Here is a 55,875-nt window from a genome sequence, read left to right as displayed (position 1 = left end):
GCTCAGGAGAGTTGACGACCATCGCGCACGCCCCGGCTTTTCGGAGTCGTCTAAAGCCTGCGCCCGGCACATACACCTAGCATTGAATCGTCGCAACCCGGTATCGCTTTCTCGCTGAGGTGGCGGTTCGGTTAGCTCTTTTATCTGTGATGCAAATTTTTGCGCGCCCTTGTGGCGCGCTTTTTCTTGCCCAGGCGAAGGAGGCGGCAAATCGGGAATCGACCTGTAGCGCGCCAGGGGCACGCGCGCTTACGGTCAAGGTTCCACGACGGGAGGAACCTGTTCAGGACGCAATGACCTACAGTCAGCGTAATCAGGAGGTGTGACATATGGCCTACACCGGCAAATTCCTCGTGAATAACGAGCCACTATCACCGCTCACCATTTCTGGCATCGGCACCTTTGACGCTTATTCTGGCGACCGGCAATACCGCAATCGGGGCGGCTGCACGGCTGTGCCTAGCAAGGGGCCGATTGCCGCCGGCAAATACTGGATCGTCGACCGTCCGACTGGTGGCATCCGTTCACAGGCTTACGCATTGGGAAAAGACGCGTTGAATGCCGTTTTCGGCCATCCGTCGAATCACGGTGACTGGTTCGCCCTGTATCGGGATGACGGACTAGTCGATGATTTCACTTGGGTCAATGGTGTCAAGCGTGGGCAGTTCCGGTTGCATCCAGCAGGCGGGCACGGCGCATCACTTGGTTGCATTACCTTGCCGAGCCATAGCGATTTCATGAGAATCCGCAATGCGCTGCTGGGCACCATGACGATCCTTGCCGGCATTTCGGGGCTTCGGGCCTACGGAACAATTGAGGTCATCACATATGGCAACACTTGCCCGTAGACTGTTCAAGGTCACGTTGTTTCTGGCGCTGTTTGTTCTCTCTGTTCTTTATGTCCGGCCGTATCCGTACGAGTGGACAGAAAGCGAGTCGAATGCATATTGGGCGGCTTCCGATTGGCTCGGTGTGCGTGACCCTGATGACCTGTATTACATGGTGTGGGTGACTATCGAACTGATCGTGGCGGCGCTGGCGTATGTGGCGATCCTGAAGCTATGGCGGTGGTATCGCACGAGGTAGACGAAAGCCCCGGCGACGGGGCTTTTGTTTATCCCGTGCATTGATGAATTTGGAGGAATCTCGTGAAGAGAGGATTTATTGCTACATTTCGAGCCGAGTGAGCCGATTTCAGCCTTTGTCGTTTCTGCTCACCGCTTCCCCTTCCTCACCACCATCCACCGCGGCGACTTGAACCGCACGATGCTCACATAAAGCCACACATAAGTCGCCGCGAACACCACGACGAAGCAGAACAGATGCAGCGTGTGCCGCCAGAACAGCGTCGCCGGCACGACCGCAATCAGGCACAGCAGCCACAGATACGGCGACGTCAGCGAGTTGCGGCGCGTCAGCTCGCGCGCGGTGCGCGCGCCGACCGCCCAGCGCATCAGCCGCTTGTAGACCAGCATATGCAGATGCACGCCATCCGGGATGCCCGGCGACATGCCGCGAATGAACTTCTTGCGGTAGATCGAGAAGCAGGTCTCGAAGATCGGGTACATGAAGAGCAGCACCGGATACCACGCGGATACGTCGCGATTGCGCATCACGAGCAGGATCGACAACTCGGCGAGCATGAAGCCGATGAAGTAAGCACCGCCGTCGCCGAGAAAAATCAGCCCGGCCGGGAAGTTCCAGATGAAGAAGCCGAGCACCGCGCCCATCATCATGAACGACGCGGACAGCACGACCGGGTCGTGCACCTGGAACGCCACATACGCGAGCGACGCGAACATCATGAACGCGACCATCGACGCGAGGCCGTTGAAGCCGTCGATGATATTGATCGCGTTGGCGAGCGCCGCGACCGCGAGCACCGTGACCACGAACGAGATCGCCGCATATGACAGCAGAAAGTCGAGCGGCGGCACGCTGATGCGCGTGACCGCGATGTCGAGAAAGAACCAGGCGAGCGCGGCGGCCGCCATCGTGCAGATCAGGCGTGCGAGCGGCGACACGCGCTTGGTCAGATCCTCGACGAGCCCCGAGCCGAACGCCGGCATGCCGCACGCGATCAACCCGAGAATGCTGCCCGATACGGCCGGATACGCGCGATGCAACTGCACCGCGGAGACGATCAGCCCGACCAGAATCGCAGTCCCGCCGATGCGCGGCACCGGCCGCACGTGGAATTTCTGGACGCCGGCCAGATCGGTGTCGGTCGAGAACTTTTCATGCAGATGCGCATAGCGCACGATCAACAGCGTGATCAGCAGAGAGACGAGAAAGCCGAGCGCAAAACTAAGCATGAAAGTGGGCCTGAGCGAAGACGCGGAATTATACAAACGAAACGTGCGGCGGCCGGCGCGCGGCACGGGCGCGAAGCTTGCATCCAGGCCGGCAAAAAATCCCAGATAGCGAGACCGAAGTGGCCCGCACAGGCCCGTGAGCGCTCGCTCCTCATGGATTCCCCCTATGCGGCGCGCGCGCGCCGCAACCGTAAACCTGGATGCGACGAAGTGTAAGTCGCGCGCAACAAAGGCGTTCCGGAGACCCAATGCTTAATAACATCACAATTCGTGGCGGACTGACGCTCGTGATCAGCGTATTCGTCGCCTTTCTTCTGACGGTGATCGCTGTCGGCTACGGCGCGCTGAAGCTCGCCAACGACGGCCTCGACGACACGCAGCGCAGTGCGGTCGCGCTGTCGCATCTGAAGGCGAGTTCGGAGAAGCTTCTGCAGGTGCAGCTCGCATTGGGCACCTATCAGACCTTGTTCAGCGTCGGCAAGCAGACCGACGATCTGCTGCCGGCCGCGCACAAGGTGCTGCTCGAATCGAACAACGACTTCCGCAACTACATGGCCGGCCCGTTCGCGAGCGACGCAGAGCGCAAGCTCGCGCAGAGCGTCGGCGACGCGCGCGCGGCGCTCGTCGACAAGGCGATCGAACCGGAATTCAAGGCATTGATCGACTTCGACTTCAACACCTTCCGCAACATCCAGGGCGACACGGCGAACAGCCTGTACGCGTCCTACTCGAAAGCGATCGACGCGCTCGAACAAGCGCAGATGGACAATCAGCATCAGCAGGCCGTGACCGGCGCGCGACGCTTCCAGCTCGCGACAGTGCTGTTCGGCGCGATCGCGGTGATCGCGCTCGTGATCGCGGTGGGCGCTCGGGTCGCGTTGTCGTCGGCGCTGATCAAGCCGGTCAACGTGACGGTCAAGCACTTCGAGCGCATCGCGGCCGGCGACCTGAGCGTCGCGATCAAGGTGAAATCGCGCAACGAGATGGGCCAACTGCTCGGCGCGCTGACGAGGATGCGCGACGGCCTCGTCGAAACGGTCGGCAAGGTGCGTGGCAGCACGAGCGCGATCACGCAGGGCGCGAACGAAATCGCGTCGGGCAATGCCGATCTGTCGGCGCGCACCGAGCAGCAGGCGGCCGCGCTGCAGCAGACCGCGGCGAGCATGGAGCAGCTGTCGGCGACCGTGAAACAGAACGCCGACAACGCCAGGCAGGCGAACCGCCTCGCGCACGGCGCGCTCGATACGGTCACGCGCGGCGGCAAGGTGGTGTCGCGCGTGACCGAGACGATGGACGGCATCAGCGAGTCGTCGCGCAAGGTCACGGAGATCATCGGCATGATCGAGGGGATTGCGTTTCAGACCAATATTCTCGCGTTGAACGCGGCCGTCGAAGCTGCGCGCGCGGGCGAGCAGGGACGCGGCTTCGCGGTGGTCGCCTCGGAAGTGCGCAGCCTCGCGCAGCGCTCGGGCGCGGCGGCCAAGGAGATCAAGGAGCTGATCGGCGAGTCGGCGGCGAAGGTCGAGGAGGGTGCCTCGCTGGTGTCGGATGCGCAGAAGACGATTCAGGAAGCGCTGAAGGCCGTCGAGCGCGTGACCGGCGTGATGAGCGAGATCGAGGCGTCGGCGCTCGAACAGAGCGACGGTATCGAGCAGGTCAACAAGGCGGTGTCGCAGATCGACGAGGTCACGCAGCACAACGCGGCGCTCGTCGAGCAGGCGGCGGCCGCGGCGAAGTCGCTGGAGGAGCATGCGATGGCGTTGCGTGATGCGGTCGCGGTGTTCCAGCTGGAAGGGGCAACGGCGTAACGCGTTCAGCAGCCGCGGCGCTCACGGTTCTGACGAGGTGAGCGCCAAAGCAAACGGCGGCGGCATCCGCGCTACGCGAATGCCGCCGCCATTTTTTTAACGGGATGCGCTGGTGCCGAAGCGCTTTATGCAAACCCCTGCGGATTCGTCGACTGCCAGCGCCAGTGGTCCGCGCACATGCGCTCGATGCCGAACTGCGCGCGCCAGCCGATGATTTTCTCGGCCGCGCTCGGGTCCGCGAAACACTGCGCGACGTCGCCCGGGCGGCGCGCGACGATCTCGTACGGCACCGGCCGCCCCGACGCCTTCTCGAACGAGCGCACCACGTCGAGCACGCTATAGCCCTGGCCCGTGCCGAGATTGACGACGAAGCTCGCATCGCGCTCGACGAGCGCATCGAGTGCGGCGAGATGCCCGCGCGCGAGATCGACCACGTGGATGTAGTCACGCACGCCGGTGCCGTCGGGCGTCTCGTAGTCGCCGCCGAACACGCGCAGCTTGTCGAGCTTGCCGACCGCGACCTGGGCGACGTACGGCATCAGGTTGTTCGGAATGCCGGCCGGATCTTCGCCGATCAGGCCACTTTCATGCGCGCCGACCGGATTGAAGTAGCGCAGCGTCGCGATGCGCCACGATGGGTCCGACACTTCGAGATCGCGCAGGATCTGCTCGGCGATCAGCTTCGATTGACCATACGGATTGGTCGCCGACAGCGGGAACGATTCGTCGATAGGCGAGCTCTTCGGCACGCCGTACACCGTTGCCGACGAACTGAACACGAACTGCTTGACGTTGCGATCGCGCATCACGCCGAGTAGCGTCAGCAGGCTGCCGACGTTGTTCGCGTAGTACTCGATCGGCTTCGCGACCGACTCGCCGACCGCTTTCAGCGCCGCGAAATGGATCGCGCCGGTGATCGGATGCACATCGAAAATCCGCTGCAGCGCGGCTGCGTCGCGCGCGTCGTCGTCGTAGAAGCTCACCGCACGGCCGGTGATTTTCTCGACGCGCCGCACCGCTTCGCGCTTGCTGTTCACGAGGTTGTCGATCACCGCGACGTCGTAGCCGCCGTTCAGCAGTTCGACGCAGGTGTGCGAGCCGATGAAACCCGCGCCGCCCGTTACCAGAATCGTGCCCTTCATGGTCATGCTGTTGCTCCCATTAAAGTAAAACACCCGTGATTTTTTGCACCAGGTCTTTATAGGTTTCGACGACCATGCGTTCGTCGAATTCGGTCGCGACTTTCTGCCGGCCGCGTTCCGCCATCGCGCGCCGCTCCGCGCCGCTCATGTCGAGCATGCGCGCGAGACTCGCGGCAAGGCTCTGCGCATTGCGCGCTTCGCACAACAAGCCGTTGACGCCGTCGGCCACCACCTCGCGGCAGCCGGGCACGTCGGTCGCGACGATCGGCCGGCCCATCGCCGACGCTTCCATCAGCGTGCGCGGCACGCCTTCGCGATACGACGGCAGCACCACGCAATCGGCATCGGCGATGAACGGCCGCACGTCGTGCGCCTCGCCCAGATATTCGATCACGCCTTCCTGTTCCCACGCGGCGACTTCCTCGCGCGTGATCGCGCTCGGATTGTCGACGCCGACCGGCCCGAGCAGCTGAAAGCGCGCGTGGCGGTAGCGCGCGCGCAATTGCCGCGCGGCCTCGACGTATTCGCCGACGCCTTTGTCCCACAGCAGCCGCCCGATCAGCACGAAGCGAAACTCCGTGCGCTCGCGCAGCGGCGTGAACGCGAACTGCTCGAGATCGACGCCCTCGCCGTGCAACAGCCGCGCGCGCTCCGGATGCACGAGCAGCTTGCCGTCGATGAACGCGGCCTGATCGTCGCGATTCAGGAACCACACTTCACGCGGAAAGCGGAACGCAAAACGATACAGCCTTTTGGCGATCTGCGCGGCGCGGCTGTGCTGGATGAACACGTAGCCGAGCCCGGTGGTGACCGCCACCGACTGCACGCCAGCCAGCTTCGCCGCGATCGAGCCGTAGATGTTCGGCTTGATCGTGTAGTGAAACACGACATGCGGACGGATGGTCCTGTACTGCCGATACAGCGCGACGAGCGTGCGCAGATCTTCGCCCGGACTCGTGCCTTTCGACGCCATCGGCAGCTCGATGCAACGGCAGCCCATCGCGGCGAGCAACTCGAACGTGCGGTCGCGCGGCGCGAGCACCGTCACGTCGACGCCGCGCCCGATCAGCGTGCGGATCAGCCCTTGCCGATAGGTATAGATTGCCCAGGCCGTGTTGCAAACGAGTGTAATGCGTAGCGCGGGCGTCGACTTGAAAGAGGGCTTCATGCGAAGAAATGCCGGGCGTTGAATGAAGTGTGGACCATTGATACGAAGACAGCGCCCTACGATGCGGCGCGAACCTCAGCGAATGAAGCGACAGCGACAGCGGCAACGACAGCGCTCACACGCGGCGCGACTCAACGGTTCGCGCGCGGCGTGAGCAGCGCGCGCTTGACCCGCTGTAACGTGCGATAAGGCAGCATCAGATGCAACAGATTCTTCGCGAGGCCCAACCAGTCGTACGGATTGGCCACGTTGAAGTAGCGCAACTGCAAACGCAGCGTCGAACCGATCTGCCGGCGCCGTTTCGTCGCGCTGATGCCGCCTTCGTTCAGCTCATAGAAAAGGCCGAGTTCCGGCAGATTCGCGCAGTCATAGCGTTCCATCAGACGTACGAACAGATCGAGGTCCTCCGCCGAACGATACGCGGCGCGGTAGTTGCCGACTGTGCGGACGGCATCGATACGCAGCATCATCGACGGATGCGCGAGGCACGAGCGGAAAAAGCGCTGGCGCCGGATCACGTTCGGCTCGGCCGGCGGCGTCAGCATGAAAAGCGGCTCGCCCGTGCGCGTGACGACCTGGGTCCACATGCCGAGGCCCGCCACGTTCGGATGCGCTTGCATGAACGCGCGCTGCTTCGCGAGCCGCTGTGGCACCGCGCGATCGCCCGCGTCGATGCGCGCCGCATAGCGAAAGCCGCGCTGCGCGAGCGCGTCGACGCCGGTTCGCAGCGCACGCTCGATACCGCCGTTCTGCGCCATGCGCAGCACTTCGATCTTCAGGTTCGGCAGCGTGGGCGCGACGATCGGCGGCGTGCTGCCGTCATCGACGATCAGTACGTGCACTAGCGCACTTTCTTCGAACGACGCGAGCGTAGAATCGACGTCCGTCTGACCGTTATAGGCGGGTATCAGCACCGCGACGTCGTCGAGCGTGGTTTGCGCGGTGGCGGATGAATTCGTCATGGGCGCAATTTGAAACGGATGTAATAAAGATTGACCGAGGCGGCCGCCAGATAGCCGGCCGCGAGGCCGACGAGCGCGCCATACGCGCCGAGCCGCGGGATCGCCAGCAGATTGACCGCGAACGCGACGGCGAGCGCGAGCAGCCACTTGGCGAGCAATACGAATTTGGCCTGATATTTGAGTACGACCAGATTGCCGATCGCCTCGACGCCGGCGGGAACCGACAGCCACACGGCCCAGCGGAAGATTTCGATCGCGCCTTCGAAGTCCGGCCCGAACACACGGCGGATGATGAAGCCCGCGAGCAGATCGAGCACGAACGCGCCGCACACCATCAGCACGGCGCTCAGCGCGGTGAGCCGCCACATGTTGCGGCGCAGTTGCGCGATGCCTTGCACGCGGTAGACGAATGCGGGCGCAATGGTTTGCGCGAGCATCAGCGCGAGCGTGATCCAGTTTTCATTCAACTGCTGGGCGGCCGAGTAGCGACCGAGGTCGGCGAACGAAATCGCGCGCTCGAGCATCAGCCGGTCCAGTTTCAGAAATAGATACATACAGATGAGCCCGAGCCAGAACACGGTGCCCGCGCTCGCGAAGTGCCTGAAGAGCGAACGTTCGACATGCCAGCCCAGCTTGCCGCCATGCCGGCGCATGAAGTAGAGCAACAGCACCGCGCCGATCGCCGCCGATTCGAGCGCCCACAGCCAGCCGAAACGCGCGGGCGCGGCCGTCGCGCGCACCAGCAGATAGACGAGAGCCGCCTTGATCACCGCGGTGCTCATGCTGGTCAGCAATTGCGGCTTGCTGTAGGTCATGCTTTGCAGCCACGCGTTGATCACGCCGACGAACGGCTCGCGAAACAGCATCGTCACCGCGAGGCCGGCGAGCATCGCACCGACGAGCGGTTCGAAGAAGTGCAGCGCAATGCCGAGCCACGTAAGCAGCAGCGCAACGGCCGAGACGGAGATGCGCAACGCGAACGCGCTGCCGAGGACGGTACCGAGTTGTCCGGGCGGCCGGTTGACGATGGTCGGTACGAGGATTTCCGCGCCGCAGACCCAGGTGATCGGCGACAGCACCAGCAGCAGCGTATTCGCGTACTGCCATTTGCCGAACGTTTCGGGCCCGAAGTAACGCGCGAGCATGCCGCTGATCACGATTGCGACGCCGATCTGCGTGAGCCGCTCGAGACCCAGCCAGACGATGTTCGTAAACGCTCGGGTGACGTCGGGATTGGCGAAGCGCTTGACCGTCAGCATCCGTTGGCCGCTCGCCGCTGCGCGTCGGTCAAGCCGCCTCGCACGTCCATGCATGCGGCGCTATGCGCATTCGCCCACCCGGCCGGCAGCCACGGCAACTTTACAAATGGAGGGCGTCTAAGCATTAGAATGGCGGTATTCAGGCTGGTCAGAAAAACGCAATTATAAGTTGGAACCGGACCGCTTCCGGCAAGGGCGCATCGAGGCGCGGTAACAGGTGTTTTTAACGTGAGTATTACCGTGGTTTTTAACGCGAATTTTTACCGCGTTTTAACCGGCGATTGTTACCGGTCGAGGTCGGTGCGCAGGTCAAAATTTTCCATTGCACGCAAGTGAGCCAACATGATCTCCAAATCCATTTTCAAGGCGTATGACATTCGTGGCGTCATTGGCAAGACGCTCGACGCCGACGCCGCGCGTTCCATCGGTCGCGCATTCGGCAGCGAAGTGCGCGCGCAGGGCGGCGACGCGGTCGTGGTCGCGCGCGACGGACGCCTGTCGGGCCCCGAGCTGATCGGGGCGCTGTCCGACGGCCTGCGTGCGGCCGGCGTCGATGTCGTGAACGTGGGCATGGTGCCCACGCCGGTCGGCTACTTCGCGGCGAGCGTACCGTTGAAACTGGCGGGCGGCGAGCGCCGCGTCGACTCGTGCATCGTCGTGACGGGTAGCCATTAATCCGCCGGACTACAACGGCTTCAAGATGGTGCTGCGCGGCGCGGCCATTTACGGCGAGCAGATTCTCGCGCTGCATCAGCGCATCGTCGACGAGAACTTCGCCGACGGCAGCGGCAGCTACGCCGAGTACGACATCGCCGACGCGTATCTCGAGCGCATCGCGAGCGACGTGAAGCTCGCGCGTCCGATCAAGATCGTCGTCGATACCGGCAACGGCGTGGCCGGTGGGCTCGCGCCGAAGCTGTTCAGGAAGCTCGGCTGCGAACTCGTCGAACTGTTCACCGAAGTCGACGGCAACTTCCCGAATCACCACCCGGACCCGGCGCACCCGGAGAACCTCGAAGACGTGATTCGCGCGCTGAAGGAAACGGATGCGGAAATCGGCTTCGCGTTCGACGGCGACGGCGACCGCCTCGGCGTCGTCACCAAAGACGGCCAGATCATCTACCCGGACCGTCAGCTGATGCTGTTCGCCGAAGAAGTGCTGTCGCGCAACAAGGGCGCGCAGATCATTTACGACGTGAAGTGCACGCGCAATCTCGCGAAGTGGGTCAAGGACAAGGGCGGCGAGCCGCTGATGTGGAAGACCGGCCACTCGCTCGTGAAGGCGAAGCTGCGCGAAACCGGCGCGCCGCTGGCTGGCGAAATGAGCGGCCACGTGTTCTTCAAGGACCGCTGGTATGGTTTCGACGACGGCCTGTACACGGGAGCGCGTCTGCTCGAGATCCTCACGCGTGTCGCCGACCCGAGCAAGCTGCTGAACTCGCTGCCGAACTCGCACTCCACGCCCGAGCTGCAGCTGAAACTCGAGGAAGGCGAGAACTTCGAGCTGATCGCGCGTATGCAGCAGAACGCGAAGTTCACCGGCGCGGACAACGTCGTGAAGATCGACGGTCTGCGCGTCGAGTATCCGGACGGCTTCGGCCTCGCGCGTTCGTCGAACACGACGCCGGTCGTGGTGATGCGTTTCGAGGCCGACAACGACGCGGCGCTCAAACGCATCCAGGACGACTTCCGCCGCGTGATTCTCGCGGAGAAGGCCGATGCGAAACTGCCGTTCTGACGGCTGATGCGGCGCTGCGCTTCGAAGTTCGTTAAGACGGCTCGAAGCGTTGCCCCTACCGAACGCGGCGCGGGTTGCCTTACCGCGCCGCGTTTTTCATGTCTTTCATGGACGGCGCGCTAGAATTGCGGTCCTTTCAACGCATCTTCGAGCCGGATAGCCGGTTTTCTCACTCTTGAGCGCGCAAAAGATACTGATCGTGAGGGTGTCGTCGCTGGGCGACGTCGTTCACAACATGCCCGTGATCGCCGACATCCGGCGCCGCCATCCCGACGCGCAGATCGACTGGCTCGTCGAGGAAAGCTTCGTCGGGCTCGTGGAACTCGTGGCCGGCGTGCGGCGCGCGATTCCGGTGTCGCTGCGGCGCTGGCGCAAGCGCATCCTGTCCGTCGACAACTGGCGCGAGATCGGCGCGTTTCGCCGCGCGCTCGCCGCCCGAGCACTACGATCTGGTGATCGACTGCCAGGGCCTCATCAAGACCGCGTGGCTCGCGAACATGGCGCGCGGACCGCTCGTCGGCCTCGGCAACCGTACCGAAGGCGCCGGCTACGAATGGCCGGTGCGCTTTTTCTACGGGCGGCGCGTGCCGATCGCGCCGCGCACGCACGTGGTCGAACGCACGCGTCAACTGGTGGCCGCGGCGCTGAACGATCCGCCGCCGCAACCCACCGACGACATCGACTTCGGTCTCGACACGGGCCGTGCCGCGCTCGCGCTGTCGCAGGCGAATCTGAATCTGCCGGTGCCGTACGTGGTGTTCGTGCACGCGACTTCGCGCGCCGACAAGCAGTGGCCCGATGCCGCGTGGATCGAACTCGGGCAGGCGCTGGTGCGGCGCGGCGCGTCGATCGTGCTGCCGTGGGGCAGCGACGCCGAGCGCGCGACCAGCGAGCGGCTCGCGAAGGAGTTCGGCGCGGCCGCGATCGTGCCGCCGAAGCTGTCGCTGCCGGCGGTGGTGGGGCTGATCGATGGCGCCGCCGCGACGGTCGGGGTTGACACAGGTCTGGTCCATATCGCGGCGGCGCTGAAGCGGCCCACGGTCGAGTTGTACAATTTCTCGACCGCGTGGCGCACCGGCGGCTACTGGTCGCCGAACGTCGTCAATCTCGGCGCGGCGGGGCAGCCGCCTACGCTGCAGCAGGTGAAGTCGGTGCTTGCCGGCTTCGGGCTGTTGTAACCCGGGCCGGCCGGCATCAGCACCTGCTGCATCCTGTCGGTGCGCTTCGCCTTGCGCACCCTCCGTTCCAAAGGGCGACCATGAACGAAACCCAGCTCATCGAAGTAGCGAACGCCGACTGGCACGGCTGCAACCTGTCCGTGCCTCGAGAGACGCTGCTCGCCGGCGTCGAGCGCGGCAAGGTGCTGTACTTCCCGAACCTGCGCTTCGCGATCGACGGTGGCGAGCAGGCGCTGCTCGACCCGGCGCTCGCCGATCCGAACCGCAAGAACATCAGCCTCGAACCGAACGGCGGCGCGCTGCATGGCGTGGCCGGCGATGCGGTCACGCAATCGGCGGTGCGCGCGTTGATCGCGCGTTATCAGGCGAATGCGCGCACGCTCGTCGACGGGCTCTTTCCCGAGTACAGCGGCAAGCTGCGGGTCGCGCCGACGAGCCTGCGGCTGCATCAGGTCGAGACTCGCGAAACCTCGTGGCGCAAGGACGATAGCCGTCTGCATGTCGACGCGTTTCCGTCGCGGCCGAATTACGGCGAGCGCATCCTGCGCGTGTTCACCAACGTCAATCCCCATGGCGTGCCGCGCGTATGGCGCGTCGGCGAGCCGTTCGAGGACATGGCGCAGCGCTTCCTGCCGCGTATCAAGCCGCAGATGCCCGGCTCCGCGTGGCTGCTGAACCTGCTGCACGTGACCAAATCGCTGCGCAGCGAATACGATCATCTGATGCTCAGTCTGCACGACGGCATGAAGGCCGACCTCGACTATCAGAAGACGAGCCCGCAACAGACCATGCCGTTTCCACCGGGCAGCGTGTGGGTGTGCTTCTCCGACCAGACCTCGCATGCGGTGATGTCCGGCCAGTTCATGCTGGAGCAGACTTTCTTCCTGCCAGTGAAGGCGATGGCGCAGCCGGAATGCGCGCCGCTCGGCATTCTCGAGCGCCTGAAGGGCAGGGCGCTGGTTTGAGCGCGGCGGTCGATTCGAGGGCCGGGCAGATGCCGGCCCGCATCGCGCGAGTGAGCGCGCTGCGCTTTCCGAATCACGCGGGGCGCCGATGCTAAGGGCGATCTATCGCGCGCTCTGGTGGCTCATCGCGCCGCTTGCGGTGCTGCGTCTGTTGATCCGTTCGCGTAAGGAGCGCGGTTATCGCGAGCATATCGGCGAGCGCTTCGGTTATTCGCGCGGGCGCCTGTTGGAGGACAGCGCGCCGTTGATCTGGGTGCATGCGGTGTCGGTCGGCGAGACGCGCGCCGCGCAGCCGCTGATCGATGCGCTGACGAAGGCGCGCCCCGACGCGCGCATTCTGCTTACGCACATGACGCCGAGCGGCCGCGCGACCGGCATCGAGATTTTCGGCGACCGCGTGTTGCGCAGTTATCTACCGTACGACATGCCGCATGCGGTACGGCGCTTCTTGCGCGTGTGGCGGCCGTCGCTCGGTCTGGTGATGGAAACCGAGGTGTGGCCCACCCTGATCGACGAGTGCCGTCGCGCCGACGTGCCGCTCGTGCTGACCAACGCGCGGATGTCGGCGCGTTCGTTCAAGCGCGCGGCGAAATTCGGCGGTGCGACGAAGGACGTGTTCGGCGGCTTCGCGCGCGTGCTCGCGCAGAGTCCGTCCGATGCCGAGCGGTTGACCTCGCTCGGCGCGCGCAATGTCGCGGTGCTCGGCAATCTGAAGTTCGACATGAGCACGCCGCCCGAACTCGCGGCACGCGGCCACGCGTGGCGCGCGGCGATCGGCACGCGGCCCGTGTGGGTCGCGGCGAGCACGCGCGAGGGCGAAGAAGCGCTCGTGCTCGAGGCGTTCGCGGCGCTCGGCATCGACGATGCGCTGCTGATTCTGGTGCCGCGTCATCCGCAGCGCTTCAATGAAGTCGCGGCGCTCGTCGAGAAAGCGGGGTTGCGGCTCGAACGGCGATCGAGTTGGGCGCCCGATGCGAAGGTCGCGTCGGCGGCGCGCACCGCTGACGATGGCGTGGCGCCGCTGCCTCGCGAGATGAACGTGCTGCTCGGCGATTCGATGGGCGAGTTGGGCGCTTACTACGCGGCGTCGGATCTTGCGTTTATCGGCGGCAGTCTGTTGCCGCTTGGCGGACAGAACCTGATCGAAGCGTGCGCGGTCGGCGTGCCGGTGCTGATCGGGCCGCACGTTTTCAACTTCACGCAAGCCACCGCCGACGCGGTCGCGGCCGGTGCCGCCGTGCAGGTGCAGGACCCGGCCGATCTGGCGCGCGCGCTGCGCGAGCTGTTCGGCGACAAGTCGCGGCGGCTCGCGATGGGCGGTGCGGCTGCCGCGTTTGCGGCGAGGCATCGCGGGGCGACGGCGAGGACGGTGGATGTGTTGGCGGCGTTGTTGCCGGAGTAGTCTCGGAACGCCGCTGACGACCGCGCCGAGCGAATTATTCAAGCCGCAAGCGCCACGCACTTTGTGGCTAACGCTTGCTTATGTGATATGAACGGTCCGAGTGTTATTGCTGCTTCGCGACAGACTCGTCGCTTATTGGCTTGTGTCGGCGCTATGGCGTCGACCGCTTCCTCTTCCTGCGGAGGTGTGTCCTGCGCGAATGCCATCCCGGCGAGTGAAGCGTCACTTGCTTACACCTTCAACAATCCCTTCTTTTCAATAAACTTCACCACGTCGTCGAGGCCCTCGAGCGCCTTCAGATTACACATCACAAACGGCCGCTCGCCGCGCATCTTCCTCGCGTCCGATGCCATCACGTCGAGGTTCGCGCCCACCAGCGGCGCGAGATCCGTCTTGTTGATCACGAGCAGATCCGACTTCGTGATCCCAGGTCCGCCCTTGCGCGGAATCTTCTCGCCGCCCGCGACGTCGATCACGTAGATCGTCAGGTCCGACAGCTCCGGGCTGAAGGTCGCCGCGAGGTTGTCGCCGCCCGATTCGATGAACACGATGTCCGCATCCGGAAAACGCGTGAGCATGCGGTCGACCGCTTCGAGGTTGATCGATGCGTCCTCGCGGATCGCGGTGTGCGGGCAGCCGCCCGTCTCGACGCCCATGATGCGCTCGGCCGGCAGCGCGCCCGCGACGGTCAGCAGACGCTGATCCTCTTTCGTATAGATGTCGTTCGTGATCGCGACGAGGTCGTACTGGCCGCGCATCGCCTTGCACAGCATTTCGAGCAGCGTGGTCTTGCCCGAGCCGACCGGGCCGCCGACGCCCACGCGCAGCGGCGGCAGCTTCTTCGTGCGGATCTGGCTCGCGGTATGGGAAGCGGAATGATGAGATGCGTTCATGATGGATCGTGGGAATCGTGCTACGAGCGGAAGAGCCGCGAATACTGCGACTCGTGGCGCGCCGACAGAATGCCGAGCTGCGGCGCGAACGTGTTGAGGTCGTCACGCGAGGTCGCCAGCGCGCGCGCGACGGCCGCGTCGATCGGCTCACGCAGCGCGACGATGATGCGCTGCCCCGCGAGTTGGCCGAGCGGCACCGCCTTCAACGCGGCGGCGGCCTGGTTCTCGACCCAACTGAACGCATAGGCGGCGAGCGCGGCATCGACCCGAGCATTGTGCGCGTGAGCGGCGAACGCGAACGCGCTCGGCTGCGCGAGTGGCGTCAGCGACGCGAGCGTTTCGCGCCTCGCCACGTCGCCCCATTCGAGCGACACGCACAGCTGTCGCAGCGACCAGCCCATCTGCTCGGTTTCGCGGCGCAGTTCGGCGGACTCGCGACTCGCGAGGAATTCGGCGTTGGCGTCGGCGAGTTCCACGGCGTCGTGCGTGCGCCAGCGTTCGATCTGCTGCGCGAGGAACGGCAACTCGCCGCGCGCGAGCACGTCGGTCAGGCCGCGTTCGATCCATATGCGCGCGGAGTCGGCATCGGTGATGAGCTGCGCTTCAATCGCCGCTTCGAGACCCTGCGAATAGCTGAACGCGCCAATCGGCAGTGCTGGCGACGCGAGATGCAGCAGCGCGGTGAATTCAGCGATGCGCATGACGATGCGGGTGGTGTCCATGTCCGCACGATTCGTCGTGCACGTGGTCATGGTCGTGATCGTGCGAGTGCGAAGAGCCCTCATGGGCATGAGCATGCTCATGCCCATGATGCTCACCAAACACCTGCTGCGCGATCGCATAGTCCTCGGCGAACGTCTCGTCGTGCCCATGCTTATGTCCACCGCCATACGCCCCGGCTTCAGGCTGAAACGGCAGCGACACCCGCTCGACCGTGGCGCCGATGCGCTCGAGCATGTCGGCGAGCACCGGATCGTATTCGAGTTTCAGATAATCGGCGCCCACTTCGACCGGCGTATGACGATTACCGAGGTGATAGGCGGCGCGCGTCAACGTCAACGCGTCCGATGCGCGTACGACAAGCACGGCTTCATCAGCCGCAACGACACGCACGAGCCCGCCATCATCGGCGACGAGCACGTTGCCATCGCGCAGCACGGTGCCGCGCGGCAACAGCAATGCGATTTCCTCGCCGTCATCGAGCGTCGCGGCGAGACGGCTCTTGCGACGTTCATCGAACGCGAGCGTCAAGGTCGGCGCGCGCTTGACGAGTACCGGCGCGATCTTCAGATGCGGCGCGAGAAGTTTGTTCAGTGTACGCATGATCAGAACAGGAAATAGCGTTGCGCCATCGGCAGCACGGAGGCCGGATCGCAGGTCAGCAACTGGCCGTCGGCGATCACCTGATAGGTTTCCGGATCGACGCTGATGTTCGGGCGCCACGCGTTGTGAATCATGTCGGCCTTCGTCACGTTGCGGCAGTTCTTCACCGCGACGATGCGCTTGTGCAAACCATAGCGTTCGGCCACCTTCGCATCGGCGGCGAGTTGCGACACGAAGGTCAGCGACGTACGGCCCAGCGCTCCGCCGCGCGTCGCGAACATCTCGCGATAGTGCACGGGCTGCGGCGTCGGAATCGATGCATTCGGATCGCCCATCTGCGCCATCGCGATCATGCCGCCCTTCAGGATCAGCGACGGCTTGATGCCAAAGAACGCCGGCTCCCAGAACACGAGGTCGGCCCACTTGCCCGGTTCGATCGAACCGACTTCATGCGCGATGCCGTGCGTAATCGCCGGATTGATCGTGTACTTCGCGACATAGCGTTTCGCGCGGAAATTGTCGTGGCGCGCGTTGTCCTCGGGCAGCGCGCCGCGTTGCACCTTCATCTTGTGCGCGGTCTGCCACGTGCGGATGATCACTTCGCCGACGCGGCCCATCGCCTGCGAATCCGAAGAAAGCATCGACAGCGCGCCGAGATCGTGCAGGATGTCCTCGGCGGCGATCGTCTCGCGGCGAATCCGCGATTCGGCGAACGCGATGTCTTCGGCAATCGACGGATCGAGGTGATGGCACACCATCAGCATGTCGAGATGCTCGTCGAGCGTGTTGACCGTGTAGGGCCGCGTCGGGTTCGTCGACGACGGCAGCACGTTCGCTTCGCCGCACACCTTGATGATGTCCGGGGCGTGGCCGCCGCCCGCGCCTTCGGTGTGATACGTGTGGATCGTGCGGCCCTTGAACGCGGCGACGGTCGCTTCGACGAAGCCCGCTTCGTTTAGCGTATCGGTGTGGATCGCGACCTGCGTGTCGGTATCGTCGGCGACGCCAAGGCAGTTGTCGATCGCCGCGGGCGTCGTGCCCCAGTCTTCGTGCAGCTTCAAACCGATCGCGCCCGCGGCGATCTGTTCGGTCAGCGGGGCCGGCTGGCTCACGTTGCCCTTGCCGAGAAAGCCGAGGTTCATCGGATAGCCGTCGGCCGCTTGCAGCATGCGTTCGAGATGCCACGGCCCCGGCGTGCAGGTGGTCGCATTCGTGCCGGTCGCGGGGCCGGTGCCGCCGCCGAGCATCGTCGTCACGCCGCTCGCGAGCGCTTCCTCGATCTGCTGCGGGCTGATGAAGTGGATGTGCGTATCGATGCCGCCCGCGGTCACGATCAGCCCTTCGCCCGCGATCACTTCGGTGGCGGCTCCAATCGCGATCGTCACATTCGGCTGGATGTCGGGATTGCCGGCCTTGCCGATCGCCGCGATGCGGCCGTCCTTGATGCCGATGTCGGCCTTCACGACGCCCCAGTGATCGAGGATCACCGCGTTCGTCACGACGGTATCGACGACCTCGGCATGCACGCGCTGCGACTGGCCCATGCCGTCGCGAATCACCTTGCCGCCGCCGAACTTGACCTCTTCGCCGTAGGTCGTGAAGTCGCGCTCGATCTCGATCAGCAGTTCGGTGTCGGCGAGGCGCACGCGGTCGCCGGTGGTGGGGCCGAACATCTCCGCGTACGCGCGGCGGCCAATGCGTAGTGTCATGGTGTGGGTCCGGAATGAGCTACAAGCGAGCGACAGGCAAGGCAAGGCGGAGCAGGGCGGTCGAAACGCCAGGGCGCGGGCAGCGCATCACAGCTTGCCCATCACCTTGCCGTTGAAGCCGTAGACGATGCGCTCGCCGGCCAGCGCGACGAGTTCGACCGTGCGCTCCTGACCGGGCTCGAAGCGCACCGCGGTGCCCGCCGCGATATTCAGGCGAAAGCCGCGCGCCGCTTCGCGATCGAACGACAGCGCGTCGTTCACCTCGTAGAAATGATAATGCGAGCCGATCTGCACGGGACGGTCGCCGGTATTCGACACGACCACCGTGACCGTCGCGCGGCCCGCGTTCAGTTCGTGCTCGCCGTCGTCGACGAGGAGTTCGCCGGGAATCATGGGGCCTGCCTTGACGAAGAGGAGTTCAGGGAATCGGGTGATGGACGGTGACGAGCTTGGTGCCGTCGGGAAACGTCGCTTCGACCTGGATGTCGGGGATCATCTCGGGCACGCCCTCCATCACGTCGGCGCGCGTGAGCAGCGTGGTGCCATAGTGCATCACCTCGGCGACGCTCTTGCCGTCGCGCGCGGCTTCCATCAGCGCGGCGGTGATGAAGGCGACCGCCTCCGGATAGTTCAGCTTGAGGCCGCGCGCGCGGCGCCGTTCGGCGAGCAGCGCGGCGGTGAAGATCAGCAGCTTGTCCTTCTCGCGAGGTGTCAGCTTCATCGGGTGTGGGTCTCGGCGTTTGATGTGTCGTGGCGGCGTCGTGGTCGCGTCGCGGTGACGGGGGCCTGGCGTCGCGCGATCATCCGGTCACGGTATCAAGTCCGGCTAACGGCGCGCTTACAACTACGTTTGCGACCGCGCATGCCACCGCGTTTGCAGAATTACAGGTCGGCGGGCAGCGGTGCGCCGAACCACTTCTTCGACATCGCACCGAGCGTGCCGTCGTGTTTGGCCTGGGCGATCGCGGCATCGACCTTCTGTTGCAGGCGCGGCTCGTTCTTGTTCATGCCGACGAAGCACGGCGAGTTCTTGATCACGAACTTCGGCTCCGGACGGCGCGGCGGATTCTTCGCGAGGATCGCGGCCGCGACGATGTTGCCGGCCGCGATCAACTGCACCTGGCCGGACAGGAACGCGGCGATCGTCGCGTTGTTGTCCTCGAAGCGCTTGATCGTCGCGTTCGGCGCCATCTGCGTGAGACCGATTTCCTCGAGCGCGCCGCGCGTCGCGCCGACGGTCTTGCCGGTGAGATCGGCGGGACCGCTCACCTTGATGTCGGCGGGACCGAACACGCCCTGGTAGTACGGCGCGTACGCGCTCGAAAAGTCGATCACCTTCTCGCGCTCGGGCGTTTTGCCGAGCGACGAGATCACGAGGTCGACCTTGCCCGTTTGCAGATACGGAATGCGGTTCGCGCTGTTGACCGGCACGAGTTCGAGCTTCACGTTCATCGCTTTGGCGAGCAGCGCGGCCGTGTCGATGTCATAGCCCTGCGGCTTCATGTCGGGGCCGACCGAGCCGAACGGCGGATAGTCCTCGGGCACGGCGACCTTCAGCACGCCGGCCTTGGCGATGTTGTCGAGCGTGTCGGCGTGCGCGGGGGCCGCATGAAACGCGAGATCGGCGACGATGGGCAGGGCGAGCAATGCGGCTAGCAAGGCGCGGCGCGCGGAGCGGGAGAGAGTGCGGGTCATGGGCGTGAGCAGTGGTGGTGTCGTGGGTGTCGGGTCGTCGCTGGCTTCATCTTGGCCGGCCGCGAAGTGGCGAGTGCAATGCAAGCTGTGTGCCATCCCTCTGCGGCGTGGCGTGGCGGCGTGCTACGCCAGTTCGCGCACAGGGTTGGGGCGTGCGCGTGCGCCGCCTTGGTGCGCAAACAGCGTGATGAAGACGAAAGCGGGAAGCCGCGCTGTCAGGTCGACCAGATCCGCAACGGCACCGCCGCGACACCATGCACGACCGGCCGCAATTGCAGCCAACAGCGCGTGAGCGCGTGCTGCAGCGTTTCCATCGAGCGCGACACCGCGCGCACCAGCAGCACGCCGTTCGTCACGCACGAGGCGGCTGCTCGCAACGTGTCGTCGAACGGCAGTTGCGCGCTCAGCGATTCGGCGAGCGCGTCGTCGCAAGCGGCGCCTACGGCCCACAGCGTGCCGTAGGCCGGAAAGCCGGCGAGCCCCTGCGGCGCGTCGCGCAGCGGATCGTCGGCGGTGAGGCTCGCGCGTTCGAACCACAGCAGCTCGCCATTCGCGCCGACGATGCGCGACACCGCGCGCAAGCTACCCGCCGACCAGCGTTCGCCGGCCGCCTGACGTCCGAGCTGGGTCGCGTCCCAGCCGATTGCGCTCGCGCCGTCGGCGAGCGTCAGCGAAAAATCGAGGTGCGCGTTCGCGTGATCGAACACGATGTTGTTCTGCGGCAGCCAGTCGAGCTTCGCGTGCTCACCGACACGCAGCGCGATGCGCTGCCGCGCCGCGCGGCCGTTCGACTTGTACCACTTGGTTGCGCCCGGCGTCGTCAGCACCGCATGCGTTTGCGCGGCGAGCGTGATGTCGATGTCGAGCTGATCGCCACCCGCGACGCCGCCGGGCGGATGCACGATCACCGCGTGACAGATCGACGGGCCTTCCGGATAGAGCGGCCGTTGCACGCGCAGCGGTCCGTCGTGCAGCCGGTGCGCGAGCGTCGTGCGAGCGTCGCCGCCGACGAAGCCGAGTTCGAGCCGCGCGCGCCACGGCGTGTGCGCGGCGGCGAGCGTGGCGTGGTTTTCGTGAAGCGACATGCGGATGGAGGGGGGAATCGGCGTGCGACGAGGATAGCACGCGTGTCGAAGCGCGCAAGCCGCGGCAGCGGCTACGACGCGGTACTCTCGGGCGAGGCTTCGGTCACCGACAGCACCTTGATGCCCTCCCACTGCGGATGCAACAGTCGCAGCAACGCAAGGATCGCGCGGGGGGTGTTTTCCTGGACGGTCAACGAGTCGCTGCCTGTCTGGATGGCTTTCTTGCCATGTTGGCAATACTGATATTCGACGTGAACCGTCACGGACATGCTTTTCTCCCTCTATATCGATGTTGTGTCGCCGACCCAGGCCGTATCGCGGCGGCGTCTAGGGTACGGGTGTCGGCTCGGCGTGATCGTCCACGCCCCGTTCCGCGCGATTGATGAATCCGCAGTCGAGCAATAGCTGACAGAAAGCTTCCGGCGAACACGACGGCCCGGTCGTCCCGGCCATTCTCGCGAGAACGTCGGGGAACGACGCGAGCACGTGCCAGCTGTCGTAATACGCGTGCAGCTGCGGCGCGAGTTCGTTGCCGAGCTTCTCCCAGCGCACCGACAGCATGCCGACCGTACCGCCGCTGTCCACTTCGAATAGACCGAAAGTGACCGCCGACACGACGTTCATCACCCTGCAATAAGAGGCTGGGTTTCTGTAAAACTCGCGTCTGACCGGCTTGTTGTCGTCCATGGTGTCCACCTCGTCGAACCGTTCTAGCCTGTGTAACGGTTGCGCGGCGGATAACTTGAGCTCGCTTACACGGCAATCAATCCCCTTACCCCATCCGCATCCATGTTCGCCCCCTCGCCGCCCGCGACGATCTCGCCGCGACTCATCACCCAGTAACGATCGGCGATCGCTTTGGCGAAGTCGTAGTACTGCTCGACCAGCAGCACCGTCATGCCCATGTCCTCGACGAGCTGCCGCAGCGTGCGGCCGATGTCCTGAATGATCGACGGCTGGATGCCCTCGGTCGGCTCATCGAGGATCAGCAGTTGCGGCTCGCTCATCAGCGCGCGGCCGATCGCGAGCTGTTGCTGCTGACCGCCGGAGAGATCGCCGCCGCGCCGGTTGCGCATGTCCTTCAGTACCGGGAAAAGCTCGTAGATGCGCTCGGGGATTTTCTTCGGCGCCTTTCTGCTCGCGGCGCCCACCAGCAGATTTTCCTCGACGGTGAGGCGCGGAAAGATATCGCGGCCCTGCGGCACGTAGGCGAGCCCCTGAGCGACGCGGGCATGGGTCGGCAGTTTCATCAACTGTTCGCCGCGCCATGCGATCGCGCCGCTTTTCGCGGGCACGACGCCCATCAGGCAGCGCAGCAGCGTGGTCTTGCCGACGCCGTTGCGCCCGAGCAGCACCGTCAGCTTGCCGTCGGGCACCGTGAGCTTCACGTCGCGCAGAATATGGCTGCCGCCGTAGTATTGGTTCAGTCGGTCTACTTCGAGCATTGTTCGGTCGTCCTGTCGGGTTGACGATGCGGTGCCGCTTCCAGCAGCAATCAGCGGCCTAGATAAGACTCGATCACCGTCTCGTCGCGCTTGACTTCGTCGAGCGTGCCGTGCGCGAGCACGCGGCCTTCGGCCATCACCGTCACCTTGCCTGTGTCGCCCGCGAGCGCCGCGACGAACTCCATGTCGTGCTCGACGACCATCATCGAGCAGGTGCCACGCAGGTGGTTGAGCAATTCGGCGAGTTGCATCGTTTCGTCATCGGTCATGCCGGCCGCGGGTTCGTCGAGCAGCAGCAGCGCCGGTTGCTGCATCAGCAGCATGCCGATTTCGAGGCGCTGCTTCTGGCCGTGCGATAGCTCGCCGGCGAGCCTTCGCGCTTCGCTTTCCAGCCCGATCAGCGCGAGCGTTTCCTCGATGCGGGCCTGCGCGTCGCCATCGAGCCGCGCGCGCAGCGACGCCCACCAGCCCTTGTCGGTCTTCATCGCGAGTTCGAGGTTTTCCCACACCGGATGCTGCTCGAACACGGTCGGCTTCTGGAACTTGCGGCCGATGCCGGCGCGCGCGATCGCCGGTTCGTTCATGCGCGTGAGATCGATCGACTGGCCGAGAAACACCTTGCCGTGATCGGGCGCGGTTTTGCCCGTGATCACGTCCATCATCGTCGTCTTGCCCGCGCCGTTCGGGCCGATGATGCAGCGCAGTTCGCCCGCGTCGATCGCGAGCGACAGCGCGTTCAGCGCGCGAAAGCCGTCGAAGCTGACCGTCACGTCTTCGAGGTAGAGGATCGTGCCGTGCGATACGTCGATCTGGCCGGGCACGACCGCGTGTCCCATGCTCGCGACGCCGCTCAGCGAGCGTTCCGGTGGTGCTTCGGGTAAATCCAGATCGGGAACCATCGGGTTTTCGTTCATCAGCGGTTCCTTTTACGCGTCAGCAGATCGGCGAGCCCCATGATGCCGTTCGGCAGCAGCAGCGGCACCAGCACGAAGATCAGGCCGAGAAAGAACAGCCAGTATTCGGGGAAGTTCGCCGTGAAGAAACTCTTCGCACCGTTCACGGCGAACGCGCCGATGATGGGGCCGATCAGCGTGCCGCGTCCGCCGACCGCCACCCAGATCGCCATTTCGATCGAGTTGCCCGGCGACATCTCGCCCGGATTGATGATGCCGACCTGCGGCACGTACAACGCGCCCGCGATGCCGCACAGCACCGCCGACACGGTCCACACGAACAGCTTGTACGCGAGCGGGCTGTAGCCGAGGAACATCAGCCGCGTTTCGCCGTCGCGCACCGCGCTCACCACGCGGCCGAGCTTCGACGTGACGATCGCGCGCGCGCCGATGAACGCGGCGATCAGCACCGCGAACGTAATGAGCAGCAAGGCGGCGCGCGTGCCCTGATGCGTGATCGGAAATCCGCCGATGCGCTTGAAGTCGGTAAAGCCGTTATTGCCGCCGAAGCCCGTCTCGTTGCGAAAGAACAGCAACATCGCGGCGAAGGTCATGGCCTGCGTGATGATCGACAGATAGACACCCTTCACGCGCGAGCGGAACGTGAAGAAGCCGAACACCCACGCGAGCACGGCGGGTACCAGCACGACGAGCAAGAGCGCGTAGCCGAGATGTTGCGTGCCCTGCCAGTACCACGGCAACTGGTGCCAGTCGAGAAACACCATGAAGTCGGGCAGATCGCTGCCGTACTTGCCGTCGTGGCCGATCGCGCGCATCAGGTACATGCCGATCGCGTAGCCGCCGAGCGCGAAGAACAAAGCGTGACCCAAACTCAGGATGCCGCAGTAGCCCCACACCAGATCGAGTGCGAGCGCGGCGATCGCATAGCACATGAACTTGCCGGTCAGCGTCATCGCATACGCGGACAGATGCAAGGCGCTCGTCTCCGGAATCACCAGCGCGGCGAACGGCACGCCGAGGCCGAACACGATCATCAGCGCGATCAGCGCGAGCCACGCGCGACGCGACAACAGCGCGGGCCGCGGTGGCAGGCCGAGCGCGAAGCCGGTGTTGGACTCGCGCGCGCCGCCAGCGCCAGCGCCAGCGCCAGCGGCACCGGCACCGGCACCGGCGCGCGACGACGAAGCGGAAGCGGGGTCTGCCGATGAAGTAGCCGATGTCATCTCATGCCTCCGCGCTACGGCCCTTCAAGGCGAACATGCCCTGCGGACGCTTCTGGATGAACAGCACGATCAGCACGAGCACCGCGATCTTCGCGAGCACCGCGCCCCAGAACGGTTCGATCGCCTTGCTGACGAGTCCCAGCCCGAAGCCGCCGAGCACGGTGCCCGCGAGCTGGCCGACGCCGCCGAGCACGACCGCCATGAACGAATCGATGATGTAGCTCTGGCCGAGGTCCGGCCCGACATTGCCGATCTGCGACAGCGCGCAGCCGCCGAGCCCCGCGATGCCCGCGCCGAACGCGAACGCATACGAATCGACGCGCGCGGTCTTCACGCCGACGCACGCGGCCATGCGACGGTTCTGCGTGACCGCGCGCACGAACAGACCCAGCCGCGTGCGCGTGAGCACGGCCCACGCGATCGCGACGACGATCAGCGAGAACGCGAGAATCGCGAGCCGGTTGTACGGCAGGATCAGATTCGGCAGCACGGTGACGCCGCCGCTCATCCACGACGGATTGACGACCTGGACGTTCTGCGCGCCGAACAGCATGCGGGTGGCCTGAATCAGGATCAGGCTCACGCCGAAGGTGGTCAGCAGCGTTTCGAGCGGGCGGCCGTACAGGTGCTTCAGCACGAGCCGTTCGAGCACGATGCCGACCAGCGCCGCCGCGACGAACGCGGCCGGTATCGCGAGTAGCGGATACCAGTCGAACGCGTTAGGCGCGAAACGCTGAACGAGGTTCTGCACGACGTAGGTCGCGTACGCGCCGATCATCAGGAATTCGCCGTGCGCCATGTTGATCACGCCGATCAGGCCATATGTGATGGCGAGGCCGAGCGCGGCGAGCAGCAGCACGCTGCCGAGCGACAGCCCCGCGAACAGCGTGCCCGCGATCTGGCTGCGGCGCTGGATCGCATCGAGCTCATCGATGCCGCTTTGCGCTGCCGCGCGCACGCGTTCGTCGGCTTCGGCAAACGTGCCGTCGGCTTTCTTCGCGACCAACGGGCGCAGCAGTTCGTTCATGTCGAGGTCGTGGCGCGCGGCGACCAGTTGCACCGCATCGAGGCGCTTGGCCGGATCCGGGTCGTGCAATGCGCTCATCGCCCACAGCGTGTCGAGACGTTTCTTCAGAGCGGGATCGGTTTCTTTTGCGCGCGCCGCGTCGACGAGTGGCTTGATCGACGGATCGGGGTTTTGCAGCAGCGCGTCGACGGCGGCTGCGCGTGTCGCCTGGTCGGGCGAGGCGAGTTGCAGACCCGACAGCGCGCCCGCCACTTTCGAGCGCAGCAGGTTATTCAGCGTGACCGGTTGCGCGTCGCTCGCGGCGACGGGCTGGCCGGTGACGGCATCGCGGGTGGCGTCGCCGTCCTGCAGCAGTACCGCGCCTGCGTCGGTGGCGAGCGCGTTGTCGTCGGCGAGCGCCTTGAGCACCGCGAGCGACGCGGCATCGTGCGTCGAGATCAGCTTGTCGATCGCGGCGGACTTCGCCTCGAAGTCGTCGCCCGCGAGCGGCGCGACGTCGGCCTGGGTCAGCGCGAATGCGGCGCCCGGCGCGGCGGCGAGAAGGACCGCGAGCGGCACCAGGAGCGTCGCGCCGCGTCGTCGTACGGAAGTCGGAAATGAAAACGCCATGATGGCCTTTTGCACTGGGTTGAATCGATGAGCCGCTCGAGAGTGCGAGGGCGTCGCGTCAGACGTCGGCGCCGCTTCAGCGGGACGTTGCCGCGCATTGGCGTGCGCGGTCACGCCGCGCGACGCAGCGAACGCGCGGCGGCGGCGCGAAGCGCAGGGCGTCCGGGTCACGCGCGAGCCGCGCGCGCGTCGGCACGCAGGTCGCGCGTCGCGACCGGAGCGGCGATACCCGCGCGGTGACCCGCGCGCCACACCGCCGCCGCGAGCCGCAACGAGGCTCAAGCCGCACGTCATGCGACGCGCGAGCGCCGCAGGAACGCCGGAATCGAGCTGACCACATCCGGCTTGCCAGCATTGCCGGCGATGAACGGGCTCCACGGTTGCGCGCGAATCGGTCCCTTGGTGTGCCACACGACGTTGAACTGACCATCCGCGCGTACCTCGCCGATCATCACCGGCTTGTGCAGATGGTGGTTGCCGTCCATCTCCAGCGTGAAGCCCGACGGTGCGGCGAAAGTCTGGCCGACCATCGCGACGCGCACCTTGTCGACCTCGGTGCTCTTTGCTTTCTCGACCGCCTGCTTCCACATATGCATGCCGACGAAGGTCGCTTCCATCGGATCGTTGGTCACGCGCTTCGTGCCGCCCGGCAGGTTGTTGTCCTTGACCCACGTGGCCCATTGCTTCTTGAACTTCTCGTTGGTCGGGTTGCGCAACGACATGAAGTAGTTCCAGGCCGCGAGATTGCCGACGAGCGGCTTCGTATCGATGCCGCGCAGCTCCTCTTCGCCGACCGAGAACGCGACGACCGGCACATCCGACGCCTTCAGCCCCTGGTTGCCGAGCTCCTTGTAGAACGGCACGTTCGAATCGCCGTTCACGGTCGAAATCACCGCGGTCTTGCCGCCTTGCGAGAAGGTCTTGATGTTCGCGACGATGGTCTGATAGTCGCTGTGTCCGAACGGTGTATAGACTTCCTGAATGTCGGCTTCCTGCACGCCCTTCGATTTGAGGAACGCGCGCAGGATCTTGTTGGTCGTGCGCGGATACACATAGTCGGTGCCGAGCAGGAAGAAGCGCTTCGCGCCGCCGCCTTCGGCGCTCATCAGGTATTCGGTCGCGGGAATCGCCTGCTGGTTCGGCGCGGCGCCCGTATAGAACACGTTGCGCGACATTTCCTCGCCTTCGTACTGCACCGGATAGAACAGCAGGCCGTTCAGTTCCTCGAACACCGGCAGCACCGACTTGCGCGACACCGAGGTCCAGCAGCCGAACACCACCGCGCACTTGTCCTGCGTCAGAAGCTGGCGCGCCTTCTCGGCGAACAGCGGCCAGTTCGACGCCGGGTCGACGACCACCGGCTGGATCTGACGGCCCATCACACCGCCGTTCTTGTTGATGTCGGCGATCGTCATCAACGCGGTGTCTTTCAGCGACGTTTCGGAGATCGCCATCGTGCCGGACAGCGAATGCAGGATGCCCACCTTGATCGGGCCGCTATCAGACTCCGCGTGCGCGAACGGCACACGGCCCGCGAGCGCGAGCGCGCCGGACATGGAGCCGAACTTCAACAGACTGCGACGTTTCATGTGCTTTCCCCTTGTCATTGATGGTCACTGTTTATGAGCGTCGATTTCAGCCAGCCTGGCTGAGGTCGCACGACTAGCCACTTGTCTACTGCAAGGCACATGCCATGTGACACATTCGACGCGGTGCGCGTGCGATGCCCGTTGCGGAGCGGCTATCGGCGCGAGGGCGGCGCGTCGAGCCATCGATGCCGCGGCGCGAAACTGGTGCAGTCGCGCGCGCCGCGCCTCGTTCGGGTGCGTGTCGCGCCGCGACGAAGCGCACTTTGCCGCCAGCGAAGCGCCGCTGGCGCGCGCTGGGCATCGGCGGTGCATGGGTGGTGCATGGGCGGGATCGGGCGCCGCGTCTTTGTGCATGACGTGCGCTCTGGCTACATCGGACGACCAGTGATGCGGAACAAGGAGGCCCGACATGAGCGAACGGGCGCAGGCCAGGGAAATAGACAATGCTTGCCTGCTACCACGCGAAAGGCGGAGGGCAGCGCACCCGGTTTATCGGACGCGAGCGCGGCTATCGCGGCGTCGGGTTCGGCTTCGGTGGGATTTCGGTCTGTGGTATGGCGCTGAATCAGGCGGCGTGGGTACAAAAAAGCCGACTCGCGAGGGTCGGCTTTCCGTTTGCCAGTGTCCTGAGATACAAGCGCGGGTTTGGAGCCGGTCCAACTACGGATCCATCCGATAATTGTCCTCACATCGCTAACAGAAAACGAATGCTTCGGCGAGAGCAATACGCGCGAGACAACATTTTGCTCTGCGAAGTCCAGCATCCGTAACGACATCACCTGCTTGAAAAGCAGAACCTCCCTCTATCTCACCATTGACGCGCTTGAAGCCAAGCTCCAACTCGCTCTCATCGCGACGGTGCTCAATCCGAAAGAGCTCTGCGTCGTGGAAGCTGGGGAGATTCTGGAGATCCCGCACGTTTGCGTAATTTGACTTTTTCATTCACTTCACCGCATCATCCTAGCTCAATCGAACGATTCGGGAGCGACTGTGCCGCCTTCAATCACCAAATGTTTCGCATTGCGTTTCGACTCGAAGAACCGCCAGTTCTCCTGATCCGATGTTACGTCCGGGGCTACAATCAAACGGAACGTTTGCGACAAAGACACGACCAGGCCGCAGTCCGAGTTGGCCGATATGCTCTCGACAATGATGGGTCCATTCCGCGCTAACAATTGCCGCAGACGCAGTGCAAATGCGTTAGCCTCCTCGTCGGGGCCGCTGAGTGACTCGTCAGTTGCTATGATTTTGCCAGCCTCGCTCAGCGTCCAGGCGCACTGGATATGAAGAGCCCATGCGCTGACCTGCCTGGTTACACCATAAAAGTTTTTCGCTTCGTGCTTCGGACCAAAACCCAAGGTAAGCATATCCGCTGCACGACTGACGCCGCTCCATTCCAAGCCTTCAAGTACCGACAAGCGGCGCTCGATTTCTCGTTGATCGTTAATCATTAAGATTCCTCCTCAAACTGTCGGGTGTCACCACAGGTTGAACATGTCTTTTGCCCGTTCCATGATCTCGTGAAATCCCATGGGAGGCTCACTGCCGAGTTCATAATGAAGCCGCTGGGCCTGATCGGGAGTCAGGCGCAAAATTCTGGCAACGTCATTGGTCTGTCTGTTCTGTGCGAAATTGTTTCGCGGCCTTCCTTCGCTACCGGCCAATTCCATCGCGTCGCCGATCGGCATACCAGGCTGGTAGTCGAACGGCTGTGCATTGCCGAGCAGTTTTGAGGTGTGCCTATCGTCGGCGATATCGCGTCCATCTCTAGCTGCGCGCGCGACAATGAACTTGCTTTGCCGAGTGGCTGGATAAGAGCGGCCGAACAGCATGGATTCGCCGTTCGGGAATTCGACCGCGCTCACCCCGAGATTTCTCAACGGCGCGCTGTTGGGTGGCGGAAACAGGTCAGCACGACGACCTTTAACGGCAAGTAGGGAGCCCCGCCGCACTTCAGCGAAAAGCGCACTGATGACCCACCATCCATCGCTGTCGGGTTCATGGTCTCGCAAAGCTTGAAACGCCAGGGAGAGACGCCACCCGATGCTTTTGATCAGCTCCCGGTCCCGTTCCCACTCCCGATGGTTCAGTTCGGCAATGCCCAGAAATTCTCGGGTATCTGCTTTGGCCCTCTCGAGGTCGGCGGCCTTCCTCAGGCACGCCTTGTAATGCCACTCGTCACAGATTACATAACAAGCACCCAAGGGCCTCTGACAGCGCAGCTCCACGGAGTGCATCTCAAACACGGACAAGGACATAGGTATTGTCGACGATCTATATGAAGTCGCTGCCCGGATCGGCAGCGATCAGATAATCACCGTGCGACAGGTTGTCCGTACATGGGCGATGGCCCAAAATTTTGGCTGCTCTAGCGAGCGTGCGCAGCACCAAAGACAAACGGCGCAAGGACCGTCAGCCCTTGCGCCGCTTCAACGCGCTACCTTCGCGCCGAATCTCAGTAAGTCGGAACCGACGGATCGACCTGACGCGACCACGCGTCGATCCCGCCTTGCAGATTGAACACGTTGGTGTGTCCGCGCGATTCGAGGAACATCGCGACCTGCGCGCTGCGCGCACCGTGATGGCAGATGCAGACGATCTGCGCTTCGTCATCGAGTTCTTCGCTGCGCGCGGGAATCTCGCGCATCGGAATCGACACGATGCCGGCGATCGACGCCGTTTGCAGTTCCCACGGCTCGCGTACGTCGAGCAGCACGGGTGCGGGGCGCGAGGTATCGGCGAGCCATTCGGCGAGTGCGGGAGCGGTCAGGTTTTGCATCAGCGAGACATCCAGTTCGTGGGACGGCGGCTTACTCGCCGCCCGTCCAGATCAATAATACAGCGCGAAGCGCAGCGAAAAAGTGCCGCTTAGAACCTGAACCGCGCCGGCTGCACCGCGTTGGCGAGCGGCTCGACATAGGTTTCGAACACGTCGGAGATGCGGTATTGCTTCTCGTCGATGCGCGTGATGATTTGCGCCTTCATCACCGGCGCGCTGCCGACGAACGCCGCGAGACGGCCGCCGACCTTCAGCTGTTCGAGGATTTCCTGCGGCAGCACCGGCAGACCGCCCGACACGCAGATCACGTCGTACGGTGCCGCGCCGGTCCAGCCGCGCGCGGCGTCGCCGGTCGCGACTTCGACGTTCAGCACGCCGTTGGCGATCAGGTTGCTCTTCGCGAACTCGGCCAGCTCCGGTTCGATGTCGACGCTCAACACGTGTTGCGCGCGATGCGCGAGCAGCGCCGCCATGTAACCCGAGCCCGCGCCGATTTCCAGCACGCTTTCGTGCTTCTTCACCGCGAGTTCCTGCAGCACGCGCGCCTCGACGCGCGGCGCCAGCATGTGCTGGCCGGCCGGCAGCGGCACTTCGAAGTCCGCAAAAGCCAGGTCGCGGTAAGCGGCGGGGACGAAATTCTCACGTTTGACGATCGACAGCAGATTCAGCACGTCCTGGTCGAGCACTTCCCAGGGGCGGATCTGCTGTTCGATCATGTTGAAACGCGCTTGCTCGATGTTCATGGTGGATTCGGCGGTTTTGGTTTGGCGAGCGGGCGGCGGCTGCCGCAGACTTTTGTCCTGACCCGGCCCCGGCGGATTGCCGGCGGCCGCGGCTTCGGAGCAAGGCATTCGCATCGCAAGCCGCGTCAGGGGAACGGCGGGATTGTATCAAATGGCGGACTCGCGCCGGCCGCTCGCGGGCAAGCGCCAGGCCGGGCGGCCCCCGTGTTAATCCCTAGCGATCCGTCCTTGCGATTCGCGTCGCCATCGCCACAAAATGTAATCGATTACATTTTTGCTGCGAGGTCGTGTGTCCCGAACGCCGTCCCGATCGTCGCCGGCCGTGGTGTCCGGCGCGAGCAGTCAACCGCAACCTCAGCCGCAGAGGCGCTCGCCGCGCGCGGCCGACGGCCCGTCGATCGCCGGCGTGGCCGAGCAGGCGGGCGTGTCGGTCGCGACGGTGTCGCGCGTGCTGAACGGCCACGAGAACGTGCGGCCCGCTACCCGCGACAGGGTGCTCGCCGCGATCGACGCGAGCGGCTACCGCGTCAACGAACTTGCGCGCAATCTGCGCACCGCCGAAAGCCGCCTGCTGCTGACGATGGTGCCGGACTTCGGCAATCCGTTTTACGCGGAGATCGTGCGCGGTATCGACAGCGTCGCGCGTCGGCACGGCTATTTCATGCTGCTATGCGACACCGGCGCGGACCCGGGGCGTGAGCGCAGCTACTTCGACATGCTGCGGCGGCGCCGCGCGGACGGCGCGATCTGCCTCGATCCGGCGACGATCCAGCAGGCGCTCGGCGAGGCGTCGCAGGCGCTGCCGTGGGTCGCGTGCTGCGAGTTCGATCCGCAGATGGGCGTGCCCTACGTCGGCATCGACAACTACCGCGCGGCCGGCGACGCGGTGCGCCACCTGCTCACGCGCGGCCACCGGCGCATCGGCTTGATCAATTCCGACGTCGACTATCTGTATGCGCGCCAGCGTCAGCAGGGCTACCTCGACGCATTGAGCGACGCGGGCATCGCGCCCGACCCGCGCTGGCGCATGAATCTGAACAGCCTCGATTACGAAGCGGGTGCGTCGGCCGCAACTGCGTTGATGCGGCAGCGCGACGCGCCGAGCGCGATTTTCGCGGTGTCGGACACGCTCGCGATCGGCGTGATCCACGGCTTGCGCAGCGTCGGCAAGCGCGTGCCCGACGACGTCGCCGTGGCCGGCTTCGACGACATCTCGCTCGCCGCGCAGATCGATCCGCCGCTCACGACGATCGCGCAGCCGATGCGCGAGCTCGGCGAGACCGCCGCGCGTCTGTTGCTGCAACGCCTCGCGAATCCGCAGGCCAACGTGCCGGGCGTGCTGCTGCCGCATCGCCTCGTGATCCGCGGGAGTGCGTGAGCCATGAGCCTCGCGATCCGTTTCGACGACATCCGCAAGGACTTCGGGCCCGTGCGCGTGCTGCACGGCGTGAGCTTCGAACTCGCACCCGGCCGCATCTACGGTCTGCTCGGCGAGAACGGCGCGGGCAAGTCGACGCTGATGAAAATCCTCGCCGGCTATGAAACGGCAACGTCAGGCAGCGTGCTGGTCGACGGCCACGCGCAGCGCTTCGCCGGCTCACGCGACGCCGAGGCGCAGGGCATCGTGTTGATCCACCAGGAGTTCAACCTCGCCGAGCATCTGACGATCGCGCAGAACATGTACCTCGGTCACGAGAAGCGCCGCGGCTGGTTAGTCGACGATGCCGCGATGCGCAGCGACGCCGCGCGCTATCTCGCGCAGGTCGGGCTCGAGCGCGCGCCGGACACGAAGGTGCGCGAGCTGATCGTCGCGGAAAAGCAGATGGTCGAGATCGCGAAGGCGCTGTCGCGCCGTGCGCGTCTCCTGATCATGGACGAGCCGACCGCGACGCTGACGCCCGCCGAGACCGAACGGCTCTTCGCGCTGATGCTGAAGCTCAAGGCCGATGGCGTGACGATCGTCTACATCTCGCACAAGCTCGATGAAGTGGAGCGCATCACCGACGAAGTGATCGTGATGCGCGATGGCCGCTTCGTCGCGCGCGGTGAAACCGCGGGGCTCGCGCGTCAGCAGATGGCGAACCTGATGGTCGGGCGCGACGTGTCCGACATGTTCCCCGACAAGCAGACGGTGCCCGCCGACACGCCGATCGCGTTGCGTGTGAACGGCCTGACGGTGCCCGACTGGGTCGAGGATCTGAGCTTCGAGGTGCGCGCGGGCGAAGTGCTCGGCTTCGCGGGCCTCGTCGGCGCGGGCCGCACCGAGGCGTTCGAGGCGATCATCGGCTTGCGCAAACGCACGGGCGGCACGATTGAAATCGCCGGCCGGGCAGTCGATCTGAAGAACCCGCGCGACGCGATGCGCCACGGTCTCACGTATCTGAGCGAGGACCGTAAGGGCAAGGGTCTGCACGTCGACCTGAGCCTGCAGGACAACGTCACGCTGATGACGCTCGAACGCTACGCGCATCCGCTGCTCGACATGAAAGCGGGGCGCGCGGCCTTGCAGAAGGCCGTCGGCGAATTCGGCATTCGTACCGGCGACCTGTCGAGCCGCGCGCGCATGCTGTCGGGCGGCAACCAGCAGAAGCTCGCGCTCGCGAAGTTCCTGCAGCCCGACCCGAACGTGATCGTGCTCGACGAGCCGACGCGCGGCGTCGACGTCGGCGCGAAACGCGACATCTACTTCCTGATTCATCGTCTCGCCGCGCAGGGCCGTGCGGTGATCGTCATTTCATCCGAACTGGTCGAGCTGATCGGCTTGTGCCATCGCGTCGCCGTCATGCGCGCGGGACATCTGCAAGCGACGCTGACGCTCGAGCATCTGACTGAACAGGAGTTGATCGCTCATGCGACCGGCACCCACTGAAGCCGTGCAATCACGGCGCGCGCTGCGCGTCGCGCAGCGGCTCTATACGCTCGGGCCGCTCGCCGGGCTGATCTTGCTGTGCATCGTCGGCACGCTGCTCAATCGCGACTTCGCGACGCTCGACAACCTGATGAACGTGCTCACGCGCACGTCGTTCATCGGCATCATCGCGGTCGGCATGACCTTCGTGATCATCTCGGGCGGCATCGATCTGTCGGTCGGCTCGATGGCCGCGCTGATCGCGGGCATCATGATCTGGCTGATGAACGGGCTCGCGGCGGGCGCCGCCGGTCATGCGTTGCCGCCGCTCATGATCGTGACGATCGGCATCGTCGCGGCGTTCGTGCTCGGCGCGCTGTTCGGCTGCGCGCATGGGCTGCTGATCACCAAAGGGCGCATCGAGCCGTTCATCGTCACCCTGGGCACGCTCGGGATTTTTCGCGCGGTACTGACATGGCTGGCCGATGGCGGCGCGCTGACGCTCAATGGATTCGCTATCGGACCTCTACGGTCCCGTCTATTACGCGAGCCTGTTCGGCGTGCCGGTGCCGATCTGGGTGTTTCTCGTGGTCGCGGCCGGCGGCGCGCTGATCCTCAATCGCACCGCGTTCGGCCGGCACGTGCAGGCGATCGGCTCGAACGAACAGGTCGCGCGTTATGCGGCGATTCGCGTCGATACGGTGAAGATCGTCACTTATGTGCTGCTGGGGATTTGCGTGGGCGTGGCCACCGTGCTCTACGTGCCGCGCCTCGGCTCCGCCACGCCGACCACGGGCCTGTTGTGGGAGCTCGAAGCGATCGCGTCGGTGGTGGTCGGCGGCACCGCGCTCAAGGGCGGCGAGGGACGCGTGATCGGCACCGTGATCGGCGCGATCCTGCTGTCGGTGATCGCGAACATCCTGAACCTGACCAGCATCATCAGCGTGTATCTGAACGCGGCGGTGCAGGGCGTCGTGATTATTTTCGTCGCGTTCGTGCAGCGTGGGCGGCGCTAGCCGCGCACTTCCAGCGGCGCGAGCGCAGTGAAAAAAGCGCGCTGAACAAATCGCAGCGAAGCAGGCGTAGCAAAGCAGGCGCGGTAAACCAACGGCAGGTCCGAAAAATCGAGGCGAGCGAACGCCTCATGATTGGAGACACACACCATGAAGCAAGTCATTCGAGCGATCGGCGCCGGCGTGCTGGCGTTGGGGATACTGGGCACGAGCGGCGCGGCGCGCGCCGACGACAAGGTCACGCTGGGCGTCGCGATTCCGACGGCCGATCACGGCTTCACCGGCGGCATCGTCTGGTGGGCGAACAAGGCGAAGGCGGATCTCGAGAAGGCGCATCCCGATCTGAAAGTGATCGTGAAAACGGCCGCCAACGCGCCCGAGCAGGCGAACCAGTTGCAGGATCTCGTGACGGTCAACAAGATCAACGCGCTCGTGATCTTCCCGTACGAATCGGCGACGCTGACACAGCCGGTCGAGCAGGTGAAGAAGAAAGGCGTGTACGTGACGGTGGTCGATCGCGGCCTGACGAACACGAGCGCGCAGGACGCCTACGTGGCCGGCGACAACACTGCGTTCGGCAAGATTCCGGCCGAGTACCTGGCGAAGGCACTCGACGGCAAGGGCAACGTCGTCGCGCTGCGCGGCATTCCGACCACGCTCGACAACGAACGCTGGACCGCCTTCACCGGCGTGATGAAAAACTATCCGGACATCAAGATTCTCGACGCCAGGTACGCGAACTGGAATCGCGACGACGCGTTCAAGGTGATGCAGGACTACCTGACGCGCTTCAAGCACATCGACGCCGTATGGGCCGCCGACGACGACATGGCGGTCGGCGTGCTGAAGGCGATCGATCAGGCGAAGCGCAACGACATCAAGATCGTGTTCGGCGGCGCGGGCTCGAAGGGCATGGTGAAGAACGTGATGGACGGCGCGCCGATGATCAAGGCCGACGTGTCGTACTCGCCGAAATTCATCTACGACGCGATCAAGCTGACGGCCGAAGCGCGGCTGAAGGGCGACAAGCTGCCGGCCACCACGATCATTCCGTCGGTGCTGATCACGAAGGAAAACGCCCAGCAGTTCTATTTCCCCGACTCGCCGTTCTGAGCGGCGCGCCGAGCATCGTCTAGCACGCGCGGGCGCGGCCCGCGCGCAAAGTTCGAGGAACCGTACGATGAAAACCATCAAAGGGCCGGCGATTTTTCTCGCGCAGTTCGTGGGCGACGACGTGCCGTTCGACAACCTCGCGCATCTCGCGGATTGGGCCGCGGGTCTCGGCTTCAAGGGCATCCAGGTGCCGTGCGACCCGCGCCTGATCGATCTCGACAAGGCGGCCGCGAGCGACGCGTATTGCGACGAACTGCGCGAGAGCGTCGACAACGCGGGCGTCGCGATCACCGAACTATCGACCCATCTGCAAGGGCAACTGGTCGCCGTGCATCCGGCTTACGACACGCTGTTCGACGGCTTCGCCGCGCCGCAGGTGCGCGGCAATCCGGCGGCGCGCACCGAATGGGCGATCGCGCAGATGAAGCTCGCGGCGCAGGCGTCGCGTCGTTTGGGCCTGAGCACGCACGTGTCGTTTTCGGGCGCGCTCGCGTGGCCGTATCTGTACCCGTGGCCGCAGCGGCCGGCCGGTCTCGTCGAAGCCGCGTTCGAAGAGCTCGCGCGCCGCTGGACGCCGATTCTCGATGCGTTCGACGCGGCTGGCGTCGATGTCTGCTACGAACTGCATCCGGGCGAAGACCTGCACGACGGCGTGACGTTCGAGCGCTTTCTCGCGGCGGTCGATCAGCATCCGCGCGCGAACATCCTGTACGACCCGAGCCACTTCGTGCTGCAACAGCTCGACTATCTCGCGTTCATCGATATCTACCACGAGCGCATCAAGGCGTTTCATGTGAAGGACGCGGAGTTTCGTCCGACCGGCAAGCAGGGCGTGTACGGCGGGTACAGCGGCTGGGTCGAACGCGCGGGGCGGTTTCGCTCGCTCGGCGATGGGCAGATCGACTTCGGCGCGGTCTTCTCGAAGATGGCGCAGTTCGATTTTCCGGGCTGGGCCGTGCTCGAATGGGAATGCGCATTGAAGCATCCGCACGACGGCGCGCGCGAAGGCGCGGCGTTCATTCGCCGGCACATCATCCACGTGGCCGAGCGTGCGTTCGATGACTTCGCGGGAAGCGGTGTCGATACCGCGCAGTTAAAAAGCGTGCTCGGCATCTGACGGGTGGGCGGTGACAGCCGACGCAACACATGGGAGCGCAAACAATGCAGCGAAGAAGGCTCAGGCTGGGGATGGTCGGCGGCGGGCAGGGCGCGTTCATCGGCGCCGTGCATCGGATCGCCGCGCGGCTCGACGATCGTTTCGAACTGGTGGCGGGCGCGTTGTCGTCCGATTCCGAGCGCGCGCGGGCGAGCGCCGTCGAAGCGGGCATCGCGCGCAGCTACGCGGATTGGCACGAGATGGCGCGCGCCGAGGCCGCGCGCGAGGACGGCATCGACGCGGTCGCGATCGTCACGCCGAATCATCTGCACGCGCCGGTCGCGACGGCGTTTCTCGAAGCCGGCATCCACGTGATCTGCGACAAGCCGCTCGCGGTTTCGCTCGCCGAAGGCGAAGCGCTCGCAAAGCTCGCGCAGTCAAAAAAGCGGCTGTTTGCGTTGACGCATACCTATTCGGGCTACCCGCTCGTGCGGCATGCGCGCGAGCTGGTCGAACGTGGCGAACTGGGCGAGATTCGCGTCGTGCAGGTCGAGTATGCGCAGGACTGGCTCGCCGAGCCGGTCGAAACAGGCGGCGCGAACAGGCAGGCGCGCTGGCGCACCGATCCCGCGTTGGCGGGGCCGGCCGGGTGCCTCGGCGATATCGGCACGCACGCGTATCAACTGGCCGCTTTCGTGACGGGGATGATGCCGCGCGCGCTGTCGGCCGAGTTGCACACGTTCGTACCGGGGCGTCGTGTCGACGATCACGTGCAGGCGATGCTGCGTTATGCGAACGGCGCGCGCGGCATGTTGTGGGCGAGCCAGGTGGCGTGCGGCGCGGAGAACGCGCTGCGCTTGCGCGTGTATGGCACGAAGGCGGGACTCGCGTTCGATCAGGAGGAGCCGAACGCCTTGTGGTTCACGCCGTTGGGCGGCGCTGCCGAACGATTGACGCGCGCTCGGGTGAATAGTCAGGTTGCCGCGCATGCGACCCGCGTGCCGGCCGGGCATCCGGAAGGCTATCTGGAAGCGTTCGCGCAGTTGTACCAGGATGCGGCGTTGCAGATCGATGCGTTGAACGATGGTCGCGCGCCACCAGCCGAGAGCCTGCTATTGACGACGGTCGATGATGGCGTCGACGGTTTGCGGTTTATCGACGCGGTGCTGAAAAGCAGTGCGGCGGATGGACGGTGGGTGGAGATCGAAGAGGCGTGAAGCGTTGCAACAAAACGCCAGGTCGGCGAAGCTGCCGAAGCGTCAACCGCCCTTGCTTTTCTTGATCTGCGCTTCGAACGCGATATCGAGCTTGCTGGCCTTGCGCGGCTTCTGCGGGCCGTAGGCGTCGACGAACTTGACGAAGTCGTCGAGCGTCAGCGGGTCGGACACTTTCTTGTCGGCTCCGCTCGATTTGTCGACCAGATAGAACAGGCCGCCGGACAGACTGATCGCGGCGAAGCGCGGGTTGCCGCTGCGCGTTTTCAGGCGCTCGACGGCGTGGATGGCTCGGGTGGTGCGCATGATGGGGACTGCGGCGGCTGATTGACGAGAGCGTTACTTTAACAATTTTGCCGACGGTATGCGGTTGGGGACTACGGACGAAAAACACGCGATGAACCACGACCCGCTCAGCGAAAGCGGAGAAGGGTGGCTCGCGCTCGCGCTTCGGCGCCGCGCTCCGCCTTACTCGCTCAACTCCCGATGCAACGCCCGATACTCCTGCGCGAGCTTATGCCCCGGATCGAGATGAATGACGGGTGTCGCCAGCTGATGCGACTCACGGATCTTCACCGACGATGACAAGCGCGACCCCAGCACCGGCAAGCCTTCGCCGATCAGTTCGTCGACGAGCTTTTGCGGCAGGCTCGCGCGAGGCTGGAACTGGTTGATGACGATGCCCTCCACCTGCAGCGCGTCGTTGTGATCCTGCTGGATCTCCTTGACGTTTTCGAGCAGCGTGTAGAGCGCGCGACGCGAGAAGTCGTCGCAGTCGAACGGAATCAGACAACGCTCGACGGCGATCAGCGCCGAGCGCGTGTAGAAGTTCAGCGCGGGCGGCGTGTCGATGTAAATAGCGTCGTACATGTCGAGTTCGTTCAGCGCGTCGCGCAGCTTGTAGATCTTGTAGCGCGATTCGAGCTTGCCGTGCAGCGTGTCGAGGTCGGGATGGGCGGGCATCACGTCGAGATTCTCGAAGCGCGTCGGATGGATGAACGAGGTCGCTTCCACGGGTTTGAAGCTGAAGCCCAGCGCGGTTTCGAAGAAGCCTGCGACGGTGGGGTTGACCTCGCTCGCCTGGGCGCCGAGCAGGTACTGGGTCGAATTCGCCTGGGCATCGAGGTCGATCACCAGCGTACGCAGCCCTTCGCTCGCGCTGATGGCCGCCAGGTTGCAGACGATGGTCGATTTGCCTACGCCACCTTTCTGATTGAATACAACGCGCCGCATGGTCTCCCCTTGAACGGAAGCGGTTACAAAGGGCCCAGCATACCTGAGTCGGGTGACGGCGCTGATTTCGATGGGTTGTTCGTGACCGGGTCAGCGTTGCGCGGTATCCACGTCGACCACCACCTTCACACGTCCAGTCCCACTGGCAACGAGCTGGTAGGCCTCGTCCGCGCTGCGCAATTCGAACCGTGTCTGATCGACCACGGGCGCGAGCGCGCCGCTTTCCACGAGCCGCGTCGCTTCGCGCATCATCTCGCCGAGGTGCGCGCGATATCGACCGGTCAGCAACGGATACAGCGTGAAGATTCCTGAATAGCTGGCTTCACGAAACGACAGCGGCGCAAGCGCATGCGTCCCCCAGCCAAGCGCACTGACCACGTGCCCAAAATGCCGGACCGCGGCGAACGACGCATCGAGCGAGGCCCCCCCTACCGTATCGACGACCAGATCGAAGCCTTCGCCATCGGTCAAACTCGCCACATACTGTTCGACCGTCTGCGCGCGGTAGTCGATCGGTGTCGCGCCGAGCCGCCGCACCAGCTCGGCATTGTGTGCGCTCGCGGTTGCATAGACGTCGGCGCCGAGCGCGCGCGCCAGTTGCACGGCGATGTGGCCGACCCCTCCGGCGCCACCCTGGACCAGCACCTTGGTTCCGCCTTGCAGATGCGCGCGATCGACGATACCCGCATACGACGTGATGAACGCGAGCGGCAACGCGGCGGCCTCGCGCATCGACAGATTGCGCGGCGCATGGGCGAGCAGGGCGGCATCGACCGCAGCGTACTCGGCGAGTGACCCCTGGATGCCGCCGACGCCGCCGGTCATGCCATACACGTTGTCGCCGACAGCGAACCCGCCGACGCCATCGCCGAGCGCCTCCACCGTGCCCGCGAGGTCGATACCGAGGACGAGCGGCAACGGGTGTTGCGCGTGCGCGGCCTCGCCCGCGCGAATCTTGATGTCGAGCGGATTGAGGCCGCTCGCGGCGACGCGCACCAGGACCTGGCCGGCAGCGGGTTCCGGGCGGGGCAGCGTCGTGTATTCGAGCGGGCCGTTGTATTGGCTGAGTATCAGAGCGTGCATGGACATGGCGGTCTCCTTGGTTCGACGCGTTATCGCGCGGCCGCATCGACGAGGGCGGCCACACCGCTCACCGGCTTCATCAAGTCGTCCGGCAGACCATGCCGCTCACGAAGATAGGCCGTCGAGTTGAACGATAGCCACGCACGGCCGTCCGCGTCCTCCCAGACGAGCACCTTCAAAGGAAGATCGAGCGCGGCGGTCGGCGCGAGTTGCATCAGCGGTGTACCGGCTTTGGGATTGCCGAAGATCAGGAGCCGGCTGAACGGCATCGCCAGTCCCTCGCGCCCAGCGTCACCGCTGAAATCGATGCACGCGAAAACCGTCAGCCCTCGCTCCAGAATCAAGGTTTGAAGACGCTCGGCGGTCGCGTCGCCCGCATGGGTGCTTGCAACGGTGACGATGCCAGCGCTGGCGTTCTCTGCGATCGAAGCGGTGGCCATCATGCCTCCCGTGCGGATGTTGTGCTCCGGCAGCGTTCGCGTGATCAGGTCTGCCGGACGGGCAACGCGTCGACCGTGACGCAGCATGCGTCGCATGCGTGCAATGCGCCAACGGAGAAGCGAATCCATGCAGTGTAGGCGTTCGCTGGTGCGGTGTGGCCGATCGTGCGGACGCGCTGTGAGGGAAGTTCTACCGAAAGGCGAAAGAAAGCGGATGGGGTGCCCGCTGAACGAACGGCGGCTTCCACATTCGCGAAGCCGCCGTCAGGGGCGCCTGATCGGCGCCCCGATGCCAGATTACTGGCTCAGGTAAACACAATTTGCCATTCTTGATGGTGCCCATCACGCTCGCCCGCTGATCGAGACCGACGTGATCCTTCGGGCTCGTATTGACGACCCCGTTCGGCACCACCAGCTCATGCGCGTGTTCGAGCTCGTCGCGCAATGCGACGCGAAACGCCGGCGTACCCGGCTGCGCGGTCTTCAACGCGCGCGCGACGGCGTCCTGCAGGCGCGGGTACACGCCGGCCGCGTCGCCCGCGAACTGCGTGACGCTGCCGGGGCCGTACTTCGCCTCGTACGCGTCGACGAACGCGAGCGCCGCCTTCTTCGACGGATGATCGGCCGGCAGCGTGCGCGCGACGACGACCGGTTGCGTCGGGAACAGCGTGCCTTCCACGTCTTTACCGCCGAGCTTGATGAACTCCGGCGTCGCGATGCCATGCGTCTGATAGATCGGGCCCTTGTAGCCGCGCTCGATCAGCGTGCGCTGCGGCAGTACCGTTGGGGTGCCCGCGCCGGCGATCAGGATCGCGTCGGGCTTCGCGGCCATCAGCTTCAGGATCTGGCCGGTCACGCTCGCGTCGGTGCGGTTGTAGCGCTCGGTCGCGACCAGCTGGATATGGCGCAGCGCAGCGAACTTGCTGAACTCGTTGAGCCAGCTTTCGCCGTAGCCGTCCGCGAAACCGATGAAACCGACCGTCTTCACGCCGTGGTTCGACATGTAGCGTGTCATCACGTCGGCCATCGCGCTATCGGTCTGCGCCATCTTGTAGGCCCAGATCTTTTTGCCTTCCTGCGGCTCGACGACGATGGCCGAGCCGATCAGCGTGATCATCGGCGTCTGGCTGTCGGCGACCGGATCGAGCGCGGCCATCGCGGCCGGCGTGATGTTCGGGCCGACGACCACGTCGACGTGGTCCTCGTTGATCAGCTTGCGGATGTTGCGCACGGCGTTGCCGGGGTCGGACGCGTCGTCGAGGAAGATGTAGTCGGCTTTCTGGCCGGCGATCGTCTGCGGCCACATCAGCATCGCGTTCTTGCTCGTGATGCCGATGACGGCGGCCGGCCCCGTGTTCGACAGGTCGATGCCGACTTTCAGGTCGGCGTGCGCCGCGCCGGCGACGAGCAGCGCCGCGGCCGCGAGGCCGCGCAGGGTGTTGCGTACTTTATTGTTATGCAACTTCATCGGAAGGTCTCCGTAGCGAGAGAGCGGTATGGAAGCGGTTCAAAGCTCATAGGTTTCGTGTTCGCCCGTCAGCGCCTGCTCGATCAGCTTGCGGTTCAGGCTCGGCGACAGCAGCTCGACGAGCGTGTACACGTAGCTGCGCAGATACGCGCCCTGTTTCAGCGCGACGCGCGTCACGTTGCTGCCGAACAGATGGCCGACCGGCATCGCGCGCAAATGGCGGTCGCGCTCGGCGTTGAACGCGATGTCGGCCATGATGCCGACGCCGAGGCCCAGCTCGACGTAGGTCTTGATCACGTCGGCGTCGATCGCCTCGAGCACGATGTCCGGATGCACCCCGCGCAGGCGGAACGCTTCGTTGATCTTGGTGCGGCCGGCGAACGCGTTGTCGTACGTAATCAGCGGGTACTGGGTCAGGTCGTCGAGCGACAGCAGCTTGCGCTCGAGCAGCGGATGGTCGGGCTGCATCACCGCGACGTGGTGCCACTGGAAGCAGGGCAGCGACACCAGATCCTTGTAGTTCGAGATCGCCTCGGTCGCGATCGCGAGGTCGGCCTGGTCGTGCAGCACCATTTCGGCGACCTGGGTCGGGCTGCCTTGCAGAATTGAAAGGTGAACCTTCGGAAAGCGCTTCTTGAACTCCGCGATCGCCGCGGGCAGCGAGTAGCGCGCCTGCGTGTGGGTCGCGGCGATCGTCAGATTGCCCTGGTCCTGCGCCGCGAAGTCCTTGCCGACCCGCCTCAGGCTTTCCACTTCCTGCAGGATTTTTTCGATCGATTGCAATATGATGCGGCCCGGCTCGGTCAGCGAGCGCACGCGCTTGCCGTGGCGGGTGAAGATTTCGACGCCAAGTTCGTCCTCCAGCTCGATGATCGCCTTCGAGACGCCCGGCTGGCTGGTAAACAACGCCTTGGCCGCTTCGGTGAGGTTGAAGTTCTGCCGCACAGCCTCGCGGACGAAGCGGAATTGGTGCAGGTTCATATATAACCTCGCCGCATATAAAAAGAATTTTTTAGTCGTTTGAAATATAAGGCGAGTTTATTACGATCTGTCCATCTTTTTCAATATGGATATCTGTATTTGTTATAAGCAAATGAGCGATGGGTCTAAACGCTCGCTTGCGATAGCTGACAAAGCCGGTATTCAAGCCGCGGCCGATCCGGACGGTCGCGTGTCACGCAAGTTTCGAAAAATTGGGGCCCCCGAATGTACCAATACGATCAGTACGACCAGACCATCGTCGATGAACGGGTCGCGCAGTACGCCGATCAGGTTCGCCGCCGCTTGTCGGGCGAATTGAGCGAAGAGGAATTCCGTCCGCTGCGGCTGCAGAACGGTCTGTATTACCAGCGCCACGCGTACATGCACCGCATCGCGATTCCGTACGGCAACTTGCGCAGCGACCAGATGCGCGTGCTCGCGCAGATCGCGCGCGAACACGACCGCGGCTACGGCCATTTCTCGACGCGTTCGAACATCCAGTACAACTGGATCAAGCTCGAAGAAACGCCGGAGATTCTGCGCAAGCTCGCCTCGGTGCAGATGCACGGCATTCAGACCTCGGGCAACTGCATCCGCAACATCACCGCCGATCAATTCGCCGGCGTCGCGCCCGACGAAGTCGTCGATCCGCGTCCGTGGGCCGAAATCCTGCGTCAATGGTCGACGTTCCACCCCGAATTCGCGTGGCTGCCGCGCAAGTTCAAGATCGCGGTGTCGGGTTCGAAGGAAGACCGCGCGGCCGTGCAGATCCACGACATGGGCGTGTATCTGCGCAAGAACGAACAGGGCGAACTGGTGGCCGACATCCTCGCCGGTGGTGGTCTGGGCCGCACGCCGATCGTCGGCGCGGTGATCCGCCGCGATCTGCCGTGGCAGCACCTGCTGACCTATAGCGAAGCCGTGTTGCGTGTGTACAACCGCTACGGCCGCCGCGACAACATGTACAAGGCGCGTATCAAGATTCTGGTGAAGGCGCTCTCGGCGGAGAAGTTCGCCGCGCAGGTCGAAGAAGAGTGGCAGCACCTGAAGGACGGCCCGTCGACGCTCACGCAGGCCGAAGTCGATCGCGTGACGCAATACTTCGCGCCGCCCGCTTACGACAAGCTGCCGGACACCGATACGTCGTTCGAAAAGCATCTGCTGGAAAACCGCGCGTTCGCGCGCTGGGTCGAGCGTAACGTGCGTCCGCACAAGGTCTCGGGCTACGCGTCGGTCACGCTGTCGCTGAAGCCGACCACGGTTGCGCCGGGCGACGCGACGGACGTGCAAATGGACGCGGTCGCCGACTGGGCCGACGAATACTCGTTCGGCAAGGTCCGCGTGTCGCACGAACAGAACCTGATCCTCGCCGACGTCAAGAAGCGCGACCTGTTCGCGCTGTGGGAAAAGGCCAGGGCGCAGGGTTTCGCGACGCCGAACATCGGCTTGTTGACCGACATCATCTCGTGCCCGGGCGGTGACTTCTGCTCGCTCGCGAATGCGAAGTCGATTCCGATCGCGCTCGCGATCCAGGAACGTTTCAACGATCTCGACTACGTGTACGACCTCGGCGACGTGTCGCTGAACATCTCGGGCTGCATCAACGCGTGCGGTCACCATCACGTCGGCAACATCGGCATTCTGGGCGTCGACAAGGACGGCTCCGAGTGGTACCAGGTGACGCTCGGCGGCGAGCAGGGCACCGGCGCGACCGGCGCTCACCTTGGCCGCGTGATCGGCCCGTCGTTCTCGGCCGAGGAAATGCCCGACGTGATGACGAAGGTGATCGATACGTTCGTGGAAAACCGCCAGGAAGGCGAGCGTTTCATCGATACGTACACCCGCATCGGCATCGCGCCGTTCAAGGAGCGCGTGTACGCCGCGCGTCAACCGGCTCACGCGTAACCGCGAAAGGATACTGAACAGATGGCTTCAATCATCAAGAACCGCGCGATCGTCGACGACGACTGGAGCGTCGTGCGTGCCGCGGAAGACGGCGCTTTGCCGGCAGTGGCCGAACTGCCGCCCGGCAAGGTCATCGTACCGCTGGCGCTGTGGCAGGCCGAGCGTGAAGCGCTCGTGGCCGCGCGTCAAGCCGCCGACATCGGCGTATGGCTCGCGCCGGATAACGAACCGGCGGACATCGCCGGCGACTTCGACAAGCTCGCGCTGATCGCCGTGGACTTCCCGGTGTTCCGCGACGGCCGGGGCTACAGCATCGGCCGTCTGCTGCGCGAGCGCTATGGCTACAAGGGCGAACTGCGCGCGATCGGCGACGTGCTGCGCGACCAGATCACGTTCATGTTCCGCTGCGGCTTCGACGCGTATGCACTGCGCGCCGACAAGGACATCAACGACGCGTTGAAAGCGTTCGACGACTTTAGCGTGCAGTACCAGGGCGCCGTGGACACGTCGCCGCTGTTCCGCCGCCGTGCCGCGCAGGCTGGCGCCGGCAAGGTCCCGGCATGAGCGCCGCCCAATCGTTGAGCCCGGAGCTCGCAGCGAAGGTCGAGCGTCTCGACGCGCTGCTCGACTCGATCGCCGCGCGTCACGCGAACGTGAAGCTCGCGAGCAGCCTCGCGGCCGAAGACATGCTGCTCACGCATGCGATCCTGTCGCGCGGCGTGAAGATCGGCATCTTTTCGCTGAACACGGGGCGCCTGCATGCGGAAACGCTCGGCATGCTCGACCGCGTGAAAGAGCGCTACGGCTACGACATCGAGCAGTTTCATCCGCGGGCGGCCGCGGTCGAGCAGTATGTGAACGGGCACGGCCTGAACGCATTCTATGAAAGCGTCGAGCTGCGCAAGCGCTGCTGCGAGATCCGCAAGGTCGAGCCGCTCAATCGCGCGCTTGCCGAGGTCAGCGCCTGGGTGACCGGGCAGCGTCGCGAGCAATCGGTCACGCGTGCCGAGCTGCACGAGGAAGAGCACGACGACGCGCGCAATATCGCCAAGTTCAATCCGCTCGCGGACTGGACCGAAGCCGAAGTCTGGGATTATCTTAGTGCGTTCGACGTGCCGGTCAATCCGCTGCATGCGCGCGGTTATCCGAGCATCGGCTGCGAGCCGTGTACGCGTGCGATCCGCCCCGGCGAAGACAGCCGGGCGGGGCGCTGGTGGTGGGAGTCGCGCGATACGAAGGAATGCGGCTTGCATATCACGGCGATTACTCCGATTGCGGTCGAGCGCAACGAAAACGCGTCGGCCTGAGCGCCGCGTACCGAGCTTGCGGCGCACTACCGCCGAAACCGATCTGAATATTTTCGCCGGTGCGAGCAGCGCTTGCCGGGCGAACCAACGAAGGACCCGCTATGAGCACCACGCTCGATTCCACTGTCAACGCTCCGCTCGCCAACACGGTCAACCGGATGGATCACCTCGATTGGCTCGAAGCCGAGTCGATTCACATCCTGCGCGAACTGGTCGCCGAATGCAGCAAGCCGGCGCTGCTGTTTTCGGGCGGCAAGGATTCCGTCGTGGTGCTCGCGCTCGCACTGAAGGCGTTCGGGCTCGGCGCGAACCGCAAAACGCAGCTACCGTTCCCGCTCGTGCATATCGACACGGGCCACAACTACGACGAAGTGATCGACTTCCGCGATCGTCGCGCGCAACAGATCGGCGCGGAACTGGTGGTCGGCCATGTTGAAGATTCGATCAAGCGCGGCACCGTGCGTCTGCGTCGCGAAACGGATTCGCGCAATGCCGCGCAGGCGGTGACGCTGCTCGAAACCATCGAGCAGTACGGTTACACCGCGATGATCGGCGGCGCGCGCCGCGACGAGGAAAAGGCCCGCGCGAAAGAGCGCATCTTCTCGTTCCGTGACGAATTCGGCCAGTGGGACCCGAAGGCGCAGCGCCCGGAACTGTGGAGCCTGTACAACGCGCGTCTGCACAACGGCGAACACATGCGCGTGTTCCCGATCTCGAACTGGACCGAGCTCGACGTGTGGCAGTACATCGCGCGTGAACAGCTCGAACTGCCGTCCATCTACTACGCGCACCAGCGCGAGATCGTGCGCCGCAACGGCCTGCTCGTGCCGGTCACGCCGCTCACGCCGATGCGCGAGGGTGAGACGAGCGAACAGGCGCTCGTGCGTTTCCGCACGGTCGGCGACATCAGCTGCACGTGCCCGGTCGAAAGCGACGCGGACGTCATCGAGAAGATCATCGCCGAGACGGCCGTCACCGAAATCACGGAACGCGGCGCGACGCGGATGGACGACCAGGTGTCGGAAGCGGCGATGGAGCAGCGCAAGAAGCAGGGTTATTTCTAAGCACACGACGAAGGCAAAGCAACCATGAGCAGTATTCATCAACCAGAAGACCTCGGCGTGCTGCGTTTCATCACCGCGGGCAGCGTCGACGACGGCAAGAGCACGCTGATCGGCCGCCTGCTGTACGACAGCAAGGCGGTATTGAGCGACCAGCTCTCGGCGCTGTCGCGCGCGAAGAACAAGCGCACCGTCGGCGACGAAATCGATCTGTCGCTGTTGACCGACGGCCTCGAAGCCGAGCGCGAGCAGGGCATCACGATCGATGTCGCCTACCGCTACTTCGCCACCGCCAAGCGTAAGTTCATCATCGCCGATACGCCGGGCCATGAGCAGTACACGCGCAACATGGTGACGGGCGCGTCGACCGCGCATGCGGCGATCATTCTCGTCGACGCGACGCGCGTGACGTTCGAAAACGGCGTCGCGCAACTGCTGCCGCAAACCAAGCGTCATAGCGCGATCGTCAAGCTGCTCGGTCTGCAGCACGTGATCGTCGCGATCAACAAGATGGACCTCGTCGACTACAGCGAAGCGCGCTTCAACGAGATCCGCGACGCCTACGTCGAGCTCGCGCGTCACCTCGGTCTGCAGGACGTGCGCTTCGTGCCGGTGTCGGCGCTGAAGGGCGACAACATCGTCACGGCGAGCGAGCGCATGCCGTGGTACGCGGGCGAGCCGCTACTCGACGTGCTCGAAGCGCTGCCGGTCGAAACCGCGAACGGCGAGGCGCTGCGCTTTCCAGTGCAGTGGGTCGCGCGCCAGGACGGCAGCCGGGCCGACGATTTCCGCGGCTACATGGGCCGGGTCGAATCGGGCGAAATGAAGCTCGGCGACACGATCGTCGTGTTGCCGGCCAATCGCGAAGCGACCGTGGCGGAGATCATCGCGCCGGTGGTCGGCGGCACCGCGCAGGTGGACCGTGCGTTCGCCGGTCAGACGGTGACGATCCGTCTCGCGGAAGATGTCGACGTGTCGCGCGGCGACACCTTCGTGCTGCGCGAAGCGGCGCCGGAGCCGGCGAAGAAGCTCGAAGCGGACCTCTGCTGGTTCGACGACACGCCGCTGTCGACGCAGCGCAAGTATCTGCTGAAGCAGACCACCAGCACGGTGTTCGCCAAGATCGGCGCGATCAAGGAAGTGCTCGACGTGCATACGCTGTCGCAGGCGACCGATCGCAAGGAACTGGCGATGAACGACATCGGTCGTGTCGCGCTGACCTTGCAGAAGCCGCTCGTGTGCGACGCGTACGACTCGCATCAGGGCACCGGCGCGTTCGTGCTGATCGACGAGGCGACGAACCACACGGTCGCCGCCGGCATGATCCGCGCGTTTTCCGCCTGAGCACGGCAAGGCTAGCAGGCGACGGACGGCCCACACAGGCGGCGCAACGCGCCGCCGCGTACGCTCCAACGAACAGGTCGATGTCAATGGGTAAGGTTTATCTGATCGGCGCGGGACCCGGTGCCGCGGACCTGATTACGGTGCGCGGCGCGCGGCTGCTCGGCGCCGCCGACGTGGTGCTGCACGACGCGCTGGTCGAGCCGGCGATGCTCGACTACGCGCCCGCGCGCGCGAAGCGCATTGCGGTCGGCAAGCGCTGCGGCCAGCTATCGACGGCCCAACAGTTCATCAACAAGCAGATCGTCGATGCGGCTTTGGAGCGCGACGTGGTCGTGCGTTTGAAGGGCGGCGATCCGATGCTGTTCGGCCGCGCCGACGAAGAGATGCGCGCGCTCGAAGCCGCGGGCATCGAGTATGAAGTCGTGCCGGGTATCACCGCCGCGCTGGCGAGCGCGGCCACGCTGAAGCGTTCGCTGACGCTGCGCGGCGTGTCGCGCAGCGTCGCGCTCGCGACGTTCAGCCGCGCGCCAGGTTCCGATGAGATCCGCGAGCAGGTCAACGCCGATTCGCTGGTGTTCTACATGGGCCGCGACAGCGGCGTCGAAATCGCGCAGCAACTGATCGATGCTGGCAAGCCCGCGACGACGCCCGTGGCGATCGTCGAGGCGTGCAGCACGCCGCGCGAACGCATGCTGACGCTGACGTTGGAAGATCTTGCGGCCGGCGAAGCGCAGCGCTGGGTCGATGCGTCGCAGCCGAGTCTGTTGATGATCGGCGAGGCGTTCGCGGCGCGGCAGACCGAGGCGAAGCGCGCGTCGAATGGGATGCTGGTCGCGGCCTGAATATCCTCGGCAGGGCCGACCCGAGAGCGGCGAATCTGAGCAATCAGAACGAAAAAATCAGAGCTGCCGCAGGCAATACTGCGCGAGCGCATCCAGCACCGAATCATCCTCGCCGACCGCCACCGCGCAGCGAATCTCGACACCGGGATGCGCGGCGCGGCAATGATCGACGATCGCGGGCAAATCCTTGCGGACATGACCGCCTTGCCCGAAGAACACCGGCACCACGGTGATCGCATCGCAGCCTTGCGTGACGAGTTGCGCGACGGCCGTCGGCAGGTCGGGCTCCATCAGTTCGAGAAAGGCGAGCGTAACCGCAGGAGCTTCGCCCGTCGCCGCGCGCGCGGCGCGCAGCTTGTCGGCGAGCCGTTCGAACGGCTCGCGCCAGCGCGCATCGCGCGCGCCGTGGCCAAACAGAATCAGTCCGTGCATAGCCATCGCATCAGCTCCCTGACGATGCCCCTCAACGCACTGGCGTTAGTGCCGGTCGACCCACTTCAACCCGACGAGCCCCAGCACCAGGTAGACGAGCCCAGGTGTCGCCGCGGTCAACGGCGCGGGCCACGTATTGAGCGTGCCGATATGCGAGAACAGCGTGTTGAACAGCTGGAAGCTCATGCCGAGCATGATGCCGCCGAACACCTTCACGCCGACCACGCCCGCGCGCGTATGCAGATACGCGAACGGCAGCGACAGCACCAGCATCACGAACACCGCGAACGGATACAGCACCTTGCGCCACAGCGCGATTTCATAGCGCTGCGTGTCCTGATGGTTTTCGGTCAGATGCTGGATATAGCGGAACAGATTGAACATCGACATCCGGTCCGGCGACACCAGCAGCACCGACAGGATCTGCGGCGTCAGCTCCGAGCGCAGCGAATACTCGGGCAGCGTGACCTGTTTCGCGCGATAGACCGGATTGAGCGCATCTGCCGGCGTACCCGGAGCGGGGGCCACGTCGAGCAGTTGCGTATCGGTCACGCCGGTCAGCAGCCAGTGGCCCGGCGGCTGATAGCGGCCGCTCTGCGCGATGCGAATGTTCGTCAGGCGGAACTTCGAATCGAATTCGTAGATGCGCACGTTGCTGATCGTCGCGTCGGGCTTCAGTTCGCCGACGTTGACGAAGCGCGTGACCTGCTCGCCGTCGGCGCGCTCGGTCAGCGTGTCCTTGACCCACACGCCGGACTGGAAGTTGCTCGACACCGACGAGCCGAGCGCCTCGAGCCGCACGCGCTCGGAGAGCTGATCCGTATACGGGCCGACCACTTCGCCGATCAGATAGGTGACGATCACGAGCGGAATGCCGATCTTCAGCAGCGAGCGCAGCGCCTGATTCGTCGCGAGGCCTGATACGCGGAAGATCGTGTATTCGGAGTTCGCCGCCATCTGCGCGAACACGTAGATCGCGCTGATCAGCGCCGCGACCGGAATGATTTCGTAGAAACGCGACGGCGTTTGCAGCGCGACGCGCAGCACCGCGTACTGAAACTTGTAGTTGCCGTGGCCGACCGAGTTCAGTTCGTTGATCAGGTCGAAGAAGAAGAACAGACCTGAAAATGCAAACAGGATGAACACGAACGTGAGATAGATCTGACGCGCGAAATACCTTTCATAAATGCGCATCGCTCAGGCTCCCTGCGAACGGCTGAACATGGCGCGCGTAAATAGCGGCCGGTTGCGCACCCGCATCCAGAAGATGAACGCGACGATCCCGAGCACGATCACGTGCAGGATCACGAGCCCGACGCCGAACGACATCTTGCCCTGCTCGATCCACGCCTGCACGACGTTCAGCAGATTCGAATAGGTGAGGTAGATCAACACGGCCATCACGAGGTTGATCGTGCGGCTGCGCCGCGGGTTCTGGTGCGCGAGCGGAATGGCGAGCAGCATCAGGTTGATCGCGATCAACGGAAGACCCGCGCGCCACGCGAATTCGGCGAGGTTCTCTTTAGTGGGATTGCGCAGCAGCGTGAGCGTCGGCAAGCCGGTGGTGGTCGGCGTATTGACGACCGGCTGGCTCTGGATCTTCACGCCGTAGCGCTCGAACTCCATGATGCGGAAATCGGGGTGGCCCGGTTCGCCGTCGTAGCGGCGGCCGTTTTCCAGCACGACGAAGCGGTCGCCGTTCTTGTGCGTCTCGATGTGGCCGTTCTTCGACACCACGACGTTGACCTTGCCGCCCTCGGTGCTCGTCACGAACACGTTTTCCACATGCCCCTGGTCGGGCGACATCTTCTCGATGAAGAACACGCGATGCGTGGTCGGCGATTCGCGGAACTGCCCCGGCGCGAGCAGCGAGACTTCGTCGCGCTGCTGGAAGCGCGCCCGGATCAGCTTGCTCTGCTGGTTCGACCACGGCCAGCCGACGAACACGAAGAACATGATCAGGATGATGATCGGCGTGGCGAAAATGCCGATCGGCTTGATGAATTGCGTGAGACTGACGCCCGAGGACAGCCACACGACCATCTCGGAGTCCTTGTACCAGCGCGTGAGCACGAACAGGATCGACACGAACAGCGTCGCGACGAGCATGATGGCCAGATAGCCGATCACGGTGAGGCCGATCAGGACCAGCACGTCGCGCGGGTCGACCTCGCCCGAGGCCGCGAAGCCGACGATGCGGATCATCATCGTCGTCAGCACGAGCGTGAGGAGAACCATGAACACGGCGCCAGCCGTGTACGCGAGCTCGCGCTGGAGGGAGCGTTCAAAGATCATTGTTGATGACGAGAGGGGGCGCTCACGGCGACGCGGGGGTGTTCGTTCCCGTCACGCCCCCGGTGCAGCCGCCGCGGGAAAAATAGCGGATAATTGCGGCTTTCATCCTAAGCCCAGATTTTATCCGAGGACAAGCGCGATGGACTTTAGCATAAAAGCCTGTGATTGGACCAAAGGCTCGACGAACGGTTTCCTGACGGGGAAATCCGATTGCATCGTGATCGGTGTGTTCGAGTCGCAAACGCTGTCGGGCGCCGCGCTGGAGATCGACGCGGCCACCAAGGGCCTGCTCACGCGCGTCATCAAGGCAGGCGACATGGACGGCAAGGCGGGTACCACGCTGTTCCTGCACGAGGTGTCGGGCATCGGCGCGTCGCGCGTGCTGCTCGTCGGGCTCGGCAAACAGGACGCTTTCAGTCAGAAAGCCTACGGCGAGGCGGTCCGCGCCGCATGGCGCGCGCTGCTCGGCACGAAGATCGTGCAGGTCACGTTCACGCTCGCGCAACTGCCGGTGCTCGAACGCACGGCCGACTGGTGTGTGCGCGCCGCGATCCTCGCGCTGCGCGAGCTGACCTACCGCTTCACGCAACTGAAGAGCAAGCCGGAGAACACGCCGCGCGCGTTGAAGCGCATCGTGTTCAGCGTCAACACCGGTGACGAGAAGGCCGCCAAGCTCGCCGCCAGGCAGGGCGCCGCGCTCGCCAACGGCATGGACCTGACGCGCGAGCTCGGCAATCTGCCGAGCAACGTCTGCACGCCGACCTATCTGGCGAACACCGCGAAGAAGCTCGCGAAAGACTGGAAGCTGAAGGTCGAGGTGCTCGGCGAGAAACAGTGTGAAGCGCTGAAGATGGGCTCGTTCCTGTCGGTCACCGCGGGCGCGGTCGAGCCGGCGCAGTTCATCGTGCTGCAGTACCAGGGCGCCGCCGCGAAGGCCGCGCCGGTCGTGCTGGTCGGCAAGGGCGTCACGTTCGACACGGGCGGCATCTCGCTGAAGCCGGGCGAGGGCATGGACGAGATGAAGTACGACATGTGCGGCGCGGGCTCGGTGCTCGGCACGCTGCGCGCGGTCGCCGAGATGGGCCTGAAGATCAACGTGGTCGGCATCATTCCGGCCGTCGAGAACATGCCGTCGGGCACGGCCACCAAGCCGGGCGATATCGTCACCAGCATGAAGGGCCTCACGATCGAGGTGCTGAACACCGACGCCGAGGGCCGCCTGATTCTGTGCGACGCGCTCACCTACGCGGAGCGCTTCAAGCCGGCCGCGGTCATCGACATCGCGACGCTGACGGGCGCCTGCATCATCGCGCTCGGCCATCACAACAGCGGCCTGTTCTCGAAGGACGACGCGCTCGCCGGAGAACTGCTCGACGCGTCGCGTGAAGCGGCCGACCCGGCATGGCGCCTGCCGCTCGACGACGAGTACCAGGACCAGCTGAAGTCGAACTTCGCGGACGTCGCGAATATCGGCGGGCGTCCGGCGGGCAGCGTGACGGCCGCGTGCTTCCTGTCGCGTTTCACGGATTCGTACCCGTGGGCGCATCTCGACATCGCCGGCACCGCGTGGAAGAGCGGCACCGCGAAGGGCGCGACGGGCCGTCCGGTGCCGCTGCTCGCGCAGTTCCTGATCGACCGCGCCGGCCAATGACGCGGTGCGGTAAGCGCGCGCACGGCGCGCGGCAAGCGGGGCGGAGCGGCCGATGACGAGAATCGACTTTCACTCGAACGTCGGCGATTCGCTGCTGTACGCGTGTCGCCTCGTGCGCAAGGCGTATCTGGCGGGCCAGCCGCTCGTCGTGCTGGCCGAGCCCGCGCGCCTGCGCGCCTTCGACGAAATGCTGTGGACCTTCTCGCCGCTCGACTTCGTGCCGCACTGCATGGCGGGCGCGCCGCTTGCCACCGACACGCCCGTCGTGCTGGCCACGAATCTCGACGACGTGCCGCATCATCAGGTGCTGCTCAATCTGGGCGCAACGGTGCCGGCGCAGTTCGCGCGCTTCGAAAGATTGCTCGAAGTGGTCGGTAACGCACACGAGGAACTCGTTGCGGGCCGCGAGCGCTATCGCTTCTATCGCGATCGCGGCTATGCTTTGAACAACTACAAGCAGGGCGGCTAGTTCGTTGCGCTGCGCGTCATGGCCGCGAGGAACGCGGCATGCGGACCGCCTGCCCTGGCTTCGACTCAAACACGGAGAGCGCACGTGTCCGATCCCCACGACAATTCGATTCCGGTCCTGAACGAGGTCCTCGTGCCGGGCCGCGCGCGCGAGACGCGCGAGGCGTCGACCGATGCCGCCGCGCCTGCATCCCAGCCGGGCGCCGAGCCCGCAAGCCCAGCCGTCGCGCAACCGGCGGCGGTGCCCGAGGCCGCTTCCCGCACGGAGCCCGCGTTCGTGCCACCGCCCGCGCATCGAGCCGACCCGACGCTGGCGCCCGAGCCGGTACTCGCGCCCCAACCGGTGCCCACGCCCGAGCAACTGAGTTCGCCGGAGCCCGTGCTCGTGCCGGAGCCGATGCCGACGCGAGAAGCCCCGCATGCGGCGGAGCATGAGCCTCTCGCGCAGACCGAGCTTCATCAGCCGCACGTGGCTGATCACACGCACCCGAGAAAACACGCACGGCCGCATCACGGCATTCATGTGCGACATGGGCATGACGACTTGCATGATGACTTGCGTGAGGACGTGGAGGTGTCGCCCGGCGTGTTCGATCGTACCGAGCCCTTCATACCGCTCGAAGCCGGCGCGACCGTGCCGCCGGATATCGACCATGAAGGCGCGCACGAAGGCGCTCCCGCTCAGCCCACGCTCGATGCCGACGCGCTCGCCGCACGTTTGCACGGACGCTTCCAGCGTTTTCTGACGGGCGAGGGGCGCGGCATCATCGAGGCGCGCTGCCGTGATGCAGTGCAGCAGCAAACGAGTCTGCTCGTGAGTCAGATCACGCGCGAGGTCGCGCAGACGCTCGAAGCCGAGATGACCGATTGGGTACGTGAAGCGGTGGAAGAAGAAATCGCGCGGCGCTCGCGTTGACGCCGCGGTGACCTGAGAGCGCCGTTATTTGAGCGTCAGCACCCAAGCCGCCAGCGTGGCCGCCTGATCGGGCGTCAGTTGCGTGTTCGCGGGCATCGGTACGGTTCCCCATACGCCGGTGCCGCCATCGAGGATCTTGCGCTTCAGATAGGTCGCGGCGTCTTCGCGTCCCGCATAACGGATAGCAACGTCGT

General features: G+C 64.8%; 53 protein-coding genes and 4 pseudogenes (1 of these 57 only partly in view). 23 read left to right on the top strand and 34 right to left on the bottom strand.

All coding sequences use genetic code 11. The features are described from left to right. The first annotated feature begins 329 nt into the window (after positions 1-329). Positions 330-848 carry a DUF2778 domain-containing protein gene (locus OKW38_RS15645; RefSeq protein WP_429362202.1) on the top strand — a complete coding sequence of 173 codons (519 nt, stop codon included), beginning with the start codon at positions 330-332 and terminating at the stop codon, positions 846-848. After that, positions 829-1,086: a hypothetical protein gene (locus OKW38_RS15640; protein WP_090803343.1), complete on the top strand. Its 258-nt coding sequence runs from the start codon at positions 829-831 to the stop codon at positions 1,084-1,086. Before OKW38_RS15645 ends, OKW38_RS15640 begins: the two co-directional genes overlap by 20 nt. Before the next feature lie 128 nt (positions 1,087-1,214). Here the strand turns inward: OKW38_RS15640 and OKW38_RS15635 are convergent, their stop codons facing one another. After that, positions 1,215-2,315 carry an MraY family glycosyltransferase gene (locus OKW38_RS15635; RefSeq protein ID WP_429362200.1) on the bottom strand — a complete coding sequence of 367 codons (1,101 nt, stop codon included), beginning with the start codon at positions 2,313-2,315 and terminating at the stop codon, positions 1,215-1,217. A gap of 248 nt (positions 2,316-2,563) precedes the next feature. Between OKW38_RS15635 and OKW38_RS15630 the strand changes: the two genes are divergently transcribed. Beyond that, positions 2,564-4,123 (top strand): methyl-accepting chemotaxis protein, encoded by a 1,560-nt coding sequence (locus OKW38_RS15630; protein ID WP_429362198.1) that lies wholly within the window; start codon positions 2,564-2,566, stop codon positions 4,121-4,123. Positions 4,124-4,248: 125 nt separating this feature from the next. Here OKW38_RS15630 and galE read toward each other — a convergent pair whose 3' ends face one another. The 4 genes from galE to OKW38_RS15610 form a co-directional block, all read right to left on the bottom strand. Next, positions 4,249-5,271 carry a UDP-glucose 4-epimerase GalE gene (gene galE / locus OKW38_RS15625; protein WP_429362197.1) on the bottom strand — a complete coding sequence of 341 codons (1,023 nt, stop codon included), beginning with the start codon at positions 5,269-5,271 and terminating at the stop codon, positions 4,249-4,251. A gap of 13 nt (positions 5,272-5,284) precedes the next feature. Further along, positions 5,285-6,433 (bottom strand): glycosyltransferase family 4 protein, encoded by a 1,149-nt coding sequence (locus tag OKW38_RS15620; RefSeq protein ID WP_429335867.1) that lies wholly within the window; start codon positions 6,431-6,433, stop codon positions 5,285-5,287. Positions 6,434-6,564: 131 nt separating this feature from the next. Continuing rightward, on the bottom strand, positions 6,565-7,395 hold the full coding sequence (locus OKW38_RS15615; protein ID WP_429362195.1) for a glycosyltransferase: 831 nt from the start codon (positions 7,393-7,395) through the stop codon (positions 6,565-6,567). Next, positions 7,392-8,654, bottom strand: a complete 1,263-nt coding sequence (locus OKW38_RS15610) for an oligosaccharide flippase family protein (protein ID WP_429362193.1) — start codon at positions 8,652-8,654, stop codon at positions 7,392-7,394. The genes OKW38_RS15615 and OKW38_RS15610 overlap by 4 nt, the downstream gene beginning before the upstream one ends. A gap of 342 nt (positions 8,655-8,996) precedes the next feature. On the opposite strand from OKW38_RS15610, the pseudogene OKW38_RS15605 reads away from it, so the two are divergent. The 4 genes and pseudogenes from OKW38_RS15605 (at position 8,997) to waaA (ending at position 13,937) form a co-directional block, all read left to right on the top strand. Further along, positions 8,997-10,392: pseudogene (locus tag OKW38_RS15605) on the top strand (phosphomannomutase/phosphoglucomutase). Between the two features lie 235 nt (positions 10,393-10,627). Then, positions 10,628-11,570 (top strand): annotated as a pseudogene (gene waaC / locus OKW38_RS15600) (lipopolysaccharide heptosyltransferase I). A gap of 80 nt (positions 11,571-11,650) precedes the next feature. Continuing rightward, positions 11,651-12,535 (top strand): Kdo hydroxylase family protein, encoded by an 885-nt coding sequence (locus OKW38_RS15595; protein WP_429362191.1) that lies wholly within the window; start codon positions 11,651-11,653, stop codon positions 12,533-12,535. A gap of 88 nt (positions 12,536-12,623) precedes the next feature. After that, positions 12,624-13,937: a lipid IV(A) 3-deoxy-D-manno-octulosonic acid transferase gene (gene waaA, locus OKW38_RS15590; RefSeq protein ID WP_429362189.1), complete on the top strand. Its 1,314-nt coding sequence runs from the start codon at positions 12,624-12,626 to the stop codon at positions 13,935-13,937. 230 nt (positions 13,938-14,167) lie between these two features. Here the strand turns inward: waaA and ureG are convergent, their stop codons facing one another. From ureG to urtA, 15 genes are all read right to left on the bottom strand, one after another. Beyond that, entirely contained in the window at positions 14,168-14,830 is a 663-nt protein-coding gene (gene ureG, locus OKW38_RS15585; RefSeq protein ID WP_090803359.1) for an urease accessory protein UreG, read from the bottom strand. Between the two features lie 20 nt (positions 14,831-14,850). Beyond that, a complete protein-coding gene (locus tag OKW38_RS15580) occupies positions 14,851-15,531 on the bottom strand; it encodes an urease accessory protein UreF (protein WP_429363777.1) in 681 nt (226 codons plus the stop codon). Next, a complete protein-coding gene (ureE, locus tag OKW38_RS15575; protein WP_090803361.1) occupies positions 15,518-16,153 on the bottom strand; it encodes an urease accessory protein UreE in 636 nt (211 codons plus the stop codon). Before ureE ends, OKW38_RS15580 begins: the two co-directional genes overlap by 14 nt. A gap of 2 nt (positions 16,154-16,155) precedes the next feature. Beyond that, positions 16,156-17,862 (bottom strand): urease subunit alpha, encoded by a 1,707-nt coding sequence (gene ureC, locus OKW38_RS15570; RefSeq protein WP_429362187.1) that lies wholly within the window; start codon positions 17,860-17,862, stop codon positions 16,156-16,158. Positions 17,863-17,949: 87 nt separating this feature from the next. Next, a complete protein-coding gene (locus OKW38_RS15565) occupies positions 17,950-18,255 on the bottom strand; it encodes an urease subunit beta (RefSeq protein WP_184059704.1) in 306 nt (101 codons plus the stop codon). Positions 18,256-18,280: 25 nt separating this feature from the next. Next, positions 18,281-18,583, bottom strand: coding sequence for an urease subunit gamma (ureA, locus tag OKW38_RS15560; RefSeq protein WP_008923043.1), 303 nt, complete (start codon positions 18,581-18,583; stop codon positions 18,281-18,283). 161 nt (positions 18,584-18,744) lie between these two features. Next, positions 18,745-19,557 carry a transporter substrate-binding domain-containing protein gene (locus OKW38_RS15555; protein WP_429335880.1) on the bottom strand — a complete coding sequence of 271 codons (813 nt, stop codon included), beginning with the start codon at positions 19,555-19,557 and terminating at the stop codon, positions 18,745-18,747. 215 nt (positions 19,558-19,772) lie between these two features. Further along, positions 19,773-20,642, bottom strand: coding sequence for an urease accessory protein UreD (locus OKW38_RS15550; protein WP_429362185.1), 870 nt, complete (start codon positions 20,640-20,642; stop codon positions 19,773-19,775). A gap of 71 nt (positions 20,643-20,713) precedes the next feature. Next, the gene (locus tag OKW38_RS15545; RefSeq protein WP_184059700.1) at positions 20,714-20,911 is read right to left on the bottom strand and encodes a hypothetical protein; all 198 of its coding nucleotides are present in this window, start codon (positions 20,909-20,911) and stop codon (positions 20,714-20,716) included. Positions 20,912-20,969: 58 nt separating this feature from the next. Continuing rightward, positions 20,970-21,329, bottom strand: coding sequence for a hypothetical protein (locus OKW38_RS15540; protein ID WP_429362183.1), 360 nt, complete (start codon positions 21,327-21,329; stop codon positions 20,970-20,972). A gap of 65 nt (positions 21,330-21,394) precedes the next feature. Then, the gene (urtE, locus tag OKW38_RS15535; protein WP_018419653.1) at positions 21,395-22,087 is read right to left on the bottom strand and encodes an urea ABC transporter ATP-binding subunit UrtE; all 693 of its coding nucleotides are present in this window, start codon (positions 22,085-22,087) and stop codon (positions 21,395-21,397) included. A gap of 50 nt (positions 22,088-22,137) precedes the next feature. Further along, a complete protein-coding gene (gene urtD / locus OKW38_RS15530) occupies positions 22,138-23,001 on the bottom strand; it encodes an urea ABC transporter ATP-binding protein UrtD (protein ID WP_184007727.1) in 864 nt (287 codons plus the stop codon). Then, positions 23,001-24,224, bottom strand: coding sequence for an urea ABC transporter permease subunit UrtC (gene urtC, locus OKW38_RS15525; RefSeq protein WP_429362181.1), 1,224 nt, complete (start codon positions 24,222-24,224; stop codon positions 23,001-23,003). Before urtC ends, urtD begins: the two co-directional genes overlap by 1 nt. A 1-nt stretch (position 24,225) precedes the next feature. Then, complete coding sequence (urtB, locus tag OKW38_RS15520; protein WP_187611806.1) at positions 24,226-25,860, bottom strand: urea ABC transporter permease subunit UrtB; 1,635 nt, start codon at positions 25,858-25,860, stop codon at positions 24,226-24,228. Between the two features lie 290 nt (positions 25,861-26,150). Next, positions 26,151-27,449 carry an urea ABC transporter substrate-binding protein gene (urtA, locus tag OKW38_RS15515; protein WP_090803376.1) on the bottom strand — a complete coding sequence of 433 codons (1,299 nt, stop codon included), beginning with the start codon at positions 27,447-27,449 and terminating at the stop codon, positions 26,151-26,153. A gap of 783 nt (positions 27,450-28,232) precedes the next feature. Here urtA and OKW38_RS15510 point away from each other — a divergent pair. Next, positions 28,233-28,382, top strand: a complete 150-nt coding sequence (locus tag OKW38_RS15510) for a hypothetical protein (RefSeq protein ID WP_429362179.1) — start codon at positions 28,233-28,235, stop codon at positions 28,380-28,382. Positions 28,383-28,414: 32 nt separating this feature from the next. On the opposite strand, the gene OKW38_RS15505 is transcribed toward OKW38_RS15510, so the two are convergent. The 4 genes from OKW38_RS15505 to OKW38_RS15490 form a co-directional block, all read right to left on the bottom strand. Then, positions 28,415-28,900 (bottom strand): hypothetical protein, encoded by a 486-nt coding sequence (locus OKW38_RS15505; protein ID WP_429362177.1) that lies wholly within the window; start codon positions 28,898-28,900, stop codon positions 28,415-28,417. A 27-nt stretch (positions 28,901-28,927) separates the two neighbouring features. Beyond that, on the bottom strand, positions 28,928-29,707 hold the full coding sequence (locus OKW38_RS15500) for a hypothetical protein (protein ID WP_429362175.1): 780 nt from the start codon (positions 29,705-29,707) through the stop codon (positions 28,928-28,930). A gap of 197 nt (positions 29,708-29,904) precedes the next feature. After that, positions 29,905-30,228, bottom strand: coding sequence for a rhodanese-like domain-containing protein (locus OKW38_RS15495; RefSeq protein WP_429362173.1), 324 nt, complete (start codon positions 30,226-30,228; stop codon positions 29,905-29,907). 89 nt (positions 30,229-30,317) lie between these two features. Then, on the bottom strand, positions 30,318-30,971 hold the full coding sequence (locus OKW38_RS15490; protein WP_090805605.1) for a protein-L-isoaspartate O-methyltransferase family protein: 654 nt from the start codon (positions 30,969-30,971) through the stop codon (positions 30,318-30,320). 289 nt (positions 30,972-31,260) lie between these two features. Between OKW38_RS15490 and OKW38_RS15485 the strand changes: the two genes are divergently transcribed. The 6 genes and pseudogenes from OKW38_RS15485 (at position 31,261) to OKW38_RS15460 (ending at position 38,258) form a co-directional block, all read left to right on the top strand. Next, positions 31,261-32,349: a LacI family DNA-binding transcriptional regulator gene (locus OKW38_RS15485; RefSeq protein ID WP_429362171.1), complete on the top strand. Its 1,089-nt coding sequence runs from the start codon at positions 31,261-31,263 to the stop codon at positions 32,347-32,349. A gap of 3 nt (positions 32,350-32,352) precedes the next feature. After that, complete coding sequence (locus OKW38_RS15480) at positions 32,353-33,840, top strand: sugar ABC transporter ATP-binding protein (RefSeq protein WP_090803381.1); 1,488 nt, start codon at positions 32,353-32,355, stop codon at positions 33,838-33,840. Next, positions 33,821-34,835: pseudogene (locus OKW38_RS15475) on the top strand (ABC transporter permease). Before OKW38_RS15480 ends, OKW38_RS15475 begins: the two are co-directional and overlap by 20 nt. A 147-nt stretch (positions 34,836-34,982) precedes the next feature. Then, a complete protein-coding gene (locus OKW38_RS15470; RefSeq protein ID WP_090803384.1) occupies positions 34,983-35,945 on the top strand; it encodes a substrate-binding domain-containing protein in 963 nt (320 codons plus the stop codon). Positions 35,946-36,012: 67 nt separating this feature from the next. After that, positions 36,013-37,062: a sugar phosphate isomerase/epimerase family protein gene (locus OKW38_RS15465; RefSeq protein WP_429362169.1), complete on the top strand. Its 1,050-nt coding sequence runs from the start codon at positions 36,013-36,015 to the stop codon at positions 37,060-37,062. Between the two features lie 44 nt (positions 37,063-37,106). Continuing rightward, on the top strand, positions 37,107-38,258 hold the full coding sequence (locus OKW38_RS15460; RefSeq protein WP_429362167.1) for a Gfo/Idh/MocA family protein: 1,152 nt from the start codon (positions 37,107-37,109) through the stop codon (positions 38,256-38,258). Between the two features lie 42 nt (positions 38,259-38,300). On the opposite strand, the gene OKW38_RS15455 is transcribed toward OKW38_RS15460, so the two are convergent. The 6 genes and pseudogenes from OKW38_RS15455 to OKW38_RS15430 form a co-directional block, all read right to left on the bottom strand. Then, entirely contained in the window at positions 38,301-38,561 is a 261-nt protein-coding gene (locus tag OKW38_RS15455) for a hypothetical protein (protein ID WP_090803389.1), read from the bottom strand. 162 nt (positions 38,562-38,723) lie between these two features. Then, positions 38,724-39,488 (bottom strand): ParA family protein, encoded by a 765-nt coding sequence (locus tag OKW38_RS15450; RefSeq protein ID WP_090803391.1) that lies wholly within the window; start codon positions 39,486-39,488, stop codon positions 38,724-38,726. A 90-nt stretch (positions 39,489-39,578) separates the two neighbouring features. Beyond that, complete coding sequence (locus tag OKW38_RS15445) at positions 39,579-40,577, bottom strand: zinc-dependent alcohol dehydrogenase family protein (RefSeq protein WP_429362165.1); 999 nt, start codon at positions 40,575-40,577, stop codon at positions 39,579-39,581. Positions 40,578-40,600: 23 nt separating this feature from the next. Next, the gene (locus tag OKW38_RS15440) at positions 40,601-41,140 is read right to left on the bottom strand and encodes a DUF302 domain-containing protein (protein ID WP_429362163.1); all 540 of its coding nucleotides are present in this window, start codon (positions 41,138-41,140) and stop codon (positions 40,601-40,603) included. 168 nt (positions 41,141-41,308) lie between these two features. Next, positions 41,309-42,479, bottom strand: a pseudogene (locus tag OKW38_RS15435) (ABC transporter substrate-binding protein). Between the two features lie 39 nt (positions 42,480-42,518). Further along, the gene (locus OKW38_RS15430; RefSeq protein WP_429362161.1) at positions 42,519-43,460 is read right to left on the bottom strand and encodes a CysB family HTH-type transcriptional regulator; all 942 of its coding nucleotides are present in this window, start codon (positions 43,458-43,460) and stop codon (positions 42,519-42,521) included. A 225-nt stretch (positions 43,461-43,685) separates the two neighbouring features. On the opposite strand from OKW38_RS15430, the gene OKW38_RS15425 reads away from it, so the two are divergent. The 6 genes from OKW38_RS15425 (at position 43,686) to cobA (ending at position 49,919) form a co-directional block, all read left to right on the top strand. Then, positions 43,686-45,365 carry a nitrite/sulfite reductase gene (locus OKW38_RS15425; protein ID WP_429362159.1) on the top strand — a complete coding sequence of 560 codons (1,680 nt, stop codon included), beginning with the start codon at positions 43,686-43,688 and terminating at the stop codon, positions 45,363-45,365. Between the two features lie 21 nt (positions 45,366-45,386). Further along, a complete protein-coding gene (locus OKW38_RS15420) occupies positions 45,387-45,929 on the top strand; it encodes a DUF934 domain-containing protein (protein WP_090803398.1) in 543 nt (180 codons plus the stop codon). Then, the gene (locus tag OKW38_RS15415; protein WP_429335891.1) at positions 45,926-46,672 is read left to right on the top strand and encodes a phosphoadenylyl-sulfate reductase; all 747 of its coding nucleotides are present in this window, start codon (positions 45,926-45,928) and stop codon (positions 46,670-46,672) included. The genes OKW38_RS15420 and OKW38_RS15415 overlap by 4 nt, the downstream gene beginning before the upstream one ends. A gap of 101 nt (positions 46,673-46,773) precedes the next feature. Further along, positions 46,774-47,736, top strand: coding sequence for a sulfate adenylyltransferase subunit CysD (gene cysD, locus OKW38_RS15410; RefSeq protein ID WP_090803401.1), 963 nt, complete (start codon positions 46,774-46,776; stop codon positions 47,734-47,736). A gap of 24 nt (positions 47,737-47,760) precedes the next feature. Beyond that, positions 47,761-49,077 carry a sulfate adenylyltransferase subunit 1 gene (locus OKW38_RS15405; RefSeq protein WP_429362157.1) on the top strand — a complete coding sequence of 439 codons (1,317 nt, stop codon included), beginning with the start codon at positions 47,761-47,763 and terminating at the stop codon, positions 49,075-49,077. A gap of 86 nt (positions 49,078-49,163) precedes the next feature. Next, positions 49,164-49,919 carry a uroporphyrinogen-III C-methyltransferase gene (gene cobA / locus OKW38_RS15400; RefSeq protein ID WP_429363775.1) on the top strand — a complete coding sequence of 252 codons (756 nt, stop codon included), beginning with the start codon at positions 49,164-49,166 and terminating at the stop codon, positions 49,917-49,919. 57 nt (positions 49,920-49,976) lie between these two features. Here cobA and OKW38_RS15395 read toward each other — a convergent pair whose 3' ends face one another. Genes OKW38_RS15395 through lptF form a run of 3 tightly spaced genes read right to left on the bottom strand, consistent with a single transcriptional unit; the run spans position 49,977 to position 52,646 of the window. Then, positions 49,977-50,357, bottom strand: a complete 381-nt coding sequence (locus tag OKW38_RS15395; protein WP_018419678.1) for a sirohydrochlorin chelatase — start codon at positions 50,355-50,357, stop codon at positions 49,977-49,979. Positions 50,358-50,396: 39 nt separating this feature from the next. Beyond that, the gene (lptG, locus tag OKW38_RS15390; protein WP_184065287.1) at positions 50,397-51,545 is read right to left on the bottom strand and encodes an LPS export ABC transporter permease LptG; all 1,149 of its coding nucleotides are present in this window, start codon (positions 51,543-51,545) and stop codon (positions 50,397-50,399) included. 3 nt (positions 51,546-51,548) lie between these two features. Then, positions 51,549-52,646: an LPS export ABC transporter permease LptF gene (gene lptF / locus OKW38_RS15385; RefSeq protein ID WP_090803407.1), complete on the bottom strand. Its 1,098-nt coding sequence runs from the start codon at positions 52,644-52,646 to the stop codon at positions 51,549-51,551. A 139-nt stretch (positions 52,647-52,785) separates the two neighbouring features. Between lptF and OKW38_RS15380 the strand changes: the two genes are divergently transcribed. From OKW38_RS15380 to OKW38_RS15370, 3 genes are all read left to right on the top strand, one after another. Further along, complete coding sequence (locus tag OKW38_RS15380) at positions 52,786-54,297, top strand: leucyl aminopeptidase (RefSeq protein ID WP_429335895.1); 1,512 nt, start codon at positions 52,786-52,788, stop codon at positions 54,295-54,297. A gap of 52 nt (positions 54,298-54,349) precedes the next feature. Continuing rightward, a complete protein-coding gene (locus OKW38_RS15375; protein WP_429362155.1) occupies positions 54,350-54,766 on the top strand; it encodes a DNA polymerase III subunit chi in 417 nt (138 codons plus the stop codon). An 84-nt stretch (positions 54,767-54,850) separates the two neighbouring features. Next, positions 54,851-55,681, top strand: coding sequence for a DUF2486 family protein (locus tag OKW38_RS15370; RefSeq protein WP_090803411.1), 831 nt, complete (start codon positions 54,851-54,853; stop codon positions 55,679-55,681). Between the two features lie 24 nt (positions 55,682-55,705). Here the strand turns inward: OKW38_RS15370 and OKW38_RS15365 are convergent, their stop codons facing one another. After that, positions 55,706-55,875: the 3' portion of a c-type cytochrome gene (locus OKW38_RS15365; protein ID WP_090803412.1), read on the bottom strand. The gene runs 169 nt beyond the window's last position; the window shows 170 of its 339 coding nt (coding positions 170-339); the start codon falls outside the window, past its right edge; its stop codon occupies positions 55,706-55,708.

It is taken from the genome of Paraburkholderia sp. MM5496-R1 (genome assembly GCF_050436205.1).
GTDB lineage: Bacteria > Pseudomonadota > Gammaproteobacteria > Burkholderiales > Burkholderiaceae > Paraburkholderia > Paraburkholderia tuberum.
Note: the sequence above shows the minus strand (reverse complement) of the source record. Positions and strands in the feature narration are given on the sequence as shown.

Coding starts and splice junctions, on each gene's coding strand:
- OKW38_RS15645 (WP_429362202.1), top strand. CDS start 330: ATGGCCTACACCGGCAAATTCCTCGTGAATAACGAGCCACTATCACCG.
- OKW38_RS15640 (WP_090803343.1), top strand. CDS start 829: ATGGCAACACTTGCCCGTAGACTGTTCAAGGTCACGTTGTTTCTGGCG.
- OKW38_RS15635 (WP_429362200.1), bottom strand. CDS start 2,315: ATGCTTAGTTTTGCGCTCGGCTTTCTCGTCTCTCTGCTGATCACGCTG.
- OKW38_RS15630 (WP_429362198.1), top strand. CDS start 2,564: ATGCTTAATAACATCACAATTCGTGGCGGACTGACGCTCGTGATCAGC.
- galE (WP_429362197.1), bottom strand. CDS start 5,271: ATGACCATGAAGGGCACGATTCTGGTAACGGGCGGCGCGGGTTTCATC.
- OKW38_RS15620 (WP_429335867.1), bottom strand. CDS start 6,433: ATGAAGCCCTCTTTCAAGTCGACGCCCGCGCTACGCATTACACTCGTT.
- OKW38_RS15615 (WP_429362195.1), bottom strand. CDS start 7,395: ATGACGAATTCATCCGCCACCGCGCAAACCACGCTCGACGACGTCGCG.
- OKW38_RS15610 (WP_429362193.1), bottom strand. CDS start 8,654: ATGCTGACGGTCAAGCGCTTCGCCAATCCCGACGTCACCCGAGCGTTT.
- OKW38_RS15595 (WP_429362191.1), top strand. CDS start 11,651: ATGAACGAAACCCAGCTCATCGAAGTAGCGAACGCCGACTGGCACGGC.
- waaA (WP_429362189.1), top strand. CDS start 12,624: ATGCTAAGGGCGATCTATCGCGCGCTCTGGTGGCTCATCGCGCCGCTT.
- ureG (WP_090803359.1), bottom strand. CDS start 14,830: ATGAACGCATCTCATCATTCCGCTTCCCATACCGCGAGCCAGATCCGC.
- OKW38_RS15580 (WP_429363777.1), bottom strand. CDS start 15,531: ATGCGCATCGCTGAATTCACCGCGCTGCTGCATCTCGCGTCGCCAGCA.
- ureE (WP_090803361.1), bottom strand. CDS start 16,153: ATGCGTACACTGAACAAACTTCTCGCGCCGCATCTGAAGATCGCGCCG.
- ureC (WP_429362187.1), bottom strand. CDS start 17,862: ATGACACTACGCATTGGCCGCCGCGCGTACGCGGAGATGTTCGGCCCC.
- OKW38_RS15565 (WP_184059704.1), bottom strand. CDS start 18,255: ATGATTCCCGGCGAACTCCTCGTCGACGACGGCGAGCACGAACTGAAC.
- ureA (WP_008923043.1), bottom strand. CDS start 18,583: ATGAAGCTGACACCTCGCGAGAAGGACAAGCTGCTGATCTTCACCGCC.
- OKW38_RS15555 (WP_429335880.1), bottom strand. CDS start 19,557: ATGACCCGCACTCTCTCCCGCTCCGCGCGCCGCGCCTTGCTAGCCGCA.
- OKW38_RS15550 (WP_429362185.1), bottom strand. CDS start 20,642: ATGTCGCTTCACGAAAACCACGCCACGCTCGCCGCCGCGCACACGCCG.
- OKW38_RS15545 (WP_184059700.1), bottom strand. CDS start 20,911: ATGTCCGTGACGGTTCACGTCGAATATCAGTATTGCCAACATGGCAAG.
- OKW38_RS15540 (WP_429362183.1), bottom strand. CDS start 21,329: ATGGACGACAACAAGCCGGTCAGACGCGAGTTTTACAGAAACCCAGCC.
- urtE (WP_018419653.1), bottom strand. CDS start 22,087: ATGCTCGAAGTAGACCGACTGAACCAATACTACGGCGGCAGCCATATT.
- urtD (WP_184007727.1), bottom strand. CDS start 23,001: ATGAACGAAAACCCGATGGTTCCCGATCTGGATTTACCCGAAGCACCA.
- urtC (WP_429362181.1), bottom strand. CDS start 24,224: ATGACATCGGCTACTTCATCGGCAGACCCCGCTTCCGCTTCGTCGTCG.
- urtB (WP_187611806.1), bottom strand. CDS start 25,860: ATGGCGTTTTCATTTCCGACTTCCGTACGACGACGCGGCGCGACGCTC.
- urtA (WP_090803376.1), bottom strand. CDS start 27,449: ATGAAACGTCGCAGTCTGTTGAAGTTCGGCTCCATGTCCGGCGCGCTC.
- OKW38_RS15505 (WP_429362177.1), bottom strand. CDS start 28,900: ATGATTAACGATCAACGAGAAATCGAGCGCCGCTTGTCGGTACTTGAA.
- OKW38_RS15500 (WP_429362175.1), bottom strand. CDS start 29,707: ATGTCCTTGTCCGTGTTTGAGATGCACTCCGTGGAGCTGCGCTGTCAG.
- OKW38_RS15495 (WP_429362173.1), bottom strand. CDS start 30,228: ATGCAAAACCTGACCGCTCCCGCACTCGCCGAATGGCTCGCCGATACC.
- OKW38_RS15490 (WP_090805605.1), bottom strand. CDS start 30,971: ATGAACATCGAGCAAGCGCGTTTCAACATGATCGAACAGCAGATCCGC.
- OKW38_RS15480 (WP_090803381.1), top strand. CDS start 32,353: ATGAGCCTCGCGATCCGTTTCGACGACATCCGCAAGGACTTCGGGCCC.
- OKW38_RS15470 (WP_090803384.1), top strand. CDS start 34,983: ATGAAGCAAGTCATTCGAGCGATCGGCGCCGGCGTGCTGGCGTTGGGG.
- OKW38_RS15465 (WP_429362169.1), top strand. CDS start 36,013: ATGAAAACCATCAAAGGGCCGGCGATTTTTCTCGCGCAGTTCGTGGGC.
- OKW38_RS15460 (WP_429362167.1), top strand. CDS start 37,107: ATGCAGCGAAGAAGGCTCAGGCTGGGGATGGTCGGCGGCGGGCAGGGC.
- OKW38_RS15455 (WP_090803389.1), bottom strand. CDS start 38,561: ATGCGCACCACCCGAGCCATCCACGCCGTCGAGCGCCTGAAAACGCGC.
- OKW38_RS15450 (WP_090803391.1), bottom strand. CDS start 39,488: ATGCGGCGCGTTGTATTCAATCAGAAAGGTGGCGTAGGCAAATCGACC.
- OKW38_RS15445 (WP_429362165.1), bottom strand. CDS start 40,577: ATGTCCATGCACGCTCTGATACTCAGCCAATACAACGGCCCGCTCGAA.
- OKW38_RS15440 (WP_429362163.1), bottom strand. CDS start 41,140: ATGGATTCGCTTCTCCGTTGGCGCATTGCACGCATGCGACGCATGCTG.
- OKW38_RS15430 (WP_429362161.1), bottom strand. CDS start 43,460: ATGAACCTGCACCAATTCCGCTTCGTCCGCGAGGCTGTGCGGCAGAAC.
- OKW38_RS15425 (WP_429362159.1), top strand. CDS start 43,686: ATGTACCAATACGATCAGTACGACCAGACCATCGTCGATGAACGGGTC.
- OKW38_RS15420 (WP_090803398.1), top strand. CDS start 45,387: ATGGCTTCAATCATCAAGAACCGCGCGATCGTCGACGACGACTGGAGC.
- OKW38_RS15415 (WP_429335891.1), top strand. CDS start 45,926: ATGAGCGCCGCCCAATCGTTGAGCCCGGAGCTCGCAGCGAAGGTCGAG.
- cysD (WP_090803401.1), top strand. CDS start 46,774: ATGAGCACCACGCTCGATTCCACTGTCAACGCTCCGCTCGCCAACACG.
- OKW38_RS15405 (WP_429362157.1), top strand. CDS start 47,761: ATGAGCAGTATTCATCAACCAGAAGACCTCGGCGTGCTGCGTTTCATC.
- cobA (WP_429363775.1), top strand. CDS start 49,164: ATGGGTAAGGTTTATCTGATCGGCGCGGGACCCGGTGCCGCGGACCTG.
- OKW38_RS15395 (WP_018419678.1), bottom strand. CDS start 50,357: ATGGCTATGCACGGACTGATTCTGTTTGGCCACGGCGCGCGCGATGCG.
- lptG (WP_184065287.1), bottom strand. CDS start 51,545: ATGCGCATTTATGAAAGGTATTTCGCGCGTCAGATCTATCTCACGTTC.
- lptF (WP_090803407.1), bottom strand. CDS start 52,646: ATGATCTTTGAACGCTCCCTCCAGCGCGAGCTCGCGTACACGGCTGGC.
- OKW38_RS15380 (WP_429335895.1), top strand. CDS start 52,786: ATGGACTTTAGCATAAAAGCCTGTGATTGGACCAAAGGCTCGACGAAC.
- OKW38_RS15375 (WP_429362155.1), top strand. CDS start 54,350: ATGACGAGAATCGACTTTCACTCGAACGTCGGCGATTCGCTGCTGTAC.